This is a genomic window from Streptosporangium sp. NBC_01469 (assembly GCF_036227305.1).
In the GTDB taxonomy this organism is placed as follows: Bacteria; Actinomycetota; Actinomycetes; order Streptosporangiales; family Streptosporangiaceae; genus Streptosporangium.
In genome coordinates, this window is record NZ_CP109465.1 from 8,732,946 (window position 1) to 8,789,983 (window position 57,038).

A 57,038-nucleotide genomic window follows, 5' to 3' on the forward strand; every position below is an offset into this window, starting at 1 on the left:
CCCGTGAGGCACTGCGCCACGCCGTCGGGTACGCCTTCGAGCGCCCGGCGCTGCTCGGCGACACCGTCGGCGACACCGTCGCCCTGGGTCTGGACACTCCCGCCGTCACCGCCGTCACCGGTCGCCACAGCACCTCCGGCCACGGCCGTCGCGACCCCCGTACCGGCACGGAGGCCCGGCCCGAGCCCGGCTCCGGGTCCGCCGAGTCCCGGTCCGAGCCCGGGTCCGGGTCCGGCCCGGAGTTCGGGTCCCGCTCCGGGTCCGGGTCCGAGTCCGGGTCTCGGTCCCGGTCCCGGTCCGGCTCCCGGTCGGAGTTCGGGTCCGGTCACCACGAGGGCGACGGCCGGGAAGGCCCGGCGGACGGGAACCGCGAGGTCGTGAGGGCGGCGGCGCGGGCGGCCCGCGCCGACGCCTTCGTCCGGCGGCTTCCGCTGGGGTACGACACGCCGCTGGAGGAGGCGCCCATGTCCGGCGGTGAGCGGCAGCGGCTCGGACTGGCCCGCGCCTTCGCGCAGGGGTGGCGCCTGCTCATCCTGGACGACGCCACCTCCAGCCTGGACACCGTCACCGAGCGCCAGGTGGCCCGCGCGCTCTCCAGGGAGCTGCACGACCGTACGCGTCTGATCGTGACCCACCGGGTGGCGACCGCGGCGGCGGCCGACCGGGTGATCTGGCTGGACGATGGCCGGGTGCGCGCGTGCGGCGGTCATCGCGCGCTCTGGGTCGACCCGGCCTACCGCGCCGTCTTCCAAGCGGATACGTCGCCCCGGGCCGACGCGCCTTTCCCGACGGACACCTCTTCACGGGCAGGCGCCTCTTCCCCGACGGACGCCCCTTCACGGACGGATGCCCCTTCACGGACGGGCACGTCGTTCCAGGCGGGCGCGTCGTGAACCCTGTCGTGAACCCCCCGGACGGGCACGTCGCCGGCAGGCCCCTCCGGCGAGCGCTCAGGAGGGACCCGTACCAGCTGGTCAGGCTCGCGGGCTGGTCCATCGCGGAGACGGCGCCCTCGCTGGTCATCGGCCTGGCCATCGCGCGGGCGATCGACGACGGCTTCGGCGCGGGGCGCCCCGCGACCGGGTTCGCCTGGCTGGCCCTGCTCGGCGGCGCGTGGCTGCTGGCCGCGGTCGGCGCGCGGCAGGTGGTGATGGCCGTCGCCTCGATCGTGGAGCCGTTCCGCGAGGAGCTGCTCGCGCACGTCGTCGACGACGCGCTGCGCCACTCGGCCGTGGCCGGGCGGGGACCGGGGACGGCGGCGGTGGCCCGCTCCAACCTCCAGGTCGAGCTGGCCCGCGACGCCTTCGCCTCGGTCATCACGGTGGTCAGGTCGTTCGCGTTCACCGTGGTGAGCGTCGTCCTCGGGCTGGCGACCCTCGTGCCCGAGGTGCTCGCGCTGGTGCTGCCCCCCTTCGTCGCGGGCCTTGTCGTCTTCCTGCTGTCGCTGCGCGCCCTGGCCAGGCGGCAGCGGGACTTCATCCTGGCCGACGAGCGCACCGCCGGGTCGCTGGCCACCATGGTGGGCGGGCTGCGCGACATCACCGCCTGCCGGGCCGAGGAGCGGGTGGCGGGCGACGTCGGCCTGCGGGTGACGGAGCAGGCCCGCGCGGCCCGGTCGCTGGCGCGGGTGACCGCGCTGCGCACCCTGTCGCTGGCGGTGGGCGGCTGGCTGCCGGTCCTGCTGGTACTGGCCGGGACCCCCTGGCTGGTGGGTGAGGGCGCGGGCGCCGGGGTGATCCTGGGTGCCCTGGCCTACGTCACGCAGTCGCTGACGCCCGCGCTCGGCAACCTCGTGGAGGGGCTGGGCATCAACGGGGTCCGGCTGCGGGTGGCGCTGGGCCGGCTCCTGCGCGACGGCGACCCGCCCGTGCGGGCGCGCGGGCGTCTCACGGCGCGTGACGGGAGCGAAGGGGCCGAGCTGCGCGGCGTGACGTTCGCGTACGGCCCGCACGCGGAACCGGTGATCGACGACCTGGACCTGGTGGTCCCCGAGGGGGACCACATCGCCGTCGTGGGCCCCAGCGGCATCGGCAAGTCCACGCTCGCCGCGCTCCTGACCGGTCTGCTCCCGCCGGGGGCGGGCCAGGTCCTGGTGCGCGGGGTGCCCGCCGACCGCCTCGACCCCGCCGACCGGGTGCTGATCCCGCAGGAGGCGTACGTCTTCCGCGGCTCCCTGCTGGAGAACCTGACCTATCTGGCCGACGCCCCTCGGGAGGCGGTGGACGACGCCGTGGCCGCGGTCGGCCTGACGAACCTGGTGGCGCGGCTGGGCGGCTACTCCACCGAGATCCACTCGGGACTGCTGTCACCCGCAGAACGGCAGCTGGTCGCCCTGGCCCGCGCCTACCTCGCCCCGGCCCGGCTGGTCATCCTCGACGAGGCGACATGCCACCTGGACCCGGCGGCCGAGGCCCGCGCCGAGGAGGCGTTCGCCCGCCGGGGCGGCACGCTCCTCGTCATCGCCCACCGGCTGACCTCCGCCCTGCGGGCCCGGCGGATCCTCGTCATGGACGGCACCAGCGTCCGGCTGGGCACGCACGAGGAGATGCTCGCCGCCTCCCCGCTGTACGCGGACCTGGCCGGGCAGTGGGACCCGTCGAGCACTCAGGAGCTGGTGCAGTGAATCCCCCGCCCTTCTCGCCGTGTCCCCCGCCCCCCTCGCCGTCTTTCCCGCCCTCCTCGCCGTGCTTCCCGCCCAGGGCCGAGGCCCGAGGTCTCCACACCGGAGGAATCCGATGATCTACCCTTCCGCCGAGCGGCACCCCGTCGTCGACCACCTCCACGGTCACGCGGTGCCCGACCCGTACCGGTGGCTGGAGGATCCGGACAGCCCGGAGACGCGGAGCTGGACGGCCGCTCAGGGGAGGCTCTGGCGCGAACACGCCGGCACGCTGCCGGGCCGTCACCGGTGGCACTCGCGGGTGGCCGCGCTGACCGGGGCCGGAACGGTCGGCACGCCGATGTGGCGCGGCGGGAGCCGGTTCTTCCTGCGCCGTACGGCCCGGCAGGAGCACGCCGTCCTCTACCGCACCGGTCCCGACGGGGTGGAGGAGACGCTGATCGACCCGATGGAACTCGACCCGAGCGGGCTGACCACGCTCGACCACTGGCAGCCCGACCTGGACGGCAGGCTGGTGGCGTACCAGCTGTCCAGGAGCGGGGACGAGCGGTCGGAACTGCGGGTCATGGACGTCGCCACCCGCCGGGTGGTGGACGGCCCGATCGACCGCTGCCGGTACGCGCCCGTGGCGTGGCTGCCCGACGGGAAGGCGTTCTTCTACGTCCGCTCCCGCCAGGTCCGCCTGCACCGGCTCGGCACCCCCGCAGAGGACGACGCCGTGATCATGGGTGAGGAGCGCTCGTACGGTCTGGGGATCAGTTACAACGGGCGCTGGCTGACGGTCTCGGCGATGGCGGGCGACGGCAACGACCTCTGGCTGGCCGACCTGTCGTCCTCCTCCGCCGAGCGTCCCGACCTGCGGGTGGTCCAGCGGGGGGCGGGCGCGATGACGGTGCCCGCCGTCGGCCGCGACGGGCGCCTGTACCTGGTCACCACCCTGGACGCGCCACGGGGACGGCTGTGCGTGGCCGACCCGGCGCGGCCGGGCCCCGAGCACTGGATCGACCTGGTCGGCGAGGACCCCGAGGCGGTGATCGGCGAGTTCGCGATCGCCGGGCAGGCGCTGCTCGTGAGCTGGACCCGGCACGCGGTCAGCGAGATCAGCGTCCACGACCTGGCGACCGGGAGACGGCGCGGCCCGGTGCCGCTGCCCGGCCTCGGCTCGGCGGGAGGGATGACCACCCGCCCCGAGGGCGGCCACGAGGTGTGGTTCACCTACACCGACAGCGTCACGCCCGCGGGGGTGCACCACTACGACACGCGCACCGGGCGGACGTCGCTGTGGAGCGCCGCGCCCGGCGCCGTGAAGGTGCCCGAACTCGAGGCCCGCCAGGTGGTCTGCGCCTCCGCGGACGGCACACCGGTGCGGATGGTCGTGCTGGCCCGCCCCAGTTCGGGCCCCAGGCCGGCGATCCTGTACGGCTACGGCGGGTTCGGGCTCTCGCTCACGCCGTCGTACTCCAGCTACATCCTGCCCTGGGTCGAGGCGGGCGGGGTCTTCGCCCTCGCCCAGCTGCGCGGCGGCGGCGAGGAGGGCGCGGACTGGCACCGCGACGGCATGCTGGACCGCAAGCAGAACGTCTTCGACGACTTCGCGGCGGCGGCCGAGAAGCTCGTCTCGGACGGCTGGACCACCCCCGCACGGCTGGGCGCGTGCGGCGAGTCGAACGGCGGGCTGCTGGTGGGCGCCGCGCTGACGCAGCGCCCCGACCTGTTCGCCGCCGCCGTCTGCTCGGCGCCGCTGCTCGACATGGTCAGGTACGAGCGGTCGGGGCTCGGCCCGGCGTGGCGTTCCGAGTACGGTTCGGCCGACGACCCCGAGCAGCTGGGCTGGCTGCTGGGCTACTCCCCCTACCACCGGGTCACCGACGGCGTCGACTACCCGGCGACGCTGCTGACCACGTTCGGCGGTGACTCCCGCGTCGACCCCATGCACGCGCGCAAGATGTGCGCGGCGCTGCAGGCGGCGACGTCGGGCTCACGGCCGATCCTGCTGCGCCACGAGGGCGACGTCGGCCACGGCTCCCGCTCGGCGGGCCGCGCCGTCGGCCTGGCCGCCGACATGCTCGCCTTCCTCGCCGCCCACACCGGCCTGGACACCGGCACCTGAACGGCCCGGTGACCCGATTCCGGCGGGAATCGGCTACCGTGTCGAGCGGCGAACTGTTGTGAGGTGCTCCGCTCCGGCGGGGAGAATCGGGAAGCCGGTGTGATTCCGGCACGGGCCCGCCGCGGTGACCGGGAAGTCCCCACCCACGCGCGTACGCGCGGCCACTGGTCCGGCAGGACTGGGAAGGCGGGTGGTCAGGCGTCGATCCGGAAGTCCGAAGACCGGCCTCGCGCCCACAGCCCCGGCACGGGGCATGTACACAGCGGGAGCCTGCCCATGGACAACCGGCTTTACGACGTCATCCACCGCCGCCGTGACGTGCGCGCGCAGTTCACCGGCGCGCCCATCCCCGACGAGGTCCTGCACCGCGTCCTGTCGGCGGCCCACGCCGCACCCAGCGTCGGTCTCTCCCAGCCCTGGGACTTCGTCGTGGTACGCGACGCCGCCCTCCGGGCGGCCTTCCACGAACACGTCCATCACGAGCGGGAGGTCTTCGCCGCGACCCTCGACGCCTCCGCCGCGCGGCGATTCGCCCAAATCAAGATCGACGGCGTGCTGGAGTCGACACTCTCGGTCGTGGTCACCTACGACCAGGACCGGGGCGGCCCCGCCGTCCTCGGCCGCCACGCCATCGCCGACGCGGGCCTGTACTCGGTGTGCCTGGCCATCCAGAACCTCTGGCTGGCCGCCACCGCCGAGAACCTCGGCGTCGGCTGGGTGTCGTTCTACCGCGAGCCCTTCCTCGGCGACCTCCTCGCCATCCCGGCCGGAGTTCGCCCTGTCGCCTGGTTGTGCCTCGGGCCGGTGACCCACCTGGAAACCACACCCGACCTCGAACGGCACGGCTGGCGTCACCGGCGCCCCCTGCGCGACGTCGTCCACCACGACCGCTGGTGACCACGCCCCCGGGCGAGGCCGGGCGCACCGCCCGGCCTCGCCCGGGGGAACCCGCTCCCGGTGGGCGACGCGGCCTGGCGCCGCGCCGGCGCACGCCCGGGTCGGTGTGCACCGTGAGGCGGTGCAGACGCGAGACGAATCCCCTCGGCGACCAATCGTCCTGGCCGCTCGTCAGTCGCACGCTGACGACGTACTCACCCGGCTGCCGGGTGGCGGCGACCGCCTGGACCTGTGCCACGCGCCTGCCGAGATAGGGCAGATACTCATGGGCGACCCGTCCGGTCAGCAGATCCACGGTCTCGGGCATGCCGTTGCCGAGCACCGCGTAGCGCGGCGTACCGTCGTCCGCCAGCGGGGGCCCGGCCAGCCACTCCGGCAGGGGCCGCACGGCGGCCCGCCCTTCTTCCGCGATCTTCACAAATGATCACGAACTCTATCCGGCCTGACCGGGACGTCGGGAGCCAGATGGTGCCGAGCCGGTGTCCTCCTCCCGACCGTGTCCCCGGCGGTTGGGGGTGTCCCGAAGTCGGCCGATGTCCCGGCGGTGGTCGCCGAGGCTGCCTGCCCGCGATCCGAAGGTGGCTCAGGTAACGCTGTCCGAGGTCGTTTCGGGTTTCGTGTGGAGGATCTCGCGGGCCTGGTCCGCGGCGCGGGCGATGCTCTCGGAGACGAAGTCGACGAAGCGGGCGATGTTCTCCAGGCGGGCGGCGGCCGGGGTGCCGGGGCCGAGGATGCCGACGCCCTGCCGGGCGACCTCGCCGAGGTGGGCGGTAGATCGGGCGCTGGCCATCGTGGATTGGTACATGACGTCGTCGTCGACGACGTAGCGTTCGCGGCGGCGTTCCTCGCGTTCCCGGCGGATGAGGCCCTGGCTTTCGAGGAACGCGACCGCTTTGGAGACGGACGCCGGGGTGATCTGGAGGCGTACAGCGAGTTCGGAGGCGGTGAGACTGCCGGCGTCGGTGGTGTAGAGGTTGGCCAGCACCCGGGCCGTCATCTTGGGCAGGCCCGACTGCATGAAGACGGTGGTGAACGTCTCCTCGTACTCGCGTACGGCTTCGGCATCGCGTCCGTGGGCCTGCGGGGGTGTGTTGGGGTCCCGGGGCGCGACCTTTCTGCGGCGGTGGGCGCGGTGTTCGGTGGCGCGGTGGGCGAGGTCGGCGCGGTAGGCGGTGGCGCCGCCGTTGCGCATCACCTCACGCGTGATCGTCGAGGTCGGACGGTCGAGGCCTCTGGCGATCTCCGCGTAGGCGAGCCCGTCGGCCAGCCCCAGCGCGATCTGCTGGCGTTCCTGCTGGGTGAGTCTGCCTCCCGGCATCGCGGTCTCCTTCGTGGTCCGTGGTGTCTCCACGATAGCGTTCATCCTCGACTCATTGCAACGAACAAAATCGGATTGTTGCATTAGATTTTAAAACCATTGCAACGAATTACCGGCCTCTACCTGCAATTATGGTGGTTGCATGCAAAAAGTCAGTTGCCGCATACAAAAACGCAACGTAGTGTTTCCGTCATCAGAAACAACGAGCCGAAGGAAGACACGATGCAGAAGTTCGACACCCCCACCCCGGTGACCGCCATCCTCGACATCCCCGCCGGCCGCATCCAGCTCATCGCCGCCGACCGGGCCGACACCGTGGTCGAGGTCCTCCCCGCGAACGCCTCCAAGAGCCGCGATGTGAAGGCGGCGGAGCAGACCGAGGTCGTATACGGCGACGGCGTCCTGCGGATCAAGGCCCCGGAGGCGAAGAGCCAGATCCTCGGCCCTTCCGGATCCATCGAGGTGACCGTCCAGCTGCCCACCGGCTCCCACATCGAAGCGACGACGGCCCTCACCGACCTCCGCAGCGTCGGACGGCTCGGCGACATCGCCTTCGAAGGCGCGCAGGGCTCGATCAAGCTCGACGAGGCCACAGGCGCCCGCCTCACCCTCCAGTCCGGCGACGTCTCGGTCGGCCGCCTGAACGGCCCCGCGGAGATCAGTACCAAAAAGGGCGACCTCCACATCACCGAGGCCGTGCGCGGCACGGTCACGCTGCGCACCGAGTCCGGCGAGATCTCCGTCGGCGCCGCCCGCGGAGTCTCCGCCGCCCTGGACGCCGGCACCACCTACGGCCGGATCCACAACGCGCTCAAGAACACCGACGGCGCCGACGCCGCCCTGACCATCCACGCGACCACCGCCTACGGCGACATCACCGCCCGCAGCCTGTAAGAGAAGCCCCTCTCGGACCCGGCGACCCTGCCCGTTCAGTTGAATCTCGCAACAGTCTCAAAGGAGCACCCCACCATGTCCATCACCCGTACCGACCAGGACCGCCCGGAGCTGCAGAAGACCATCGAGGAGCTCGTCGATTCCGGTTTCACCGGGATGACGATGCGCGTGAACGATGAGCGGGGTGAGTGGGTCGGCAGCGCCGGGGTGCGCAAGCTGGGCGAGAACGCCAAGCCGCCGACCGACGGACACGTCCGGATCGGCAGCAACACCAAGACCTTCGCCGCGACCTTGGTGCTGCAACTGGTGGCCGAGGGCACGATCGAGCTGGACGCCCCGGCGGATGACTACCTGCCCGAGTTCGGGCTGGACCGGCGAATCACGGTGCGGATGCTGCTGCAGCACACCAGCGGGGTGTTCAACTTCACCGGCGAGTACTACGACGACGGGACGTACGCGCCGGGGATCCCCGCCACGACCGCGGGCCAGGAGTGGGTGGACAACCGGTTCAAGACCTATCTGCCGCAGGAGCTGGTACGGCTGGCGTTGTCCAAGCCGTCGCGGTTCGAGCCGGGGACGGACTGGAGCTATTCCAACACCAACTACGTGCTGGCCAGGCTGCTGATCGAGAAGGTCACCGGCCGCACCTACGCCGAGGAGATGCAGCGGCTGATCCTGGGGCCGCTCGGGCTGACGGGCACCGTGGCGCCGACCACCCAGTCGGAGATATCCGAGCCGCACGCCCGCGCCTACTACCGGTACGAGGAGGCCGGCGAGCAGAAGACGGTCGACGTCACCCGTCAGAACCCCTCCTGGATCTCCAGCGGCGGTGACATGATCTCGACCACCCAGGACCTGCACACGTTCATCTCCGCACTGCTGGGCGGCAAGCTCCTACCGGCCCCGTTGCTGGCCGAGATGTGCACGCCGGAGCCCAAGGTCGGCTACGGCCTGGGGGTGTTCGTGCAGGACACGGACGGCGGCGGCACCGTCATCACCCACAACGGCGGCATGGCGGGCCACGGGGCGCTGATGTACAGCACACCCGACGGCAGCAAGACCCTGACCGCCTCGCTGAACTATGTCGACGACGCCGCACTGTCCCTGGGGGAGGCGTTCCAGAAGGCGACGCAAAGGCTCGTCAAGGAGGTGTTCGGCGGCGGGCAGACCGGATCGCCCGACGCGACCGAACCCGCTCAGTAAACAGGGTCACGGTCACCGCGACGATGCCGTTCTCGATCCGCGCCTGGGGCGAGGTATCGCCGGAACACGTACGCGGTCGCGTGTCCGGAGTCACCCGATCGAAACAATGGCGACGCGTCAACGGCACTTGAATGCCCGCTCTTCCCGAGAAATGCTCGCGATGACAGATCTCGTGAGGAGATCAGCAGCGGCCAGCGAGAGCGGTTCTTCGCGGGTGGAAGGCTGAGTCGTTCCCGGATCGAGGACCCGGCCAACCGCACCAACGCGTTCTACAGGTACACCGCCGCGGTCAATCGCGCCCTGGCCGGATTCTGACCCGGTCAGGCCGGGCGATCAGTTGAGCGAGCGGTAGCGGTTCAGGCCCAGGCTGGTCAGGTCGTCGGACCACAGCCAGCCCGCCTCCCTGGCGATCCTGACCGCCTCGACGCGCGTGCGGGCGTCGACCTTGTTGAGGATCCGTGCCAGGTAGTTGCGTACCGTGCCGCCGGACAGGCAGAGACGGTCGGCGATCTCTCCGACCGGCGCCCCCTCGGCCGCGGCCTGCAAGACCTCCAGCTCGCGTGCGGTGAGCGGGTTCCTCTTCGCGTTGAGGGCGGCGACGGCCAGCTCGGGGTCGACGACCCGCTCACCGGCGGCCACCCGGCGTACGCAGCCCGCGAGCTGGCCCGCCGGGGCGTCCTTGACGACGAAGCCGCGCGCCCCGGCGTCCAGCGCCCGGCACAGCGCGGCCGGGGTCGCGAGCCCGGTCAGGATAACCGTCCCGCATTCGGGAAACCGGCGGTGCAACTCCGCCGTCGCGGTGAGGCCGTCGGTGCCGGGCAGGCCGATGTCGATGAGCGCGACATCCGGCCGGTGGAGCAGGCAGGAGCGGACCACCTCGTCGCCGTGACCGACCTCGGCGATGACCTTGATGTCACTCTCCGTGGAGAGCAGGGCGACCATGGCCCCTCGGACGAGATGCATGTCCTCGGCGATCAGGACGCTGATCATGAATCGTCTCCCCCTTGCTGCACCGCGCGCTCTCACCTGGCCCGGGGACACTACCCAAGGAAGTCGGGTGACTACCGCAAGTCCGAGTTAAACACGAAACACGTGGCATCGAACCGCGATTCGCGCAGGCAGGAGACTTCAGCGCGCGGAAAATAAGGGCCGAGGGTCAGCGGACGCGCTCTCAAAAAGTGCGCGCTACCCACACGAAACGGCCAAATCGGCCGCAAGGGTCGGCCGCGGCGGGCGGCGCGGCCCCTCTCCGAAGTGACCGGCTTCGCGTTCACCGGATGCCGGGGGGTGGGCTCCGGGAAGGCGATTCCGGCTGCGGTCCGTCACCGGTGCGCCGCCGCGACGGACATGATCAGACCGGGGCGGCGGCCTCGTGGTGTTCCAGCAGGACGTCGGCCAGCAGGTAGCCGCCGCGTATCAGGTGAACCAGCGGGCGGGCGCGCAGTTCCCGATAGTGAGCGGCGATCCGGATCGCCGCCGCGACCGGGGTGGCCGCGCTCGTCCACAGCGGTCTGTCCCGGTCCTCGGAGACTGGGACGATCCACCAGAAACGGCACGCGTCGTCCAGGCGGGCGACCAGACCGTAGTAGACGGAGATAACGATCTTTCCGGACGGCAGGCGGTGGACGTCCGCCGGGATGTTGTGGAATCGGGCCAGCAGGGCCGCCAGTTCACGGGCCCGGAGTTCGGCTGAGGGTGGCGCGAGGTCTTCGGGGGTTCTGTGATCAACGTTGACGTCCTCCCCGGCCTGAAGGCCAAGGATTCCTCCCGCGCCGCTCACGCGACGCTCCGGTGGGTTCCTGCTTCGCGGGCGTCCGCCACCGCGAGCGGTGGTCTTACGTCGCCTCCACAGGCGTTTAACCTGTCCGCCCGTCCGGCGGCCAGAATGTTGATCGCCGCGTTCACATCCCGGTCATGGACCGCCCCGCACGGGCAGATCCACGACCGGACGTTCAACGGCATCGAGGTGGCGATGCTCCCGCACACCGAGCACAGCTTCGAAGAGGGAAACCAGCGGTCGATCTTGGCGAAGTGGCGGCCATACCGCCTCGCCTTGTACTCCAGCATGCTCACGAACTGCGACCAACCCGCATCGTGCACCGACCTGGCCAGCTTTGTGCGGGCCAGACCCGACACGGCGAGATCCTCCACATAGACCGCTTGGTTGTCGCGGATCAACGTGGTGGAGAGCTTGTGGGCGAAATCGCGGCGCGTGTCGGTCACCCTGGCGTGCGCCTTGGCGACCTTGAGCTTGGCCTTGGCCCGGTTCGCCGACCCCTTCTCTTTTCGGCTCAGCGCCTTCTGTAGCGTGCGGAGTCTCTTGGCCGCGCGGCGCAGGATACGTGGATTGGCGACCTTTCGGCCGTCCGAGGTGATCGCGAAATGCGTCAGACCCAGGTCGATGCCGATCTCGGAGGCCGTCTGCGGCAGCACCTGGTCCGCCGTCTCGATGACGAACGACGCGAAGTAGCGGCCCGCCGAGTCCTTGACCACCGTCACCGACGACGGCTCAGACGGTAGTTCCCGCGACCAGACCACCTCGATCTCGCCGACCTTGGCCACGTACAGGCGCCCGTGCGGGCGGACCAAGAACCCGTTGCGGGTCAGCCGGATCGCCTGCCGCGAATCCTTCCGGGACCGAAACCGCGGCGCGGCGACCTTACGGCCCTTACGTTTTCCGGTGACCGAGGCGAAGAAGGTGCGGAACGCCACGTGCAGGTCGCCGAGCGCCTGCACCAGCACGACCGAGGACACCTCACCCAGCCATGCCCGGTCCGGCCTCTTCTTCGCCGCCGTGATCACGGCCTTCTGCAGGTCGGTGTCCTTGATGTACGGCAAGCCGCCCGCGTGGGCTTCGCGCCTAATGCGCAGTCCGTCGTTGTACACCGTCCGCGCGCACCCGAACGCTCTGGCCAGCGCGTGGCGCTGCCCCGGCGACGGGTAGAGGCGGACGTTGTACCTGAGCTGCATGAGGTCAACGATACCGAAGAATGCGCGTGTCGTATGTACGATGTGCGCATGAGCCCTCTCGAGCGACTGACGATGAACCTGACCCAACGCGGCGCCGAAGCCCTCGCCAAAGGCGCCGAACTGACCGGCGACACCAAGACCGACACCGTCAACCGGGCACTCCAGGTATACGCCTACCTGGAGCAACTCCGCACCGAAGGCGGAACCATACTGATCCGCAGACCAGGACAAGACGAACTCGAAGTGATCAACTTCCTGTGACATGCCGGGCCTACCCCGCCCTGAAGGACGGCGCCTGCACCCCTTAATGAGTCTGGTCACGCTGGTGAGGGTAAAGATCCAGAGGCGCCCGCCTCAACGATGTTGCGCGATGTTGCGCGTTCACTCCTCGCGAAGCGTCACCTCGCGGGACATCACCTCTCGCGGAACGCGTCGGCCGCGGCCCGCAGCATGTCGCGGGCCTCCTTCCCGTACACCGCGGCTCCGCTCAGCGCCTGGAACGCCTTCTCGTACACGACCACGTCACTGGGGGCCTTGTGCTGGATCTGGCCGGGTACGGTGTCGACGCGGACCCTGTTGGCGTCGTATATCCAGAAGTTCTCCGGTGGCATGAGCGGCGGCCTGGTCGTCGCGGAGACGATGCCGAAGGACACGTTCGCGGTACCGGAGGTCAGCTCCGCCAGCCGGTCGAGCTGGGCGACCATCTGCTCGGGGCCGACCAGCGGCATGCGGAGCGCCTGTTCCCCGACGACGAACGCGAACCGCTTGCTCCCGTTGCGCAGGATCTCCTGCTGTTTCAGCCGCGCCGCGACCGCGGCCTCGATGTCGTCGGGGATGCCCCGAAAGTCGATGATGGCGCGCAGGTGGCCGCGGACATAGTCGCCGGTCTGGAGCAGGCCGGGGACGGCCGAGTGCTGCCAGACGCGGAACTGGTGGGTCTTGTCGTACAGCGGCTGGAACGAGCGCTGGACATGGCCGAGCCCGCTCTCCTCCAGGCGGCGCCAGTCGGTGTACATCGCGTCGATGTTCTGGGCGGCCGCGATGAGGTCGACCACCTGCTCGTCCGCGTCGCAGGCCTCGCACCACGTGCGAATGTCCGTCTGGTTGGGCATCTGGACCGCGTTCTCGATCTTGGAGATCTTGGTGTGGTCCAGGCCGGTCTTCGCCGCCAGCGCTCGCCCTGTCAGCCCGGCGTCGGCGCGGAGCGCCCTGAGCCTGGCGGCGAGAATGCCTTTGGCCTCGTCGATGCGTGCTGTGGAGGTCGCCATCTCCATCACCTTGTCACCGCGGGGGGTTGGTGCTCCGACAGTACGTCGGATGTTGCGATCTGTCTTAAATGTTGCGAATAGTTGTGATGAATCGTGGGCGCGTTCCCATCACGCTCCCCGATCTGCCCCGGCCCTGCCCGTTGCCCTCGCCCCCACCCCGTCTCCGGCCAGTTTCCGCTCGGCGATCTCGCCGACAGAGCGAGCCAACCCAGGTCGGCCGGCGAGGCGGTGGGGCTGTGACCGCGTGCCCGCGGCACCCTGTCCAGGTTTCCATGAATTGCGAACTTACGCAATTGAGTACATGATGGTGCCGTCGGATGGGACCGAGATCAGGGGGTACTGTGAGCGGGTCTTTCGCTACCGCGGTCAGGGAGCGGGCACGTCGGGCGGTCGCCGCGTTGGAGGCGGCCCGCCACGGCGACGACGCCGACGAGCTGATACTGGCCGAAGCGGAGTGGGAGCATGTGACGCGACTGGCTCGTATGCACGGTGTGCCGATCGGCCCGGGTGAGGCCGGGCCGGGCGAGAGGACCGCTCCGTGATGTCGGTTCCGCTGTACGAGGCCAAGGCGGAGCTGTTCCGGCTGCTGGGCCACCCGGTCCGGATCCGGGTGCTGGAGCTGCTGCAGGAGGGGCCGATGCCGGTTCGGGACCTGCTGGCCGCCATCGAGGTGGAGCCGACGGGGTTGTCGCAGCATCTGGCCGTGCTGCGCCGTTCGGGGATGGTCACCGCGCACCGCGACGGTTCCACCGTGGTCTACGCCCTGGCCGGCGGTGATGTGGCCGAGTTGCTGCGTGCGGCGCGCAAGTTGCTGACGCAGATGCTCACCGGGCAGCACGAGCTGCTGAGCGAACTGATCAAGACCGAGACCGGCACCTCGTGACCCCCTTGCTCTCCTCGGGCTGGGCCCGCCTGCGCAGCGTGCTGCCCGAGGGCGGGGAACTGGCCGCGATGGGCCGCCGTCCCCGCCGTGACCTGCTGGCCGGGCTCACGGTGGCGATCGTGGCGTTGCCGCTGGCGTTGGGGTTCGGCATCTCCTCGGGCATGGGCGCCGCGGCGGGTCTGGCCACCGCGGTGGTCGCCGGAGTACTGGCGGCGCTGTTCGGCGGTTCGAGCCTGCAGGTGTCCGGCCCGACCGGGGCGATGACGGTGGTACTGGTGCCGATCATGCACGCTCACGGCGCCTCCGGTGTGCTGATGGTCGGCATACTGGCCGGGCTGCTGCTGATCGCGCTGGCGCTGGGTCGCGCGGGCAGGTACATGGCCCTGGTGCCGGCCCCCGTGGTGGAGGGCTTCACCATCGGCATCGCCTGCGTGATCGGCCTGCAGCAGGTCCCGGCCGCCCTGGGGGTGCCGACCCCGGAGGGAGACAAGGTCCTCGGCGTGGCCTGGAACGCCGCGCGGGACTTCCTCGCCCAGCCGCGGTGGTGGGCCCCGGCCATCGCCCTGACGGTGGCCGCGGTGATGCTGCTGGGGGCGCGCCGGCGGCCCAACATGCCCTTCTCCCTGCTCGCCGTGGCCGTCGCCACCCTGCTGACGCAGCTGGCCGACCTGCCGATGGCGCGCATCGGGGACCTGCCCGCAGGGTTGCCCGCTCCCTCGCTGGCCTTCATGGACGTGGGCGCGTTGAGCTCACTGTTCGCCCCCGCGGTCGCGGTCGCGGCCCTGGCCGCGCTGGAGTCCCTACTGTCGGCCGCCGTGGCCGACGGCATGAGCGTCAACCACAGGCACGACCCCGACCGGGAACTGTTCGGCCAGGGCCTGGCCAACCTCATCGTCCCGCTGTTCGGCGGCGTCCCGGCCACCGGTGCCATCGCCCGCACCGCGGTCAACGTCCGCTCCGGCGCCCAGTCGCGGCTGGCCGCGCTGGCCCACGCGGGCATCCTGACCGTGATCGTGCTCATCGCCGCCGACCTGGTCGCCCAGATCCCACTGGCCGCGCTGGCCGGTGTGCTGCTGGCCACCTCGGTACGGATGGTGGAGGTCGGCTCGGTCAAGGCCATGATCCGCTCCACCCGCGGAGACGCCGTCGTCCTGGGACTGACCGCGATCGCCACCTTGGCGCTCGACCTGGTCCAGGCCGTCATCCTCGGCCTGATCGTGGCCGGTGCGCTGGCGTTGCGCTCCATCGCGCGCGACGTTCGCCTGGACGCGATGCCGATTCACCCTGATCTGCCCGGCGACCACAGCGAGCAGGAACACGCCCTGCTCGCCGAGCACATCGTCGCCTACCGCCTGGACGGGCCGCTGTTCTTCGCTGCGGCCCACCGTTTCCTGCTGGAGCTGTCCGAGGTCGCCACCGTCTCCGTGGTGATCCTGCGCATGTCCCGTGTCACCGCCATCGACGCCAGCGGCGCCCTGGTCCTCGGCGACGCCATAGAGCGACTGCAACGCCGCGGCATCACCGTCTACGTCTCCGGTATCCGTCAGGGCCACCACCAGCCCCTGCACGCCCTCGGCGTCATCGCCCACCTCGACCGGGCCGGCCGTGTCTTCGCCACCACTCCCAAGGCCATCGAGGCCGCCCGCGACCGGCTCCGGCAGGCCGGGGTTCTGCCCGCGCCCGCCACTGCTCCCCCGACATCGGACCTGGGCGGGTCACGACCGTAGGAGGCCCGAGCGGGCCGCCGACGCCGGACCAGACGAACCATGCGGCCCGTGTCCGGCCGCGTCTCTCCGCGGGGCACTTCTCGGCGGTCCGGGTCAGGATTGTCGGGCGCAAGCCTTACGGTAGGGCGCGTGCCAGAGACGAACCACGAGATCACGCTCGACTCGGCCCTCACCGAGGAGGCCGTGCTCTCGACCTACCGCCGCATGTTCGCGGCGCTCGCCCGCGACAGCGGCGCGGTGGTGGACGACCCCGCGCTGGTCGACATCGCCGAGACGTTGTTCGCGGCGTTCGCCGAGGCGGGCGAGGAGTGGCTGACCCACGAGCAGATGCGCCACGTCTGCCGGGCCTACCCGCTCGACCGGTTCGAGAACCGGCTCCGGGTCCTGCGCGGTCTCGGCGCGATCCGCGAGGTGTTTCCCAAACCCAACCAGCTCCGCTACCGCGCGTCGTTCACCAGCGTGGTGGGGCTGATGTTCATCCGCCGGATGATGGACGACGGCGGCCAGTCGGAGATGCACCGCCTGCTCGCGCTCGAAGACCTCAACGTGGCCGACCCCCGCACGACGATGGAGGAGGCCCGCGTCAGCGCGCAGAACCTGTCGCGTGCCTTCCGGCTGTGGGCGCTGGAGCTGATCACCCTGACCGGCGGCACCATCGAGGAGTTGCGCGAGCAGGCGCCCAAGCTGTGGGGCACCGAGGAGATCGCCCGGCGGGCGCAGAGCCTGCACGGCACCATCCTCACCCGCTGGCCCGACCTCGACCGCACCTGCACCGAGCTGCGCGCCTCGATTTACTCCTACAGCGACGCCTCGCGCCGCGCCGCCGGGCGCCTGGCCGACTCCGCGGGCACGACGAGAAACCTGACGCTGCTCCCCGCCGAGACCTGGCGTACCTTCGCTCAGACCGCGAGCAAGGAGCGCCTGGCCTCGGTGCTCGACGGCTTCGTCTTCGACGCCCCCGCCCCCTGGCACGACCCGGCGGCGATCGTCAGGGCCGTGGACGAGAGTCCGCGCCCGGCGCCCGCCCAGCCCACTCCCCCGCGTTCGGCCCTGCCCGACCCCGGCCCCGCCGACACCCACGTCCCCGGCACCGACGGGCTCGACCACCTGACCGCCGTGGCCGAGGCCGCGCTCGCCGGGCGCTCCACCGCCCGTCTGGAGGAGCTGCTCACCGCCGACGGCGAGTGGGTCTCCGCCCGCCGCCTGCTGGCCGACCTCGTCTCCGCCGACCTGCGTCCCGACTCCCCATACCGCCTGCGCTGGTCCGACGGCCTCACCGCCGACCCCGGCGGCGAGCCCGCCTGGCTCTCCCACGGCCATCTCGAAAGGACCGGCGGTGCCGGCTGATCCGCGACACACCCCGGCCGAGACGGTCCCGGCGCACGAGCGGGCGGCAGCGGCAGGAGCGACGTACGAGCAGGCGGCGGGAGCGGCCGACGTCGAGGCCGATACGCCGGGACGGACGGTGACGACCGCCGGGGCGGAGACCGATGCGGGTACGCCGGGACGGACGGTGACGGCAGCCCCTGCGGAGACCGATGCCGGGACGTCCGCGCGGGCCTCGGTGACCGGCACCGAGCCGTCCCGGATGGCGCACGTCCGCGCCCGAGCGGGCGGTCCTCTCCCACTCGGGGCCGGAGAGGCGGCCCCCACCGGGATGGCGCGGCTGGGGCGCGGCGACGGGACGGGCCTGGCGCTGCCGGTCTGGCCCGACGGGGCGACCCCATCCCTCCTGGAGGAATACCAGGTCGCGCCGGTGGCGGTGGAACGATCCGGGGAGACCCGGCGGGTGCTGGCCGCGGCGCTGCGGTGCTGCTGGACCGACCTGGCCGCCGACCCCTGGCCGGGCGTCCCGGCCACGGTGGACGACGTGCTGTCGGCATACCGGGCGCTGATCGGGCGCGGCGACGACCTCATGCGCAACTGGGCGGTCGGCGCGCTGCGCCGTCTGCACGACTCGGCCTGGCTGGAGGTCGCCGACGGTTTCGTGCGGCTCGGCCCCCGGTGCGCCTCCTGGCCCACCGCGTCACACGCCCAGTTGCGGGAGCTGATGCGCCGCCTGCCCGCGGGCGAGAAGGTTCCGGGCGGCCTGGAGGTGCTTCCGGTCGCCGAGGGCGCCCTTGACGACGCCCTTGACGATGCGGAGGCGGGGGCCGGTGTCACGGTCCCCGAGGAGGTGGACGAGGACCTGCTCGGCCCGTTCGACGAGCGGCGCAGAGCCGAGGTCGTGGCGGCCTTCATGGCGGTGGAGCACGCGGCCGAGCCGGTGCACGAGGCGCGTTTCTCCGCGCTGCGTGACCCGATGCTGCGCCGTGCGCTCGCCGAGATGCTGGAGCGTCGCGGCCGGGTCCTGATCCACGACCGCGACGCGTGGACCTCGGGCTACGCGCCCGAGACGCTCGCGGGAGCGGGGGTGCCCTCGGAGCCGGGGTCGGGATCGGGATCGGGAGCGCGTTCGGGAGCGGGAACGACTTCGGGAGCGGGGACGGGAGCGCGTTCGGGAGCGGGAACGACTTCGGGAGCGGGGACGGGAGCGCGTTCGGGAGCGGGAACGACTTCGGGAGCGGGGACGGGAGCGCGTTCGGGAGCGGGAACGACTTCGGGAGCGGGGACGGGAGCGCGTTCGGGAGCGGGAACGGGAACGGGGTTGACCTCGGGAGCGGGCTCGGCTCTGGGTGAGTCCGAGCGGGCGGTTCTGGTCCTGGTGCTGATCCACTCGGTCGCGATCCCGCGGGCCGACGGCCTGCTGCCCGCCGACAGCTGGCTCTCGCCGTTCCCCGCCCAGGTCGACGAGCTGCGGCGGCACACCAGGCTGCCGGTCGGCGAGCTGGACGCCGCGCTGCGCGTCCTGCGTCACGCGGGTCTGGTGACCCAGGTGAAGGCGGGCGAGGAGGCCGGGGGTTACGTGCCGGGGCCGCAGTTCCACCGGCTGACCCCGCAGGCCAGGCGCCGCCTGCAGGAGGAGCTGATCCTCGCGGCGGGGCCGCACACCCCGCTGGCGGCGGCCGTACGGGCCAACCGGCGGTGAGCGGACCGCGACGACGGGGTGCCGGAGACCCGGTGGCCCAGGCGTCGAGCGGGCGCGAAAAGGCCGCCCCTCACGATGAGTCGAGTCCGGGGCGAGGTGCCGGGGATCCGGCGCTCCACGCGCCGGAAGCAGGATGGAAGAAAGGAACGACGGGGTTGACCGACCAGCGGAACCAGGCCGCGAAGAGCTCACGCGGGAGCCGAGCCAGGGCCACGGAGAGCCGCACCGGCACGTCCGGGACCAAACGCGTCCAGGCCGAGGTCACCGGAGCCGCCCGGACCAGGAGGGGCCAGGCGGAGAGCGGGGAAACCGGGGCCTCCGAGGGCGTGGGCGGGACGCAGGCGACATTGGTCCCCGTGGAGACGAGCCGCGCCATCGCACCGAGCGAGAACGTGGTGGGTGACCGGGTGCTGATCGCCGTGCAGCCGGTCAACATCTCGCGGCTCTCGACCCACCCGGTGCCGACCGTGCCGGGCACGCTGATCGTGGTCGCGGGCGCGGGGCCGAAGGACTCCAACGGCGCGGGCAAGTCGTCGTTCATCGCGATGATCACCGCGCTGCTCGGAGACGAGCAGTGGCGTTTCGCCTCGGGTGCGAAGTCCGTCTCGGAGCTGCTGTTCAACGCCGAGCTCGCGGCAGGCGGGGGTGGCCGGACGTGGGCCAGCGCCGACCACGGCTACATCATCGGCGTCTTCGCCCCGGCCGACTCCGTACACACCGGCGCCGCGCACACCGACGCCGTCCGCACCGGCTCCGTCCGCGCCGTTCCCGCGAGCGCCAACCCCGCGAACACCGTCTCCGTGAGCGCCGACCCCGTGGACGGCGGTCCCGTGGACGGCGACTCTCCGGGCATCGGCTCCGCGAGCACCGGTTCCCCGGACGGCACCGCCCCGGACGGCGCTGTCCTGGACGATGCGGTGACCGTGTGGCTACGGGTCAACCAGGAGGCTCCGCACCTGGAGATCCGGTGGATCCAGGGGGTGCACCTGGCGTCGGCGGCCTCGGAGGCGGAGCGGGTGGCGCGGGCCGACGAGCTGTGGGCGGCGCTGCCCCGCTCGGCGGGACGCCGCGACGTGGTGGCGCGCGACCTGACCAGGTTCCTGTACGGCGACCGCGTCAGGTGCGTGTCGTTCCTGTCGACCTCGGTGCGGAGCAAGGTCGCCACCAACCTGCTCTCCCAGCCGCTCAACGAGATCTCCCCCGAGCGGGTCTTCGAGGCGATCGCCGCGCTGACCGGCCTGGACTCCGAGCTCGACCAGGAGCGGGAGGCCCGCCGCGACGAGCACGCCAGACGGGTGCGGGCGACGCGGGCCGTGGAGCTGCTCCGGGAGTTCGAGGACGAGTCCCGTACGCTCCTGGAGACCTTCGACAGGCGTGACCGGGCCCGTGTCCGGCTGGCCGACGCGATGCGCTGCTGGCGGGGGCGGCTGGCACGCAGGCTGGCCGACGCCGGGCAGCGGGACGAGGCGCTCGCGATCGAGCTGGAGCGGGTCCACGCGGCGGGCGCACGTGCCACGGAGGCGATCGGCGAGGTCAGGGCCGAGATCACCACGCTCAAGGACGACACGCTGGAGCGAGGGCTGGCCGAGGCCCGCAGGGAGCTGACCGGCCTGCAGGCACGCGCGGCGAAGCTGGACGCCGACCGGGCGGTGGCGGAGAACTCGGTCGACGAGCTGCGCGGCTGGATCCCCGGCCTTGAGGAGCAGCGCCGTTTGGCCGACGGGCGCGACGTGGCGACGGCGGGTGCCGAGCTGGCCGAGGCCAGGACGCGGCTGAACGAGGCGCTGAAGGCGCTGGGCGTGGCCGACCGGGAGGCCGAGGGGGCGAAGGCCGCGCTGGACGACGCCGAGGGTGGCCCGGCGGCGGCCCAGCTCAACGCGCTCGCCGAGGCGGGTGTCGGGGCGACCGGCCTGCTCGACGCGATCGACGTCGCCGAGCAGGCGCGCGACGACGAGGCCGCGCAGCGTCGAGGTGGCCAGGCGGCACCGCTGGGAGCTCGCGGGTGGCCGCACGAGCACGCGGTGATCGTCGACGCGGCCGACCTGGAGGCCGCGGCGCGGGCACTGGGCGCGCTGCCCGGATCGGTGCTGGTCAGCGCGGCGGGCGTCACCGTCGTGGGATCGTTCGAGGTGGCGGTCACCGGCAGAGAGGCCCGCATCAAGGCGGCCGAGCAGCGCCTGCATCGGGCACGTGACACCCAGGAGAGCGCGGCGGCGGTCGTACGGGCCGCCGAGGATGCCGTGGCCGAGGCGGGCCGGAGGCTTGAGGGGGCGAAGGCGTCCGTGCAGCTGGCCGACATCGAGCGGCGGCTGGCCGAGCGGCGGGCCGCGCTCACCGAGCTGTCCGAGGTGCTGGCCGGGATCGCGCCGAAGGTCGACGAGGCCGAGCGCCGAGCGAGCGCCCTGGACTTCCGGGCCCGCACGAGAAGCATGGAGATCGAGCGTCTGGAGGGTCGCAGGGCCCGGCACGAGTTCGACCGCGACCAGGCGGCGGAGCAGGCGGCGAGGATCGCCGCGGACCGTGACGCGCTCAGGCTGGAGGCGCTGGCCGGTGACTGGGGCGGCACCGTCGACGGAGCCCGCGAATGGCTGGGCGCCCTGGACGAGCAGGAGCGCCCGCTGACGTCCGAGGAGTGGTGGCGGGCCGCGGAGCGCCGCCTGGACGAGGCGCTGCGCGACACCTTCCCCGGCGAGGACGAGGAGATGCCCGAGGAGCTGCGCTTCCTGGTCAGGGAACGGACCGCGCCCGGCGCCGGGCGCACCGCCCGCGAGCAGGCGACGTTCCCCGGCGTGTGCTCGGCGCTCGCGTCCTACCTACGCGGCCAGGAGGAGTACGAGCGGCACCGGCGCCGCCAGATCGAGACGCAGATCGTCACCCGGCAGCGCGACCTGACGGCCGCCGCCAGGGGCGCCGAGGAGGCCGCCCAGTCCACCGCCGTGCACCGGGCCGCGCTGACCGCCGCGATCAGGGCGCGGCTGACCCGGGTGGCCGAGGAGTTCGACAAGCTCGACACCTCCTACGGCGGTTACGGCGCGACGCTGGAGTTCCCCGTCCCGCCCGCGCCCGCCGACCCCGAGCAGCGCTGGGCGTGGCGGGTGACGCCCAAGTGGCGCAGGGGCGAGGGGCAGGGCTTCGTGCCGTACAACCGGCGGGCCAACACCGCGCTGATGGACGAGAAGGCGGTGAAGCTGGTCTGCGCGGCGGCGATCGCGTCCTCGGGCGGCGGGCACCTGTGCCTGGTCCTCGACGAGCTGGGCCGCAACCTCGGCAAGGAGCACCGCAGGGAGGCTGTGGCGCTGTTCCGCCGGATCGGCGAGACGTACGGGATCACGGTGATCGGCGCGCTTCAGGACGACATGGAGCCCTACGCCGTCGACGCCTGCGGGCAGTACGTCAAGCTGCGCCGCTCCTCCGACGCCATGCCGTACAACGAGCCGCCGATCGTCATCGGCCACGACCTCCACGCCGGACGGGTGCGCGCCCTGGCCTCCGCGGTGAGCCGGTGAGCGGTGAGCCAGTGAGCCGGTGAGCGCGGCGCCGCCTCGGGGGCGGAGAGGGTCTCCGGGTGACGTGGCCGGCTCCCCCACCGTCACCGGTGTGGACGTACCGGATGACCGACTGTTGTCCGGTACGTCGCCGCACCCCCGCGAGGTCCTTCCGGCGTGCTGCCGCCGCACCTCCTATGCGCGCTCCCGAGCTATGCGCGCTCCCCGAGCGTGCGCCGGTAGTGCTCGGCGATGTCGTCGCTGGTGGTCAGCCATATGCCGGGTTGTGCCGCGAGGTATTCCAGGGCCTGGTCCAGATACTTGGCCCGGAACGGCTGGCCGGTCACGAACGGGTGCAGGGCCAGCGCCATCACCCGGCCGCCGTGCTCGGAGTCGGCGTGCAGTTGCTCGTACTGGTCCTTGATGATCTGCAGGAATTCCGGCCCGGTGAAGCCCTTGCCGAACAGTAGAAGATCGTTGATTTCGACCGAGTAGGGGACGCTGAGCATCTCGGGCACGTTCAACCGGTAGGGCTGGTCGTCGTTGGTCCAGTCCAGCACGTAGCCCAGGCCGAGTTCGGCGAGCAGCGCCGGGGTATTGCTCACCGGCCGTTCGCGGGACGGCGCCGGGGTGGGGAGGGCGTGATCCTCACCGCCGGGTCCCGCCTGGGCGGCGCGATCCCCTGACCGGGAGTTCTCGTCATGCATACCTGCAGTGTCCAGGAGGGTGACGGCCGTCCTGCCCGCACACCCCGCGAAGGGCGCACACCTTCTTCGCCATCTTCCTCACCTGGCCCGCGATCTTCTCCCGCACCGACCGGAACCTTTTACAGCGGCGCTACAGCCGCACCGCCACCTTGTGGTCATGTCGAGGATCAAACGACTATATATCGAAAAGTCCGATAAGAAATGGCTGATCGCGCTTCCGGGGCAGGTCGCCCTCGTGGGCCTGATCGTCTTTCTGGTGGACCGCCTAATGATCGAACTGGTCGCGCAGCGTTTCCGGGATCTCCTGGACGAACTCAGGGCCACGAACAACATGTGGTTGCCCAAGCAGGCGCAGGCCGAGCTGCTGCGGTACGGACAGAGTGCCACCGAGTACACACGTCCCGCCGCCGTCTTCCTCCTGGCCGCCACCGTTCTCTTCGCGTTCGCGACGATCGCGCTGTGGCGGGGTTCGCCCCGTGCGGCGAGCGCCGGGCTGATCCTCGTGGGAGTGCTCACGCCCGCCTACCTGACGGGCCTCGTCATGACGTCCTCCACGAGCCTGAGCCAGGTCGTCCACTCGTCCGGCTACACGGAGGAGGCCGCGAACCTCATCGCGTGGACGATCCCCGAGTGGTACGCCCCGGCCCGCATGGGAGTCCTGGGTGCGGCGGTCGTGACATACCTGATGAGCGTGGTCGTCCTCCTGCGATCGGCGTCGGGGAAGGGCTGGGCCGTACCGGTCCCCAGGATGGTGCCGTACCTTCTGGCCTATCCGCCACTGGCCGGAGTGAGCGTCATGGTGTTCGACCTCGTCGGATTCCGGCAGGTCGGCTCGATCTTCGATGAGGAACAGCTGCGGATCCCCAACGAGTACAACGGCGAGGACCACGGCGATGCCTACGCCAGGGACACCTGCCTGGACGGGGCCCTGTCGGTGATCTGGACGCACGCCGCGCTGTTCGTCGTCGTCACGGTGATCGCCCTGCCCTTGGCCTGGATCGTGCGGCGCGGGAGGACCTCCTCCGGTCCGGTGCTGGCCGGTCTGGGACTGGTGGGCCTCCCCTTCCTGCTCCTGCTGCTGGTCGTGTCGTTCTCCTCCTTCTTCACCTTCCAGATCCCCGACGAGAGCATCCCCCCGGAGGGGTTCGCCTCGGCCATGTCCTGGTATGTCCCCGCCGTCCTGACCCAGACCGCCCTGGCCGCTCTCGCCTACCTCACGAGCATGGCGCTGCTCGTCAAGGGCGCGCGGCGGGCGACCCTGGAGAAGCCGACGAAGGACGGCGTCCGGGCCGCGCTCTGACACGTGTCCCGCTGTTCCTCGACCCCGGTGTCGTCCACATCCACCACGTTCGTGCGCGTCCACACGCTGAGAGCGCGGGCGGTGGCCACCGCCTGGGGGTCACAGGGTGCGCAGGAAGCCTTCGAGGATCCGGTTGAAGACGTCCGGGCGCTCCATGTTGGGGTAGTGGGCTGTCCCGTCGACCGGGATCGCCCGGCCGTCGGCGGCGGTGCGGGCGAGGAGGTGGTGGAGGTCGAGGCCGGCGGCACCCTCGTGGTCCCGCCGCACACCATCCACGCCTTCGCCCTGACCACCGGCTGCGACGCGCTGCTGCTGGACCGCGTCACCTACGAGGGCATGGCTCAGGCCTGGCCGAACATGGGCGGCAACCCCTACTCCGACCACGTCAACGCCATGGCCAAGTACGTGGTGGCCTCCCAGCCGGTCGACACCGCCGCGTGGAACCCCACTGTCGTCGTCCCGGGCGACGACCTCACCGCCGAGATCACCAAACTCAAGGAGCAGGACGGCGGCGACATCCTCATCTGGGGCAACGGCCGCCTCACCGACCACCTGGCCACGGCCGGGCTGCTCGACGAGTACCGGATCTGGATCTACCCCGTCCTCAAGGGCCAGGGCGAGCCGCTGTTCCGCCCCGAAAGCGTCACCGGCATGAAACTCGCCGACACCACCACTTTCACCTCCGGTGTCACGGTCCTCGCCTACCAGCCGACCTCCGACTGAACGCCGCTCAAGCCGGCGGTCATGCGGTGCGCGGGCGGGCGCCGGCGATCGCCACCGGGCTGATCGCGCTGGTGGCGGCGTACTACACCGCACGCAACACTGCCACCGCGCGCCGCACCTTCGCGTTGAGCGAGCAAGGTCAGCAGCGCACCCACGAGCTGACCGAACGTGGCCGGCTCACCGACCGCTTCACCGCCGCAGTCGCCCAACTCGGCGATCCCGCCCCGGCCATCCGGCTCGGCGGAGTCCACGCCCTGGCCGGGCCGGCCGATGACGCCTCCACTCGTCAGCTCCGCCAGACCTGCGTCGACGTGCTGTGCGCCTACCTACGCAGCTCATACCCCCAAGCCCTCCGACGACGCGACAGCGTCACCGTCAGGCCGCCGGCCGCTGTCACACCCCGTCCCTGTCCTCAAGCTTGGTCGTCACCTTGTTCGCGGGCGGCGCCTTGATGGAGACCTTGGCGCCCCAGCCGGTGAAGCGGGTCTCGACGCTGATCGTCTTGCCCTCCCACCCGGTGCTGTCGAAGATGCCGGTGACGGGGAAGGATGTGGTCAGGCGCTGCGGCAGGCGGTTTCTGTCCACGGTGAGCTTGAACGTCACCACGGTCTTGTCGCTCGACCGCAGCGGCAATGTGGCGCGGAACCAGGGCGAGACCTTGGCGAGCCTGCCGAAGGTGGTGGTACCGCTGTAGGTGGTACGGGTCTTCTTGGCCCCCTTGAGCAAACTCGCCAGGGTCGCCGGCTCCGCGACGTTCACCAGCTGGCTGAACCAGCCGTCCACGCCGCCCGTCATGCCGTCCGGGTCCTTGTACCAGCTCTTGCCTCGTGGCATCTGGTCGCGGTAGGTGCCGCCCTGGGAGTAGCTCGTGGTGCCGACCCGGATCGTCCGCCCGGAGACGGACAAGGTGGAGCCCTCGTCGGCCGCGCCGGAGCTCTTCGAGCTGATGTCGGAGGCGACGATCCCGCCCCTGCCGAACTGGAAGGAACCGGTACGCCGCAGGTAAGGCTTGCCCTCGCCATCTTCGATCATGGTGGTCAGGTCGGCGAACTTCACCCCCTTGCCCGGGACGAACTGGCTCTTCAACGCCTTGACCGGGTCGGCGGGGGCGGCCTGGGCCGGTGCCCCGGTCATGAGCGCGACGGCCGTGGCCGCGGAGATGCTCGCGATCATTCGCTTCATAGGGGTTCCTTGATCGTCCGGGACAGAAAGGGGCAATCCTTCCCGATCTTGATCACGGACGTGTCTCGCCCCTCTTCGGACGGCCAAAGCCGAGCACCGGGAAACAGCGCCTGGTGCGTCGGCGACCACCGCGGCGAGTGACGACGTACGCCAGGGCCGGCCGGGATCCGCCGTGCGACGGCCTTCACCTGAGCCCGCTCCGCGAGCCGTCCCGCGCCCGGAGGCGAACATGTGGGTCACCGGCGACGTGCGTCGCCGTCCACCGCTCAAGGGCTCGTCAACGCCATCCCGGTCCAGTCGCTTCTCAAGGACCCGGCCCGGACTGAGCGGCTCACCGACGCCGACCGGCGCGCGCTCAGCCCACTCTTCTGGATCACGCGGTTCGGCGAGTACTCCACCCACGAGTTCGGCCTGGCCCCGGAGGCGTACGAGCCGCATCTCGATGTCGACCTCACGACGCTCGGCCTGGAGGGCGGAGCGGCGTAACCGCACGCTCAACGCACGGCGGGGACCGGGGCGGACGGCGGGGCGGTAGTGGCCTCGCGGGTCTCGCGCAGGGTCAGCAGGCCGGTGACGACCATCAGCACCGCGGTCAGGCCGTGGACGCCGAACGCGGCGGCGGCGGAGCCGTCGTGGGCGAGCACGTTGGTCATGTCGCCGAACGGGATGAGGGCCTCGACCAGCAGGACCCAGCCCAAGGCGCGGCGGTGACCGGTCAGCAGCAGGACGCCCAGGACCAGGCCGCCCGCGATGTCGCGGATGCCCTTCAGGATCAGGAAGCCGTCGCCGTCGCCGGAGGGCCAGCCCGGCAGGCCGAAGCCCGGCGCGACGGTCTCGGGAGTCAGGACGAAGGACGTCCCGAAGTAGAGGATGAAGAGGACGCCGGCGGTGGTCAGGGCGGTGTTGACGGTCTTGAGCGACATGGTTGTCTCCCTTACGAGGTCAGGTCAGGTCAGGTCATGTTCGCGTTCGTGCCGGGAGTGGCAGGGTCAGGCCGCGCGGACGCGGCGGATGTGGCGGGCGTAGCGGGGGCGGCCGATGACGTGCCAGACGCCGCGTACCGGTGCGGGGAGGCCGGACAGGAGCGTGGCGCGCTCGGCCGGGTTCGCGTCCTCCAGGACGAGGCCGAAGAGGGTGAGCAGGGTGAGTTTGGGGGTGTTGGCCACCAAGTGGTCGCCCAAGGAGGCCCATTCCCTTTCGGTGATGTACTCGGCCGCGAGCGGAAGAAGAGCGGACTCCTCGTCGTCGAGGTGTTCGAGCAGGACCGCGCGGTGCTCGGCGAGGGCGGCCACGAGGGTGTCGCGCTCGTCGGCTCCGGCGGTGGCCTCCCAGACGGGGACCGCGGTGTCCAGCCTGGTCAGCGTGGCCGCGATGCGCTCGTGCTGGGCCTCCATGCGCAGGACGATGTCCGCCTCCAGATCGACCCGGGACAGGAGCGGCGGCCACAGCAGCTCGTCCTCGCCCTCGTGGTGGTTCTTCAGCCCCACCTGGTAGACGCGGAAGTGGCCGGCGATCACCTTGGCGCGAGCGGTGTCGCCGGGGGCGACCGCCGCGACGAGCTCCGTCAGCAGCCGCGACTCGCGGCGGAGGGCGCGGTGGACGATCTCCATGTCCTGGGTGTTGACGCTCATCTGTTCCTGCCCTTCATCGGTTCGATGTGCTCAAGCCTGCTCGCGGGGTTTGGAGGGCATTTGGAGTCGACTTGGAAGGCGCGCGTGAGGTGGCCGCGCGTACGATGTGTCACGTCATGGTGTTGATCCGGGTGTTGGGCTCGTTCGCGGCCGAGGCCGGCGGCGAACCCGTTCCCCTCGGCGGACCGCGGCAGCGCGGCGTGCTGGCCCTGCTGGTGGCGGCGCGCGGGCAGGTCGTGTCGGTCGACCGGATGGTCGAGGATCTCTGGCGCGGCGAACCGCCGTCGCGCGCCCTGGCGTCGTTGCAGGCGTACGTGTCGAACCTGCGCCGCCTGCTGGAACCCGGCCGCCCGCCGCGGGCCCCGGCCCGCCTGCTGGTGAGCGCGTCGCCAGGCTACGCACTGCGGTTGCCGCCGGCGGCGGTGGACGCGTGGCGCTTCGAGGAGCTGCTCGACGAGGCCCGTACGCTCGCCGATCCCCGTGCCGCCCGCGCCCGGCTGGACGAGGCGCTGGCGCTGTGGCGCGGGCCCGCGTTCGCCGAGGTCGCCGACGAGCCGTGGGCCGCGGCCGAGACCGCCCGGTTGAACGAGCTGCGCCTGGTCGCCCGCGAACGGCACATCGCGGCGGGACTGCGGCTCGGCGACCCCGCGGCGGTGGTACCCGAGGCGGAGGGCCTCACCCGCGACGATCCCCTGCGCGAGGAGGGCTGGCGCATGCACGCCCTCGCGCTGTGGAGCAGCGGCCGCCAGGCCGACGCGCTGGCCGCGCTCCGCCGCGCCCGCGCCACCTTCGCCGACGAGCTGGGCCTCGACCCCGGCCCGGACCTGGTGGCTCTGGAAGAGGCGATCCTCGCCCAGCGCACGGACGTCCTGCGTGCGGCCGTCCCTCCGCCCCCCGCGGACGCGCCCCGGCCCCGGGCAACCGCGCCGCCCGCGGACAACGGGCCCGGCGCGACGACGTTCGTGGGGCGGGAGGGCGAGCTCGCGGCGCTGATGGCGGCCGCCGGGGAGGCCGCCGCCGACGGGTCGCGTGTCGCACTCGTCACCGGCGAGGCGGGGCTCGGCAAGTCGACGCTGCTGGAGCATCTCGGCGGGCGACTCGGACAGGCCGGGTGGCTCGTGGCCGCCGGGCGCTGTCCCGAGGTGGACGGCGCGCCGCCCGCGTGGGCGTGGGTCGAGGCGCTGCGGAAGGTGGCCGTGAGCGTTCCTCCGGGGGAGTTCGCGGCCGACCTGGCGCCGCTGCTCTCCGACTCCGCGCCGGTGGACGGTGACGCGGCGGCCGGGCGGTTCCGGCTGCGGCAGGCCGTGTGGAACTGGCTCGCGGCGGCCGCCGCCGACCAGCCGGTCGCCGTCGTCCTGGACGACCTCCACTGGGCGGACGCCGCCACGCTGGAGCTGCTCGACGGCGGCGTCGGCGTGCGGGCCCCGATCCTGGTCGTCGCGGCGTATCGCGCGGACGAAAGCGAGCGCCTCACCGCAACGCTCGGCGTCCTCGCCCGCACCGCGCCCCTCCGGCTGGACCTGCCCGGACTGAAGGGCGACGCCGTCGCGGAGCTCGTACGCGCCGAGTGCGAGGCCGACGACGCGACCGTGGCCGGGATCGCCGAGCGGACCGGCGGCAACCCGTTCTATGTGCGGGAGAGCGCGCGGCTGCTGACCGGCGAGGGCGCGCTGGTCGCGCTCTCCGAGGTCCCCGAGGGCGTACGGGACGTGCTGCGGCGCCGGCTGGCAAGGCTCCCCGAGAGCGGCGTGTCCGTCCTGCGGCTGGCGGCGGTGGCCGGCAGGCAAAGCTCGGTGGACGTGCTCGTGCGGGCCGCCGACTCCGACGAGGACGGCGTGCTGGACGCGCTGGACGCGGGCGTCATCGCCGGCTTGCTCGACGAGCCTGGGCCCGGCCTCGTCCGGTTCGTCCACGCGCTGGTCAGGGACACGCTGGTCGCCGACGTCACCCGGTTGCGGGCCGCCAGGATGCACGCCCGGATCGCCGCCGCCCTGGAAGGCGCCGGTGACGTCGCGGCGCTCGCCCATCACTACGCGCGAGCCGGATCACCGAAGGCCGTCGGCTATTGCGTACGGGCCGCAGAGCTGGCCGAGGCGCGCTACGCCCACGACGTGGCGGCTGCCCTCCTCACCGACGCGGTCGCCAACTCCAGCGAACCGGACGAGCGCGTCGGCCTGCTCGGCAGGCTGCTGCGCGCGCAGATCAGGGCCGGGGCCGTCGCCGCGGCCAGGCACACGCGCGAACAGGCCGTGGAGTACGCCGAGTCGATCGGCCGCGACGACCTGATGATCGCCGCGTTCACCGCCTGGACCGAGTCCACCCCCTGGCAGGCCCGTACGTATGGCACGGTCGACCGTCCCCTCGTCGACCGCCTCAGCCGCCTGCTCAAGCGGACCGGTCTCGCCCCCGACGTGCGCTCCCGCCTTCTCACCGCGTACGCCAACGAGCTGGTGGGCGAGGACGATCCGACGGTCATGGCCGTGGCGCGGGAGGCACTCGACCTCGCCACCGATCCCCGCCTCCGGGCCGCGGCGCTCCTGGTCCTCGCCCGCGACCCCGGGCGGGAGGAGTACGCCCGCGAGCTGGTGGAGATCGGCGTCGAGCACGACCTGCCCGTCTACCGCGTGACCGGGCTGCTCAACCAGGCCGCGAACGCCGCCGCGGCCAACGACCCGGCGACCATGCGCCGCGTGACCGGGGAGGCGCTCGACCTCGCCCGCGCCTACCGGATGACGGAGGCGATCAGCGCCGCCGAGATCACGCTGGCGACCCTGGTGCTCATCGAGGGCCGGTTCGCCGACACCGAGCGCCTCTATGTCGAGGCCACCGCACGCATGGAAAGCGCCGGATCGGTGCACACCGGCTTCGTCCGCCTCGCGCTGGCGGCGATCTGGCTGAACGACGGCACGCTCGGCGACCACCTGGACGACGTGCGCGCTCTCCACGAGGCGCTCGGCCCGATGGTCGCCGACCTGCTCGCGCTCGCCCTCCACACCGCCGGCCGCGGCGACGACGCACGCCGGGCCCGCATGTCACCGAGCCCGATCCGGCCCGACTTCTTCTTCACCTTCCTGACGAGCCTGCGCGCGATGGCGATCGTCGCGCTGAACGACCGTGACGCCGCCGAGGAGATCTACGCGGACCTGCTTCCCCACCGTGAAGGCCCCCCGGCCGGCGCGGAGAGCCTGTCGCTGGCGCTGCGTCCGGTCGCCCACACACTCGGCGAACTCGCCCTCCTCCTCGGCCGCGACGACGAGGCCGCAGCCCACTTCGCCCAGGCCGCCGCGATCGCCGACCGGTGGAACGCCCCCCACTGGTCCGCCGACGCCCGAACACACGCCGATCTTGCCCTCGGCGTCCATGTCCCGCCCCCACAGGAACGCTGAAAGCAAGAACGGCGTTGGAGTGCCTCAGCTGCGAAGCCGCTGCCCCGATGATCGTCGATCGCGTCGTGGCGTTGGCCGGGGATTGCCAGGGTGAACCACTGGACACTCTGAGTAATGAATCAATTACAATGCGTGACGAATGGCTGTGGACAACCGACCCAGCCCACACGCACCGGAGACACCCATGCGACGTATCACCCCCAAAGTCGCCAGCCTCGCAGCGGTCGCGATGCTCGCCCTCACCACCCCCGCCGAGGCCCAGCAGGCCGACACGACCCACCACACCACCAACGCCCCGGACGCCTACTTCGAGTTCACCGACGTCACCCAATCCACCGCCGTCCTCAAACTCACCGACCCCGCCAAGATCCAGCACGCCCGAGACCTGCTGAGCGGCGCCACCACCGAAAAGCCCCACGTCGTCGGCAGGATCCTCAAGCGGCCCGCCCCCTACAACCCCCTGTGGAGCTTCCACTACAACCCCGACACGATCGACTTCTTCGACTACGCCATCGAGGTGTGCGACGCCACCCTCCCCTACGTCGAAGACCACCTCGACGAGGCCGGCGGTCCGTTCCTGCCCGGCCTGGTCTGGTGCCCCTGGACCTCGAAGCTGGTCCGCGAGATCCCCGCACCGTAACGCCCCCCCGCGCCCGCGGTCTTCGACACCTCCCCCGGGCAGCCGCAAGACGCCGACACTCCTTCCTTCGCGCCGTCTTCGCTCTGGCGGCCATCGGCCTCAGATGAGCACGATGAAGGTCCGCCGCTCAATGCGATGAGACAAGCCGTGCAGGACGAGGCGGGGCCAATCGCACGACTGGCCCCGCCTCGGTCAAACGGCGACCGGGGCGGTTCCGTGGCCGTCGTCCGAGTGAGGGACAGGGTTCCTTGCCGACCTCGGAAGTCGAAGTAGCGCCCTGTGAGCCGCCCGGTCAGTGCATCGAGGACGACCTCGGCCGTCCCGTCATGATCGTGCATGTCGGCTTCGGCCACGCCGGGCCGTGTTTGATCGCGGTAGGTGTAGGTCAGCCGGGCGTGGTCGTGGCCGTCGGAAAGGACCCCGGATGACGCCGAGGCGGTGCAGCGGTGGCCGGCGCTGGTATCGACCATCCGGTAGATCGGGCCGAACGCGTTCGCGGGCCTGGCCGCGGCTGACCAGCAGCTATCCCCCACATCCCGCTCGGCTCTTCGGCGCCCCCAGCAAGATCGTTATTCTCGATAACGATCTTCTGCCGGTTCCTCAACCCCGAGGAAGTTGAAACAGTGCGTCATTATCCTGGGGGCGTGATCTCAGGTGATGATCTCCACACGGCCGACACCCAAGTCTCCATCTCGGCAGTCGGCGCGCGGGGCTCGACTGCCGTGGCCGACATCCGGCATGCCGACACGCAGATCTCCGGTTTCTCGCCCGTTGGCAGGCAGACCGTTCCGCCGGACACGGGTCGCCAAGCCGTGTGGTTCGGCCAAGGGACCATGATCGCGGGCACCCTCCTCGGCCGTGCTCCACGCACGCTGAGCTCCCACCATGCGAGAGCCTGGGCCACCAGCCTGCTGCGGACGCGGCTGCTGCCCTGGAAGGAAATCGAGGAGGACGGCTGGCACACCACCGGTGACCTGCTCATCCAGCAGTACGCTCTCTTCCCCGACCGCGGCTGGATCCTGCTGGGCGAGGTCGTCCGGGCACCCCGGCCGCGTGCGGCCACGGACGCGTACATGCTGGCGTGGGCTGAGGAGGCGCTCGGCTTGGCCGATCCTCCGGCATGGCTGCCCGGACCGGAACATGACGGCACGTGGTATGCCGCCTTGCCCGACAGGAAGCCCTAGGTGCACTGACAGCGCAGGGTCAGTCCATCACCTCGTGCAGGAACGCGGCGATGACCAGTGCCGTGGGAATCCCCACGGCGAGCGACAGGAACACGCCCACGAGGGAACTGACACCGAGGACGATCACCCAGTGCTGGGACAGGCGGGGCGGCTCAGGGGAGTTCTCCTCACGCCGCATGGTGTTACGTGCCGCCATTTCGAGACCCTTCCGTGGTTGGCGTTTTGGACGGGCACGTAAGCGGTTTCCTGGTGGGAACAGGAGTCCACTTGCACCTGAAGTTGGGCCGGGGCCGGACGTAAATGGTCCCGGCTCGGCATCCTCCGGGCCGTGGACGAGCAGCAGACACGCGCCGGGCCGGCCAGCCCGTGACGGCGCTTGCCCTGCCCGCGTCGCAGCAGGGCCAGGGTGCCCAGGCCGAGCATGTTCGAGGTCGTCTCATGCCCGGCCGGCAGCAGAAGTCCCGCGATGCCGACAGGACTCTCCCGTCGCTTACATCGCGCCGCGAGATCCCGGCTGACCTGCGAGAACGAGCTATCCTGCAAGGGAGCCGGGTGCCTCGTGGTGAGGGGGAAGACACGTGGCGACGCTCCTGTCGATCAACGTCGGCCTGCCCAAGGACGTTCCTTGGCACGGCGCGACGGTGCACACCGGCGTGTGGAAGCGGTCCGTGACCGGGCCGCGCACGGTACGCCGTCTGAACATCGACGGGGACGGCCAGGGAGACCTTCAGGGGCACGGCGGCGAGCATCGCGCGGTGTTGGTCTACCAGATCGACTCCTACCGGTACTGGCAGGAGGAATTGGGCCGCGATGACTTTGTCTACGGGCAGTTCGGGGAGAACTTCACGGTCGACGGGCTGCCCGACGACGAGGTGTGCGTCGGCGACCGCTACCGCGTCGGGGAGGCGGTGTTCGAGGTCACCCAGCCCCGGGTCACCTGCTACCGGGTAGGCCTGCGGATGAACGAGCCGCGGATGGCGGCCCTGCTGGTGTCCCACCGGCGTCCCGGGTTCTACTTCCGGGTGATCACCGAAGGGCGGGTGGAGGCGGGCGACGAGATCGTCAAGGTCGCCTCCGGCCCGGAGGCGATGTCCGTCGCGGAGATCGACGCCCTGCTCTACCTGCCGGGGCACCCCCGCGACCGGCTGGAGCGGGCGCTGCGCATCCCCGCACTGAGCGAAGGCTGGCGGGCGTCCCTGCGTGCCCTGCTCGACCGGCCTGATGACAGGGGCGCGAAGAAGGGATCGGCGGGGAATGCGGGGCTGGCACCCGCCGCGGCCGGGCCGCCGCCCGCCTGGCCGGGGTTCCGGCCGTTGCGGATCACCCGGATCGACGCCGAGAGCCGCAGCGTGTTCTCGCTGACCCTGGAGGCCACCGACCCGGAGCCGCTGCCCGCCGCCCTGCCAGGCCAGTTCCTCACCGTACGGCTGCGCCCCGAGAGCGGCGGCCCACCGGTCATCCGCAGCTACTCGCTGTCCGGCCCTCCTGACGCCGGTCGCTACCGGATCAGTGTCAAGCAGGAGCCCAGGGGCGTCGCCAGCACCTATCTCCGCACTCACCTGCGTGTCGGCGACCTTCTCGAAGTGGCGGCGCCGCGCGGCACGTTCACCCTGGAAGAAGGCGAGGCTCCGGTCCTGCTGCTCTCGGCGGGCATCGGCGCGACCCCCGTCCTCGCCATGTTGCACGCCCTCGCCGCCGCCCGCTCGACCCGCGAGGTGTGGTGGCTGTACGGCACGCGCGACGGCACGGAACACCCGTTCGCCGCGGAGAGCGGCGGCCTTCGCGCTCTGCTTCCCAACGCGCACGAGTACGTCTGCTACAGCCGCCCCGCGCCCGGCGACCGTCAGGGAGTCGACTACGGCACGGCGGGACGGCTGTCGGTCGAACTGCTCGGCCGCCTCGGCGTCCCGCACGCCGCCGATGCCTACCTTTGCGGTCCTCCCGCCTTCATGCGCGATCTGCCGCCCGCTCTCGTCGCCTCCGAACTCGCCCCCGCGAGCGTCCACACGGAAGTCTTCGGCGCGCAGGCGGCGCTGACGCCGGGAGTGACCCCGGTAGCCGCCCGCCCCCCGCACCCGCCCCTCGGCGCGCCGGGAGCCGGGCCCGCCGTCACGTTCGCGCGCAGCGGCCTCACCGTCCCCTGGAACCCCGCCTACGAGAGCCTGCTCGAACTCGCGGAGGCGTGCGATGTGCCGGCCCGCTGGTCGTGCCGTACCGGGGTCTGCCACACCTGCGAGAGCGGTCTGCTGTCCGGCGCGATCGGCTACTCGCCGGAGCCGGTGGACGCTCCCGCCGACGGCAACGCGCTGATCTGCTGCTCGCAACCCCGCGAGGACCTCGTCCTCGACCTCTGACGCCCTGTCCAGCATGTCCCGCCGTTCTCGGCCGCGTGCGTGGACTCCGATGACGACCAAGCGCGCCTCCCGCACACCAGGCCGGTGCCGAGACGCGCGAGGAACCGGCCGCTCGGGCCGAGGCCGTTCGTGCCAGGCTGACGGTCGCCAAGCGGGGTGATCCGAGGGTGATCCGGGCGTCTTTTCGGGCAGGATGCGGCCATGCTCGGACGAACGAATTCACACTACTGGGGTGTGGTGCTCGACGCACCCGACGCGCAGGAGCTCGCGCGGTTCTACGTACGCCTTCTCGACTGGAAGATCACCAAGGATGAGCCCGGCTGGGTCACGATCGCACCGGCCGAGGGGGTCACCTACCTGGGTTTCCAGACGTCACCGGACTACGTACGCCCGGTCTGGCCGCCCGCCGACGGCTCCCAGCAGATGATGATGCACCTCGACCTTGAGGTCGGCGACCTTGACGGCGCGGTCGCCCACGCGGTCGAGACGGGTGCGACGGTCGCCGCCCACCAGCCGCAGAAGGACGTCCGGGTGCTCCTTGATCCCGCCGGGCACCCGTTCTGCCTCTACGTGGACGGGTGACAAAAACGCGTAAGGACTACACGCCATGCTTGTGGAGTGTGGGAGTCAGATTTTCTGCTGATTGGCGGATATCGCGGGACGCCGCGCCCGCTATTCCGGCCGTACGGTGATAATGGCGGCCTCCTCCACGGGGGTCGCGGGTTCGGCCGGAATGGCGCACCACACCGTACGGCCAACCGCCCCGAAGTCGCGGACGCCCCAGTTTCCCGACGAGAGTTCGTCGACGATGAACAATCCTCGCCCGTCCTCCGCGTCCGGGGACGGGCCGTCCCGGAGCTGTGGCTTACTGGACGCGGAACCGGGGTCGGTGACCTCCACGTATATGAAGTCGTTGACCACCTTCAGGGCGACCATGACCAGGTCTCCCACCGGGCCGGGAGTGGAGTGTTCGACGGCGTTCGTGGTGATTTCGGAGACGGCCAGCCGCACCTGCTCGTAGGCGGGGTGCTGGACACCGAGGAGATCCCGCACCATCGCGCGTGCACTCGAAACTGATTCGGGTTCTCTCCGCAGGAAGATCTCCCCCAGCTTTCTGGCCGGTTGCATGGTGAATGCCCTTTCGCCCAACCCGCAGGTGCGCCTTCCGGGCTTCCTCGCCTCATTGACCCGAGTCCAGGCGACCACCCGCTGAGTATTCCAAGAATCCCAAACAACCACTACTGTCGGTAGTGACTCCGAACGCACGGTCACTACACGGATGTGTGGAGCCGGGTGTGTATTCACGAGAGGACAGAAATGACCATCCCCCCGGGCATTAGCTCCACCGTCTCCCCAAAGGAATACTTCGCCGCAGAATTCCGCAGGCGTCGCAAAGAGGCAGGACTCAGTCAAAAGGAACTGGCCGACCGCATCGGGTGGTCGGTCAGCCTGGTGAGCATGGTGGAGCTCACCCATCGGAAGGCTCCCCGGGAGATGACCGAGAAGATCGACAAGGTCCTGAAGCTCGACGGCGCCCTGACGAACCTGTGGGATCTCGTCAGCCACGTGGGCAGCCAGCTGCCCGACTGGTTCAGGCCCTGGATCGAGATCGAGCGGGAGGCCGAGACCCTGCGGGCCTGGCACCCCCTCGTCGTTCCGGGCCTGCTCCAGACCCGCGCCTACGCCGAGGCGATCCTGCGGGGCGAGCCCCGCATCGCCCCCGAGCAGCTGGAGGAGTACGTGACGGCCCGGATGGAACGCCAGGCCATCCTCGACCGGGCGAACCGCCCCATGCTCTGGGCGGTTTTCGACGAGGGCGTCCTGCTCCGTCCCGTCGGCGAGGACGGCGTGATGGCGGCGCAGCTCCGCCACCTCGCCGAGGTCGGCGAGCGCCCCGACGTCGCGATCCAGATCCTCCCCTTCGACGCCCGCGCGACGACCGGCCTCGGCGGAGGCTTCGTCCTCGCGCACGCGCGCAGGGGCGTGGTCAACGCGGCCTACCTCGATTCGGCCGGTGCGGGTCAGGTAACCGATCGCCCCGACGAGGTCGCCGCTCTAGCATTGCGGTACGAGGCGATCCGCGTCGAGGCGCTGTCCCAGCGCGAGTCACTGAAGCTGATCAAGGAGACGACCAAGAAATGGACCTGAACCGGGAACTGGCAGAGGCGACGTGGGTCAAGTCCACCCGCTCGTCAAGCAACGGCGGCGAATGCGTCGAGGTCGCCGGGCTGTCCGGCGGACGCCGGGCCGTCCGCGACAGCAAGGACACCACCGGCCTCGCACTCGTCTTCACCGCCACCGAGTGGACCGCCTTCATCGGCGGCGTCAAGAACGGCGAGTTCGGCTGACCACTCCGAGCCGTCGAGGCCGGGCCCCTCGCGGGCGCGGGGTCCGGCCCCGGTTCCGGTTCGAGAGCGTCTCCCGGGCGCACACCACACACGTCGTCTCTCGGACACACACCACTCACACGACGGCGGTGAACACCGGACACCGGCACCCCGGCCGGGCGCGCGCTTCGACACCCGCCGGTGGCCACCGGCGGAGCCGTCAGCTCGCCTTCTCCTTCTCCTTCAAGTAGATCTCGTCGGCGTGCTTCTGCAGTTCCTCGGCGAACGCGGCGTGCTGTTTCGGGGTGAACGTGTAGTCGTGCCAGGTCGCCAGACTCTCTTCGGCGACTGCCTTCGCCTGCTCGCCGTACCCCTTGTCGTACAGCACGAGGTCGTACTCCTCGGAGGTGTCCATCTCGTAGTCCTTCCGGTAAAGCTTGGTGAGTCTGCTCGCCAGCGCCAGAACGGCGCTTCGCCTGATCGCGGCGAACCGGTGGGCGATCTTGATCTCGGCGGCCGAGGAGAACGAGCTGTAGACGACGATGCCGAGGTCGGTGCGGGACCCGTAGGGCTCGAAACCCTTGGGGCCGACGTCGTGGACCCGCTCCTTCTGAAATCTTTCGAGCTTCTCGATCTCACTCAGGCATCCGTCGTGCACCTTCTTGCCTTTCGCCCACGCGTCCGGGCAGGCGGGGCGTTCGGTGTAGATCCAGTCGATGACGTACTCGCCGGGGTAGACCTTGTCGGCGATGAGCTTCCTGATGCCGTTGTCCGTGTCCTCGATCACCCGGTGTTCCGAGTGGCTGAGGTTGATGCGCACCTCGCTCACCACCTTGGAGCCCACCTCCACGTAGGTGCCGATGCCGGTGCTCACCCCGGTGATGTACATGGCTTTCGCCTTCTTCGCCTGGCCGGACAGGTTGGGCCGCGGGACGAGGTGGAAGGTGGCGATGTTGCGCCGCGCCGTGATCTCACCCCCCTCACGCATCAACCACGCGTCGCGGGACTGGTTCTCACCGTAATCGGTGTCGTCGAGGGTCACCTGAGTCACCATGGAACGTTCCAAACGCCGAAGGGGGGGTGGGCGCCCCTCACGCTAGAACAGTCACCCGATCTCGTCGAGACCCATATTCACGGTGCGCGGAACGCACACGCCCGGGGCTCCGGTGGTCGTCGCTCACCACCGGAGCCCCGCCGTGTGCCCGCGGCGCGCGGGCCGCACGACCGGTGTCCCCCGCGTCCGGACGTCGCGGACGCGGGGGCGGGGCATCGAAAGGGACGCGAGTTCGGCGAGCCTCACCGGTCAGGATGCCGGTGACCAAGGGCCGCCGACGGCTAACAGTACGTCGGCGTCTTGGCGTCCTTGGGAACCTCCGGCATGGAATCGACGACCTTGACCGTCATGATCGCCGTGCCGCCGCGCATGACCTCCCCGGTACCCCCGAGCCCTCCCGTCCTTTTCATCCAGCTCTGCCAGCCGAGGAATTTGTATGTCTCGGGCTCGAAGACGAGTTCCTCTCGTTCCAGGCCGTCAGGGCCCTGATAGCTGATCGAGACCCCCAGGCCGCGGCGGCCCGCCGGATCGGTGAGCTCGGGGACCATGGTCGCGGTGGGCAACCTCGACAGGGCGCCGAAGACCACGGCGCGAGTCTGGGAGGAGGTGAAGGGATTCTCAAGCAGGAGGATGAGCTTCATCACGACGGTCCTCTCGATCCGGCGGTTGATCTGGTCGCCGCTCGCGGGAGCCTCTCCCGGTGCGGGCTTCTCGGCGCGGACCACCGCCTCCGCCTCCTCACGGACGTGCGTGAGAAGCAGGTCGGGGTCGGTGGGAAGGTCTCCGGCACTCTTCGACGGCGCGCGGGTAACGTCCATGTGACACTGACCGGCACGCTGGTACTCCACCGTTCCGGGGACCTCCCCGGGCACCAGGCTCCGGCCCCTGATCGTGTGCTTCTTTCCGAACGTGGAGCGCGCCAGGGCCTTGCCGGGGTCGGCGGCGGGGACCCACACCTCACGGCGAACATCCTGCGCGTACTCGTACCTCCCGTCACCTCGGCCGAAGCCGAAGGTCCACGTGACGTCCTTACGGTCGACATAGAGGAACTGGTCCGGCCGAGGCTTCGGGTCCTCTCCCGCCGCCACCACGGCCGCATACCGAAGGAGCTCCGCGGCGTTCGCCGGTCGGGCCCCGAACGGGGACGAGCCGTCGTCTCCGCCCACCACGATCACGCCCGCGGTCACCGCCGCCGCGAGCCCCGCGACGGCGACGGCCCTGAGCGCGACGCGGCCACGGCCAAGACCGTGTAGGCGGCGAGGACGCGACGGACCCGGCTCGTGAGGAGCGCCACCGGCCCGCTCGGCCTCGGCCTCGGCCGTCAGCCGGTCCCACGCCCGTGCGGCGACCTGGGGAGCGGGCCCCGGCAGGCCGTCGTGGTGAGCCTTGATCGTCTGGAGATCGTTCATCACAGCGCCTCCTCATAGGGACCGATGATCTTGCGGAGCTTCTTGCGGGCGCGGTTGAGACGTGAGCCAACCGTTCCCCGAGGGATGCCGAGGGCGTCGGCCACCTCCTCGTAGCTGAGCTGGGCGCACGCGACCAGCATCAGGACATCCCGGTCTCCGGCCGAGAGCCGGGCCAGGCCTGAGGCCAGTCGCGGCTGCATGATCTCCGCGGACACGCGTTGGGCCACGCGGTCGTCATGACTCGCGACGTCCTGGGGCTCGGCGCTTCTGGCCAGGGCCCGATACCTCCGGGCCTCGCCGCGCCGGTGATCGGCGACCAGGTTGGAGGCGATGCCGTACAGCCAGGCGCGGGCACTGGGGCGGTCGACGTCATAGCTCCGTCGGCCGCGAAAGGCGCGCAGGAAGGTCTCCGCGGCGATGTCGTCCGCGGCCGACTCGCCCAGGCGCATGTGCACGTAGCGGTGGATGATGTCGAAATAGCGATCGAAGAGGGCGCCGAACCGTTCGGGGTGACGCCACGATTGCTCGATCAGGCAGGCGTCGGTGACCTCCATCGGAGGCGCCGAGCCTTGAGGGGGAGCTGACATGCACGCTGTTCCTTCGGAGGGGTACGTCGGACACGAGTAGTTCGGCGCAACCCCGATCCATATTCACGAGGGGCCGCGCCGCGTCGCGGTCCGGCGGGAGCATGACACGTCACGGGCGTGCCCACCAGCAGGTTCCCTGTCGCCCCGGACGGCGAACGGATCGGCCCCTCCCCTGAAAGGCGAACGAGTCGGTGCCGCCCCAGACGGCGAACAGGTCGACCCCTCCCCCGAAAGGCGAACGAGCCCGCGCCGCCCCGGAAGGCGAACAGGTCGATCCCTCCCCCGAAAGGCGAACGAGTCGGCGCCGCCCCGGAAGGCGGACGGGTCGGCCCCTCTCCCGGACGACGGACGCCGTCAGCGCCACGCCGGAAGGCGGGCAGGCCAGTGCCTCGGCCGCGAAACGGCGCCGCTCAGCGGGCGCGGCTAATGGTTCTTACTGTTTCCCCGGCCGTTGCCGCGCTGCGTCGGCTTGTACCCCTTGTTCTTGTCCTTGGTCTTGTACCTGTTGGAGTTGGGGTTGGCCTCCTTCTCACCGGTCCCGGAGGATTCGGCGGCCGTCGGCGCGGGAGCGGCATCGGCCCGCCCACCGCGGCGAGGTGTGGCGTCGAGGTGCCCCTCGTCGAGCACCTGCCGCGTCTCGGGGGTACGGGTGGGCTGTGGCGCCGTGACGGGAACGCCCCCGGAAGGAGCGACCCGCTCCGGTGGGCCCGACCCGCCACCTCGCCGTTCGGCGGTGACGGCGGCGGCGAGAACGGCGACGGTCAGAACCGCGACACCGGCTGACAGGCGCCGACGTTTGGTGACCCGCTGACGTGTCGAGGTGGGCCCGACCTCCTCACGAGGGTGGCGATCCGTGAGACGACGATCGGCGTCCTCACGAGGGAGATGACCCGCGAAACGACGGTTGGCGTCTTCGTGAAAACGCCGACCCGTGGAACGGCCGTCAACCTCGGAGAGACCGGTGGGACCGGTGGGATTCCGGTCGACGGGCGGGGCCGCGACGCGGGTGGCGAGGAAGGGCGCCGCGGTGCTGTCCGCGCCCCGCTCCCACAGCGCGGCCACGTCCCCCAGCTGTCTCCGGGCACGGGCGACGTCGGTGCGCCGGGCGGGATCCTTGTCGAGCAGGCCGGTGATGACGGGTGCCAGTGGCCCGGCGTGCCGGAACGGTTCGGGGTCGGCCGTCAGTACGGCGGCGAGGGTGGCCAGTGCGGTGCTGCGCCCGAACGCGGAGCGGCCCTCCGCGGCGGCGTACAGGGTGGCCCCGAAGGACCACAGGTCGCTTTCCGCACTCGACGCGACACCGCCGGCGCGCTCGGGGGCGATGTAGGCGGGCGTGCCCACCACCATCCCCGTCCTGGTGAGGGACACATCCTCGTCGACGGCGGTGGCCAGCCCGAAGTCGGTCAGGATCGCGTGCCCGTCATCGGTGAGCAGGATGTTGGCGGGTTTGACGTCGCGGTGCATGACTCCGGCCGCGTGGGCGGCCTCCAGCGCCGACAGCACCTCAAGCCCGACGCGCGCGATGGCAGGCGCGGGCAGCGGTCCCTCCTCGGCGATCACCTCGGCGAGGTTTCGTGAGCGTACGAGCTGCATCACGATCCACAGGCGGTCGTCGGCCCGCACCACGTCGTACACCGCGGCGATGTTGGGGTGGCTCAGCCGCGCGGCGAGGCGCGCCTCCCGCATGGTGCGCTCCAGCAGGACCTCGCGTTCCGGCCCGGCGTGATCCGGGAGCACGACCTCCTTGACCGCCACCCCACGGCCGAGGAGCTCGTCACGGGCACGCCACACCGTCGCCATGCCGCCTCTGCCCAGCCCGGCCACGAGACGGTACCGTCCGGCCAGCAACCACCCTTCGTACCGCGAAGAAGACATAGGGCATGCCTACCCGATGATTGATCCGGCATGTCGCCGATATCACCGCATCCGATGCCCACCGGTTACCGGATCGCCCTCCGGGGGCACCTGGTGTCTCCGGCCGTTATCCCGGGTATCCCGGGTTCGTCATGCCGCTCTCCCAGGCCCAGGCCACGATCTCGACCCGGTTGCGCAGGCCGAGCTTGGTCATGATGCCCGACACGTACCCCTTGACCGTGCTCAGCGAGATGAACAGCTGATCGGCGATCTCCTGGTTGGTGCGTCCCCTGCCGATCGCCTGGACGATCTCGGTCTCCCTGGTAGTCAGGGGCTGTGCGGGTACGCGGGCCTTGGTCCGGGTTCCGCGGTCGGCGAGGTGGCGCAGCAGTCGCAGCGTGATGGACGGTGAGATGAGCGCGTCCCCCGTGTACGCGGCCCGTACGGCCTCGACCAGCAGGCTGGGACCCGCGTCCTTCAGCACGAATCCGGCCGCGCCGCAGCGCAGCGCGCCGTAGACGTACTCGTCCAGGTCGAACGTGGTGACCATGACCACCCTGGGCGGGGCCTCGGCCAGCGCGCGGGCGACCTCGATCCCGTCGAGGCGGGGCATCTGGATGTCCACCAGGCACACGTCCGGGCGCGTCCTGCGGGCCTGCTCGATCGCCTCGACACCGTCGCTCGCCTCGGCGACCACGGTGATGTCGGGCTGGTCTTCGAGAATGATCCGCAGGCTGGCCCGGATCATCGCCTGGTCGTCGGCCAGAAGCACCCGGATGGTCATCGTCGCTCCCTGAGGGGCACGGGCGACGTCATCCGGCATCGTCGCTTTCTGACGGGCGCGGGAGAGGCGGCATCGTTCGTCATCGGTGCTGCCTGACGGGCGCGGGCGGCGTCGTTCGTCATCGTCGCTCCCTGACCGGTGCGGGCGGCGTCATCGGTGTTCGCCGGTGGGGATGGTGGCGCGGACGGACCAGCCGGAGCCGGGGCGCGGGCCGGTGGTCAGGGTGCCGCCGAGGGCTTCGAGACGTTCGCGCATTCCGATGAGGCCGTACCCGGCACGGCGGTAGCGGCGGGCGGGTGTCCGCGGGGCGTCGTCCTCGACCTCGACCGTGACGGTCCTCTCGTGCTGGGTGACGCGGACGGTGACCTCGCGGGCGTGCGGGGCGTGCCGGGAGACGTTGGTCAGCGCCTCCCGCACGATCCGGTACACGGTGCTGCTCACCTCAGGCGGCCAGCTGGACGGCTCGGCGTCCAGCCGCAGGTGCGCCCGGCGGCCGTGGCTCTCGAAGCCCTCGATCAGCTCACCGAGCCGTTCGTGGCCCTCGGCGGCGGGAGCGGCGTCGCGCAGGAGGCCGACCGCGCGGCGGGTGGCGGCCAGGGCCTCCGAGCCCGCGGTCTCGATGTCGGCGAGGGATCCGGCCGCCTTCTCCGGATGCCTGGCGGTGACGAGCTGGGCGGCCTGGGCCTGGAGCACGATGCTGGTGACGTGGTGGGCGACGACGTCGTGCAGTTCCCTGGCCAGCTCAAGGCGTTCGGCACGTCGTACCCGCTCGACGACGGCACGGTGGCGGGCGGCGAGCAGCCGGAGGCCGACCCCGAGCATCAGGGCGACGAGCCAGAACAGACCGCTCACCACCGGCACGGCCGAGCCGGGATTGACGAGGAGGCCGCCCGCCACCACGGCCAGTCCCGCGGCGGCCACCGCGCAGGCCGTGCGGACGGGCAGCGTCCTGACCGCGGAGCCGACGAGTACCGCCACCCCCAGGGACGTGGCGGGGCTGGGTTCGGCGGGCAGGTGGACGAGGCGGGTGACGAGGATGGCGAGCGCGGCCACGGTCAGACCGGCGACGGTGGTCCACAGCGGGCTGCGGCGGCGTACCAGGGCGAGCGCGCACACCCAGACGGCGACCGTCGCGCCGAACGGCCAGTACTCGGCGCCCCAGCTGTCGGCGACCTGGTACGCCTGGAAGGCCACGGCCACCGCGAACACGGCGCCGAGCCCGGCGTCAGCCGCCACCTTGAGCCGATCGGGAACAGGCACGACGCCAGGCTATGGGAGGCACCCCACCGGCCTGTACCGGCCGAAAGTACTGTCCCTCCCCTGCTTTCCGCCGATGTGGGAGCGGGCCGGGGTCCGCAGGATGAGGTCCCATGCCACTTGACCTCCCCCCGACGCCGGAGACCACCGGAGCGGGGCAGTCCACGACGACTTTCTCCGGCCGACCACGCGTCGCCGCGCTCGACGTACTACGTGGGTTCGCCCTGTGCGGAATCCTGCTGGCCAACGTCAAACCGATCGCCCACATGCTCCACACCGCGCAGGTCAACCAGGCCGTGGTGGGGGTGGGCCCGGAGAACGACGGGCTGGCCTGGCTGGGGCTCTTCGTCGACCAGCGCTTCTTCCCGATCTTCTCCCTGCTGTTCGGCGTCGGTTTCTCGCTGCTGCTGAACTCCGCCACGGAGCGCGCGCCCCGTCCGCGGGTGCTCCTGCTGCGGCGGCTCCTGGTCCTGCTCGCCGTGGGCCTGGCGCACATGTTCCTGCTGTGGCGGGGCGACATCCTCACCATCTACGCCGTCGTCGGCCTGGTGGTGCTGCTGCCCTCGACCTGGCTGCCGCGCCGGGCCGTCGCGGGGCTCGCCGCCGTCCTCATCGTGACGCCGCTGGTCCTCGGCAGCAACGGTATTCCCCTGGTGCCCGGACTGTTCCTGCTGGGCTCGGCGCTGACCCGGTACGGGGTGATCGACCGGATCGAGCGATCCACCCGGGTGCCGGCCACGCTGGGCCTGCTCTTCGCGGCGGGGGCGGTGCCCGCTGTATGGCTGCAGATCGAAACGCGGATGGACGCCCCCCACTTCAACACCTGGTTCGGCCTCGCCGGGTTGCTGATCGCGGGCGCGTACGTGTGCGCCCTGCTGCTCCTGCTCAGAACGCCGCTCCGGCCGGTGCTGCAGAAGGTCTTCGCGCCGCTGGGCCGGATGGCGCTGACCAACTACCTGTCCGCCACGCTCCTCGTCCTGGTGACCGCCCGCCTCATCGGCAGCGCGCCGGACGGCTGGTCGTCGGCGACGGTGCTCCTGATCGCGGGAGCCGTTCTCGTCCCCCAGTTGCTGGTCTCCACGCTCTGGCTGCGCCGCTACCGCCAGGGCCCGCTGGAATGGCTCTGGCGCTGGGCCACCTGGGCCCACCGCCCGCCCCTGCGCCGCACCCCCTGACCGCCCGGTTCATACCGGAGTCCTCCAACTGTCGCGAGGGGCGGTAAAGACCGGCGGGCGGGGGCCGGAACGCTCGTTTTTACCGGACCCCGCTGGTGCGCATCTCGGGTGGCTCCGCGTACCGCTCCGCTCTCTCAAGCGGCGGCTTCGCCGGGCTGCGTAAGCATCTACGGCCACACCGACTCGGAGCCGGTTCTTGTCGTGAACAATTGCCGTCACTGCGGCGGTCAGCATGAGTGCACCCCATGGTCACGCCTACGGATCCTTTTCATGGTATTTATGGCGCTTTTCTGGCACTGGAAGCCGCCGCTGGATGATTCAGGTGAAGCCTGGTGGCCTGTCCAGGCCCTGCGCATCAGTCGTACGGACTCTCCTCACCGGTGATCAGCAGTAGTCGAAGTAGCCCTGCCTGACGATGCTCTCGCGGACACGGTTGCGGGCGATCTCGGCCAGACTTGAAGTGTTGGAGACGGCGGTCACGGTGAAGTGGACCTTGGCGATCGTGCCCGGCCTGTAACTGGTCTGCGCCGGGGCGTAGGAAACCTCGACGATGGTGGTGCCGTTGCTACCCAGAACGGCGTTGGGCGGGTTGTAGACGGTGCGGTACCCGTGGCGCTTCAGTGCGCCCTGGGAGAACGAGCGGGCGTCCTCGTAGCAGATGTTCTTGACGAAGAAGCCCGAGTGCCAGCTCAGCGGAGCATTGATCGTGGTGGCGGTGGCGGTGGCGGTGGCGGTGGCCGGGATGGTCACTGAGAAGACCACGACGATCGCTGCGAGCATCAGTCCCAGGCGAGACTTCCGCAGGATGTCCATCATTCGTTTCGTCCTTTCGGCGAGTATGATCTACCACTGTCGGTGGCGGGCGATTTCCCATGCGGGATGAGCGGCGGTGCTTTGGGAGATGGGCCTAGGTCACGTTCCAGGATCGAGTTTCGGATCTCCATTTCGGGCATTTTCGGCGAAGACGCCACGTTCCTTATGCGTTCGAGGATCACCTCCCGTGAGAGCCTGCACAACAAAGTCGATCACGGCCTTGTCCTTTGACCGGTGACTTTGTTCTACGCGCATCGGCGGGGCGTGACCTCCTCCTCCTTCCAATGAGGAACCGGGTCTTGACAGCCGCCGGAGAATCAAAGTAGCGACCGCTGAGCCGATATCCCTGACTCGGAATCTTGAGTCGGTCGCCCGGCTCATCCACACCGCAGAGGTACGCATGGATCTGGATCTCGGTCTGGTCGCCAACTTCCTGGTGCTGGTGCAGGAGAGGCACTACGGGCGGGCGGCCGTGCGGCTGCACCTGACCTCGTCGGCGTTGACCAAGCGCATCCAGCGTCTGGAAGGACAGGTCGGGGTCACCCTCGTCGAGAGGGGTCCCGCGGGTGTGTTCGCCGTGACCTCCGCGGGCCGGCGGTTCGCGACCGCCGCCGAACCCCTGATCGCTCAGGCCAACGCCGCCCGCGAGAGGGCTCGGGCCGCACCCGCCCGGTACACACTGCGGGTCGGTGTCCCCGCCGGCATCGGCGCGCTCCTTAGACGAACCGACATGACCGGTCTCGCCCGAGAGGTCCGCCGCAACTTCCCCGAGGCCCGGCTGGTGAGCCGGGACGTTCCCTTTCCGGCGCTCACCCGCTGCCTGCCCGAGCATCGGGTGGACGTCCTGTGGACCACCGCGCCCGTGCGACATCCCGACGTGGACTCATACCCCCTGACGATGACCACCGAGCGCATCGGCGTGGTCGGCGCCCGGCACCCCCTCGCCGGCGCCGAGGCGATGAACGTGGAGGACTTCAGCGAGCAACCGATCCTGTACAACCCGGCCGGCGCCGACGAGTGGATGAGCCAGTTCTGGCTCGGGGACGTGCGGCCACGCCGCGAGGCACGCCTGGTCGAGATCGACGCCGGGGACCTCACCCACGTCCTGCGCCAGACCGCCGATGAGACAGCCGTGATGACCACCGTTGCGGAAATGGCTCCGCTCCTGGGCTCTGACCTGCGTGCGGTGACGCTGACCGGCGCCGCTCCCGTGGTCTTTCACGCCGCACGCCGGCGCGCCGACCGGCGCGGCGCCGTTCACGCCCTCGTGGAAGCCTTCCAGGCTCTCGGCCCCCGCCTGCCGTAGGCATGATGCGATGCCCGCGCTCGATCGCCGGGGCGGCGCCGGCGGGCTTGCGGACCAGGGCGCGGAACTCCTCCCGGCGCGGCTCCCCCCTCCGGGGGGCGGCAGGTAGGTGCCCGGGTCGACGTACCGGCGCGAGCCCGGCACGAACACGTCCCCGAAGTTTGTTGTTCCCGCCGCGCCACGGTGACCGCTCCCCCTGCTCACTGGCGGACGGTCGAACCCCGGCGCTCCTTGCGGATGTGCAGCTGCGCGGGCACCCGGGTGCGCAGCTCGGCGACGTGGCTGACGATGCCGACCGCCCGGCCGCCGTCGCGCAGGCCGTCGAGGATGTCGAGCACCCCGTCGAGGGTGTCCTCGTCCAGGGTGCCGAAGCCCTCGTCGACGAAGAGCGTGCCGAGGTCCACTCCCCCGGCCTCGGCGCTGACCACGTCGGCCAGGCCGAGGGCGAGGGCGAGCGAGGTGATGAAGCTCTCGCCGCCGGAGAGGGTCGCCGGGTCGCGGCCCACGCCGGTCCAGCTGTCCAGGATGTGCAGGCCGAGCCCGCCGCCGGACCTGCTCCGGTCTCCGGCCGAGCGGTCGCGGTTGTGTTCCAGGAGATAGCGCCCGCCCGACATGTGGTCGAGCCGCTCGTTGGCCGACTCGACCACCTGGCTGAGGCGCTCGCCGAGCACATAGGACGACAGCCGCATCTTCCACCGGTTGTCGGTGGAGTTTCCGCCGGTCAGGGTGGCGAGCCGTTCGGTCAGGCGGTGCCGCTCGTCGGCGGGCTCCCAGCGTCGTCGGCAGGCGGCCAGCTCGACGCGGAGCGCGGCCAGCCGGGCCAGCCGGGCCTCGCCCCGGTCCCGCTCGGACAGCAGGCGGGCGTGGGCGGCGTCGGCCGCGTCCCGCGCGTCGCGCAGCCCGGCGAGGTCGGGTTCGGGCTCGGCCGCGGCGGCGACCAGCTCGGGGTCGGCGAGCATCGCGGCGACCGCGGCGCCCTCCTGGGCGAGCTCGCGGAGCCGGGCGGCCTTCTCCTCCCGTTCCGTAGGAGAGCGAAGGGCCGCGCGGGCGTCGTCGAGCCCGAAAAAGCCCGCCTCGACGACCGCGCCCAGCGCCCGGTCTCTGGCCGTCACGAGCTCGGCGGCGGTGACCCGCTCGTCCCTGACCGCCTCGACGGCCTCCCGCAGCAGCGCGGCCTCGTCGGCCAGCCGGTCCAGTCTGGCGGCCAGCGTCGGGTCCTGGCCTCGCGCCTCGTCGATGCGCCCGGCCAGCCGCTCGGCGTCGGCGCCGAGCCTTTCGACGTTCGTGCGGCGGGAGGCGAGCCCGACGGCGAGCTCTCGCGAGCGCTCCCCGAGCCGCTCGAACTCGGCGGCGATCCGCCCGGCCTCGGCCGCCAGCACCGTCTCGGCCCCCGCCGACTCGCGGAGCGCGGCCAGTGCCCGCTCCGCCTCGGTGAGCTCGCCCTCGGCGTCCCGTACGGCCAGGCCCGTCCTGTCGCTCGCCTCGCGGTGGGCCGCGGCGACCTCGAGGGCGCGGGTCGCGGCGGTGAGCGCGGAGGACAGGTGCGCGGCCTCCCGTGCCAGGCGGTCGCGGCGGGCCCGCACCGTGGGATCGGTACCCCGGGCGACGTCCAGGCGGGCGGTGAGGCGCTCGCGCTCGGCCTGCCAGCCCGTACGGCGGGCGTGACCCTCGGCGAGCCGCCGGTCGATCTCCGCGGCCCGGGTCCGCGCGCCGTCCAGCTCGGCGGCGATCCGCTCCACCTCGGCGGCGAGGGTCTCCTCGGCGCTCGCGGCGGAGGTCAGCGACTCCAGCTTCCGGCCCGCCTCGGCGAGGATCTCCCCCGCCTCCTCCCCGGTCACGTCCCCGGCGACGGCGAGTGCCTCGTCGAGGCTGGAGACCCGCGTCGTGACGGTGGTTCCCGCGGCCTGGCGCCGTTCCATGGCCGCCTCGTAGGCGCCCTGGGCGGCGCGCTCGTCGTCGGCGGTGGGCGCCCGGTCGGCCGGGGCTGCGGGGGCGGGGTGGTCGGGTGAGCCGCAGACCGCGCAGGGGTGGCCGGGGGCGAGCTTGGCGGCGAGCTCCGCGGCCATGCCGTCGATCCTGGACCGCCGGATGTCCAGGTGCCGGTCGCGGAGCGCCTGGGCGAGGTCGACGGCCTCGGTCTGCGCGGCGCGCGCGGACTCCAGCTCGACGCGGAGTATCTCGCGGCGCCGTGCCGCGGCGAGCACCGCGGCGGCGGTCTCGGTGCTCGCCCGTGCCGCCGGGATCCCCGCCGCGGCGGCCCTGGCCTCGCCCAGCCGGGCGGACGCCTCCGCCGACGCGGCGGGCAGCCGCTCCAGGATCTCGCGGACCTCGGCCTCCTGCCGGGCCACCTCCGGGAGCTCGGTGTCGAGCGCGGCGATCAGCCCGTCGAGCTCGGCCAGCCGGGTCTCCTCGACCCGCAGCCCCTCCAGCCCGGCCAGCTCCCGCCCGCACTCCCGCTCCCTGGCGGTGAGGACCTCGCGAATCTCACCGGGGTCGAGGGCCGCACCGATCTCATCGGGGCCGACGAGCGGATCGGCCTCGGCACCGTCGCGGCGGAAACCGGTCCCGAGCGTGCTGTGGTCTCGGCCGGGAGGCCCGTGGCGGGTCCCGGCGCCGAGAGCGCCGAGCGCGTCGTGAGCTTCGGCCGGGGCGTCGTCGCGAATCCCCCCGGGGAGGGCCTCACGAACCTCCGGGGGGAAGGCTGCCAGTCTGGCGGCGAGGTCGGCGCGGGCGGCGGACAGGTCGGCGGCGAGACGGTCGCGGTGCTCGGCCGCCCGGAGGCGGGTGGTGGCGCCCTCCAGCGCCGACTCGGCGGCGGGGACGCGGGCCGCGTCCAGGCGCGCGGCGGTGAGACGTTCGTCCAGCTCCCGGCGGAGACCGGGGAGGACCTCCAGGCGGGTGTCGGCCTCGGTCTGCTCGGCGGTCAGCTCGGCGATCTCGCGAGCGGTTCTCTCCCGCTCCCGAACGATTCCCGCCAGGCGTGACTCCTCCGTACGCAGCTCATCCAGGCGGGTGATCTCGCTCTGGCGGTCGCGCTCCAGTGCGACCAGGTGGCCGAGCACGGCGTGACGGCGGTCCGCGCCGACGTCCGTGTGGTCACGGACATCGTCGTGGACACCGTCGGCCACATGGTCACGGGCCTCGTCGTAAACGCCGCCGGCCGCGTGGTCACGAACATCAGCACGGACATCGCCGTGGACGCCGCCATGGACGCCGTCACCCGCGTGACCACGAACGTCGCCGCCGTGGGCCGCGCCTGCCGTACCGTCGCCGCCGCCGTCGCCGCGAGCGGTGCCGGTGCGGTCGCGGACGGCGCCCCACCGGTCGAGGGGCGCGCCGAGGAGGGGAAGGGCGCGGGCGACGGCGTCGGCGGCCAGGTGGTGGGCCTTGGACGCGGCCTCGGCGCGCTGCTCGGCGCCCTGGATCAGCGGCAGCACCCGGTCGGCGGCCGCGGCCTCCTCCAGGATGGTCTCCAGGTCCGCGCGCTCCTCGGCCGTCTCCTCCAGCGCCCGGCTCCTGGTCAGCGCCTCGGCGTGGCGCCGCCGCCGGTCGGCCAGCGCGGCCCCGCGTTCCAGGCTCTCGCGCGCCCGCCGTACGGCGGCCTCGCCCTCGGCTCCCTCCCCGCCCAGCCGCGCGGCCTCCAGGCGCGCGAGGTCCTCAAGCGCGTGGGCCCACCCCAGCGGGTCGTCCTCCACGGAGACCCCGGGTTCGGGGAGATCGGCCAGCGCGGTCAAGAAGACGGGGCCAGCGGCCTCCTCCAGGCGCTTGACGGCGAAGTCGACCTCCTGGCGGAGGGTCTGCTGCTCGCGGTACGCCTCGGTGCGCTGCTCGGCGAGCCAGGACTCGGCGGTGGCGTAGATCTTCACCGAGAACAGGCGCTCCAGGACCTTGCGGCGCTCCTCACCGTCGGCGCGCAGGAACTTGGCGAAGTCTCCCTGGGGCAGCATCGCGACCTGGAGGAACTGCTCGGCGTTCATACCGAGCAGGGTGCCGATGAACTCCCCGGCCTCGTCGACCCTGGTCGTCAGCCCCACCCACTCCCCGGAGGGCGCGAGCTCCTGGAGCAGGGCCTTCTCGTTCTCCCTGGTCGTGCCGGTGCCCCTGAGCTTGGGACGCTGCCAGGCCGGTGACCGGGTAATCTTCAACCTGCGGCCCCTGACCGTGACCTCCAGTGCCACGCTGGGCCCCCGGCCCGGGGGCGCGTGGTCGCAGCGCAGGCTCTTGGCGCTGTCGCGCCTGCCGGGCACCCTGCCGTACAGGGCGTAGCAGAGCGCGTCGAGCACGGTGGTCTTGCCCGCGCCGGTGGGGCCGTGGATCAGGAACAGCCCCGCCTCGGTGAGGGCGTCGAAGTCGACCTGCTCCTCACCGGGGAAGGAGCCGAACGCGGTGATCCACAGACGGTGCGGGCGCATCTACGCCTTCGCCTCCTTCATGCGGGAGAACTCCACGGCCTCCCGCAGCAGCCGGGTCTCGTCGGGGTCGGCGGCCTCGCCGCGCACCTCGCGGACGAAGTCGAGGGCGACGTCGATCTCGGGGCGCCCGGCCGCCCTGGCGCGGGTCACGGTCTCGTGGACGCCGCCCTCGGGTTCGAAGGACAGGGCGAGCGTGTGCGGGAAGCGGGACCGAAGGCGCTCCATCGCGCCCTTGGGCCGGATCCGGTCGACGAGCGTCACCTGGAGCCAGTGGTCCTCGTAGCGGGCGTGCTCGGGCGCGGCGAGCAGGTCGTCGATGCGGCCGGTGAGACGGCTGACCGGCCGGGGCACCGGGGCCTCGACGAACTCGGCGCCCTCGTATCCGCCGGGGCCGATGTCGACCACCCAGGAGCCCTTCGTCTGGCCGGTCTCGGAGAAGGAGTAGGCGATCGGGGAACCGGAGTAGCGGACGGTCTCGCTCATCCGCTGGCGGCCGTGCAGGTGGCCGAGCGCCACGTAGTCGACGCCGTCGAAGGCGCGCACCGGGACGTGCGCGACGCCTCCCACGCTGATGTCGCGCTCGCTGTCGCTGCCCCGCCCCCCGGTCACGAACGCGTGGGCGAGGACCACCGACCGGGAGCCGCGCCGCCCGAGGTCGGCGCGGACCAGGGACATGGCGTGCTCGATCGCGGCGGTGTGGGTGCGCTCGGACAGCTCCCAGGGGACGCGTACCAGCTCAGGCTCCAGGTAGGGGATGCCGTAGAAGGCGACGTCGCCGACGACGACCGGCTCGCCGACCCGTCCCGGGTCGGTGCGCAGGTGGACGCCCGCCGCGTCGATGAGGTCGGCGCCGAAGCCGAGGCGGCGGGCCGAGTCGTGGTTGCCGCTGATCAGCACGGTGCGCACGCGGGTGTCGACCAGCCGTCGCAGCGCCTGGTTGCACAGGTCGACCGCGTCGACCGAGGGCAGCGCCCGGTCGTAGACGTCACCGGAGACCGCGACCACGTCGATCCGCTCCGACCTGACCGTCTCGATCAGGTGGTCGACGAAGACGCCCTGGGCGGCCAGGAGACTCTCCCGGTGGAACGAGCGGCCCAGGTGCCAGTCCGATGTGTGCAACACCCGCATGTCGCATGAAGCTAACAGGACTCAGCGATAAATGTGGCCACTCACGTCACGCGGATCCCCGCTCTGTTCGGGGCTTCCGGTGGTGAGTACGCTTGAAGATCGGGGGGAACGATACCGGAACAACGACGACCACGGAGGCGAGTCACCATCGGGGATCGCGTCGATGTCCAGATGGGCCGCGGTGTCCTGAGCGTCGCCTCCGGCCTGATCCTGGTGGTCCTCGCGACGGTGGGGTACACCCTGCCGCCGCCGTTCGACCCGACCCCTCTGCGCGTCGATCCGGTCTTCCAGACCCTTCCCCCCCAGCCGCCGTCCGAGGTCCGGCCGGTCGCCGCGAACAGGCAGATCACCACGCGGGACATCACCGTCACTGCCGAGGACGGCACGGCGCTGGGGGCGACGATCCGCGCGCCGGTGGCTCCGGGGCGGCACCCGGCGCTGGTCTTCGTGCAGGGGGCGGGCCCCGGGGTGAGGGGCGAGTTCACGACCCAGGCCGAGTGGCTGGCCAGGGCCGGGATCGTCACCCTCGTCTACGACAAGCGGACCGTGGGCTACGACTTCCTCAAGCGCGACTTCGGCCTCCTCGCCCGCGACGCCCTGCGCGTCGTGAAGGAGCTGCGCTCGCGCGAGGACGTCGACCCGGCCAGGGTGGGGCTCTGGGGGGTGAGCGAGGGCAGCTGGGTGGTGCCCCTCGCCGCCAACGAGGACGGTGCCGTCGGGTTCACCGTGTTGGTGTCGGCCCCCAACGTCTCCCCCATGCGGCAGGTGACGTGGGCGCTGGGCGAGCAGCTCCAGCGGCTGTACGCGCCCAGCGGGGTGCGCGAGCTGCTCATCCGCGCGATCGGCGCCTTCGACGCGGACTTCCTGCGCTACGACGGCCTGCCCGCGCTGCGCGAGATGCGACAGCCGGTCCTGGCCCTGTACGGCACGCGCGATCCCTCGATCCCGTTCGTGGAGAGCAGCAAGGCGCTGACCGGCGCGCTCGCCGAGGGCGGCAACGGCGACTACACGATCCGCTACCTCGACCGCGCCGACCACGGCATGCGCTTCCACGGCGGTCCCCTCGTCCCCGACTACCTGCGGACGCTGGCCAACTGGGTCACGGGCCTGCCGGGCACGGCCCGGCCCCCGGTGCACATCGCCGGTGCCACGCCGGTCCAGCGGCTGGAGGCGAGCGACGTCCCCGCCGCCCCCTGGTACGCCGGGGGTACGGTGATCGGCCTGACGCTCTGCCTGGCCGTGGTCGGTTACGTGGTCGGGCCGGTGGCCGAGATGGCCGCGCGGCTGCGGGGCCGGGCGGCGGCCGCGGAGACCAACACCCTGGTCTGGCCGCCGATCCGGCGGCGGTTCCGCCGGATGGCGTGGACCGGGGTCGGGCTGCTCGTCTCGGTGGTGGCGTTCATCACGCTGCTCGTGCTGTTCTCGGTCAACCAGGCCGGGGCGTGGCCCGCGGTGCTCGCCGGGTGGCTGGTCATCAGGATCCTGGCGCTGCTGATGCTGCTGCAGGAGGTCACGGGCGTGGCGGCCGTCGTGGCGGGGCTGCGCGAGGGCTGGCAGCCCTCGCGCCCGCAGAGCTTCGCGATCGCCGGGGTGCTGGGCAGCACCGGCCTGCTGCTGGTGGCCGCGGCCTACTACGGCCTGTTCTCGTTCCCCTGGTAGGGCCGCGAGGCCGACCTCACCGCCGGGGCCCGGAGATTCCGGTCGGAGGACACAGCGTGACGGGGAACGGCCCTGCTGGAAAGCCCTGCCGCGCGGCCCGGCCGGAAGTCTTCCGGCCGGGCCGCGCGGGGTGTGCCTCCGGTCAGTTCGCCGGGGCGATCCGGTAGGCGCGGATCACGGTCTGTTCGACGGTGTTGCCCGCGGTGTCGGTGGACGTGGCCCGCAGGGACGCGAAGCCCCCGGCGGCGGGGTGCCGCAGGCTCACCTCGCCCTTGTGGACCTTCGCCCTGCTCCAGGTGGCGCCGTCGTCGTAGGAGACCTCGACGACGAGGTCACGGGACTTCCCGGCGCCGGAGCCCGCCTGCTGCCGCACGCTGACCGGCACGCCGTACGGCCCGCCACCCGGTGCGGTGTTGTGCGCGTCCAGCGTGGGAGAGAACCGGACGACGGAGATCGGCAGGGGCAGCGGGGCCTCGCCCCCGGCGTGCTCGGAGCGGAAGGTCCAGGCGGTGGAGGTGCGGGTGGACAGGACGGCCGGGGCGCCCCGCTCTGACTCCATGACCAGCCGGTAGCCCGCCGCGCCGGCCGGGACGGTGAACTCTCCCCGCGTCGAGGGCAGCTCGGCGACCAGGTCGCCGTCGCGGTAGAGGGCGGTGCGCGCCTTGGTGGTCGCCGCCCAGCCGACCCGTCCGGCCCCGTCGCCGTACGGCGGCACGTGCGCCTGGATCGTGTCGCCGGTGCGGGTCAGGACCCCGGAGTCCTCGCCCGCCGGAGGCAGGGCGGGGCCGAAGACACCCCGGTTCCAGGACTCCCGGTAGGCGCGGCCGGGGGTGTAGCTCACGGGGGACGACTCGACCCAGCTCTTCTCCCCATCGGGGCCGTACTCACGCAAGAAGTGCATCCAGCGCGCCCCGCCGTCGGTGTTGACGTAGTGCGTGGGAGCCGACGGCGTGCTGAACCCGGTCTCCGTCAGATACAGACGGAGCCGCCCTTCTGCGGGCTGGGCGCCCCTGGAGGCCCTGCCCTGGACACCGCCCAGGTGGGCGGCGTAGTCGGCGTGGATGGCCGCGAGGTCGCGCTGGGCGACGGCGCGGCGGAACCCGGTGACCATCCCCCCCTCGTGGAACCACGCGAGATCGTAGGTGCGGGGGCTGTCTTCGGTGCCGCCACCCGCGTCGGCCTGTGCCCACAACCCGCCGACCTTGGTGGTCACCCCGTCGTAGGTCCGGTCGGGCCCGAGCTGCGCGGCCGACATGTTCTCGAACCGGTCGGTTATGAAGCCCCTGGTCAGCGTTCCCCGGGGACTGGAGGTCGTGTAGGTCATCTGTGCCCCGAGCTGTACGGCGGCGGCGTTCGGCACGGTGACCGAGAGCGGCCGGCCCAGCCGGGCGTCCAGCTCCAGGGTCTGGTCCCCGGTCAGGTCCAGGCCCGGGTGGATCAGATGGGTGACGTGTTTGTTCCCCTGGTCTCTGTCGAGGAGGCTGCTCGACACCTCCCACCTGCCCCTGGGCAGTCGCAGGGTGACGGTGTCGTCGCCTTCCTGAAGGAAGATGGTCTCCCCGGCCCCCGCTGAGACGTCGATCCTGTCGAGGACGGTGAAGTAGGTGGTGGACGGTTCTCCGTCGCGGCCGGTGTGCTTGAGGGTGAGTGTGTAGCTTTCGATCTCGTTCTCCACCGCCAGCGGCGTGCTCACCCGGACGCCACCGTCACCGGCCGCGACGAGGTGGCCGCCGACGCCGCCTTCCGGGGTCCGGGTGCCGGTG

Annotated in this window: 47 protein-coding genes and 1 riboswitch (2 of these 48 cut by a window edge); of the genes, 26 read left to right on the forward strand and 21 right to left on the reverse strand. The window is 71.6% G+C overall.

The window, feature by feature from the left end; genetic code table 11:
- From OG587_RS37985 to bluB, 4 genes are all read left to right on the forward strand, one after another.
- Positions 1–893, forward strand: partial view of an ABC transporter ATP-binding protein gene (locus OG587_RS37985; RefSeq protein WP_329083642.1) — the 3' portion only. Its footprint begins 1,180 nt before the window's first position; 893 of the gene's 2,073 nt are visible here — the last part of the coding sequence; its start codon lies beyond the left edge, outside the window; it ends in the stop codon at positions 891–893.
- Positions 890–2,623 carry an ABC transporter ATP-binding protein gene (locus tag OG587_RS37990; RefSeq protein ID WP_329083643.1) on the forward strand — a complete coding sequence of 578 codons (1,734 nt, stop codon included), beginning with the start codon at positions 890–892 and terminating at the stop codon, positions 2,621–2,623. The genes OG587_RS37985 and OG587_RS37990 overlap by 4 nt, the downstream gene beginning before the upstream one ends.
- 112 nt (positions 2,624–2,735) lie before the next feature.
- Positions 2,736–4,730 carry a prolyl oligopeptidase family serine peptidase gene (locus tag OG587_RS37995; RefSeq protein ID WP_329083644.1) on the forward strand — a complete coding sequence of 665 codons (1,995 nt, stop codon included), beginning with the start codon at positions 2,736–2,738 and terminating at the stop codon, positions 4,728–4,730.
- Between the two features lie 44 nt (positions 4,731–4,774).
- A riboswitch (cobalamin riboswitch) is annotated at positions 4,775–4,974 on the forward strand.
- Between the two features lie 32 nt (positions 4,975–5,006).
- On the forward strand, positions 5,007–5,627 hold the full coding sequence (gene bluB / locus OG587_RS38000; RefSeq protein ID WP_329083645.1) for a 5,6-dimethylbenzimidazole synthase: 621 nt from the start codon (positions 5,007–5,009) through the stop codon (positions 5,625–5,627).
- Positions 5,628–6,210: 583 nt separating this feature from the next.
- Here the strand turns inward: bluB and OG587_RS38005 are convergent.
- Entirely contained in the window at positions 6,211–6,945 is a 735-nt protein-coding gene (locus tag OG587_RS38005; protein WP_329094124.1) for a helix-turn-helix domain-containing protein, read from the reverse strand.
- 222 nt (positions 6,946–7,167) lie between these two features.
- Here OG587_RS38005 and OG587_RS38010 point away from each other — a divergent pair, with 222 nt between their 5' ends.
- Positions 7,168–7,839: a DUF4097 family beta strand repeat-containing protein gene (locus tag OG587_RS38010; RefSeq protein WP_329083646.1), complete on the forward strand. Its 672-nt coding sequence runs from the start codon at positions 7,168–7,170 to the stop codon at positions 7,837–7,839.
- Between the two features lie 75 nt (positions 7,840–7,914).
- Entirely contained in the window at positions 7,915–9,042 is a 1,128-nt protein-coding gene (locus tag OG587_RS38015; RefSeq protein WP_329083647.1) for a serine hydrolase domain-containing protein, read from the forward strand.
- 333 nt (positions 9,043–9,375) lie between these two features.
- On the opposite strand, the gene OG587_RS38020 is transcribed toward OG587_RS38015, so the two are convergent.
- From OG587_RS38020 to OG587_RS38030, 3 genes are all read right to left on the reverse strand, one after another.
- Positions 9,376–10,032, reverse strand: coding sequence for a response regulator transcription factor (locus OG587_RS38020; RefSeq protein ID WP_329083648.1), 657 nt, complete (start codon positions 10,030–10,032; stop codon positions 9,376–9,378).
- 361 nt (positions 10,033–10,393) lie between these two features.
- Positions 10,394–10,822, reverse strand: coding sequence for a hypothetical protein (locus OG587_RS38025; protein ID WP_329083649.1), 429 nt, complete (start codon positions 10,820–10,822; stop codon positions 10,394–10,396).
- The gene (locus OG587_RS38030; protein ID WP_329083650.1) at positions 10,819–12,012 is read right to left on the reverse strand and encodes an RNA-guided endonuclease InsQ/TnpB family protein; all 1,194 of its coding nucleotides are present in this window, start codon (positions 12,010–12,012) and stop codon (positions 10,819–10,821) included. The genes OG587_RS38025 and OG587_RS38030 overlap by 4 nt, the downstream gene beginning before the upstream one ends.
- 48 nt (positions 12,013–12,060) lie before the next feature.
- Between OG587_RS38030 and OG587_RS38035 the strand changes: the two genes are divergently transcribed.
- Complete coding sequence (locus OG587_RS38035) at positions 12,061–12,273, forward strand: hypothetical protein (protein ID WP_329083651.1); 213 nt, start codon at positions 12,061–12,063, stop codon at positions 12,271–12,273.
- Positions 12,274–12,425: 152 nt separating this feature from the next.
- On the opposite strand, the gene OG587_RS38040 is transcribed toward OG587_RS38035, so the two are convergent.
- Positions 12,426–13,280, reverse strand: coding sequence for a helix-turn-helix domain-containing protein (locus tag OG587_RS38040; RefSeq protein WP_329083652.1), 855 nt, complete (start codon positions 13,278–13,280; stop codon positions 12,426–12,428).
- 341 nt (positions 13,281–13,621) lie between these two features.
- Here OG587_RS38040 and OG587_RS38045 point away from each other — a divergent pair, with 341 nt between their 5' ends.
- The 6 genes from OG587_RS38045 (at position 13,622) to OG587_RS38070 (ending at position 22,424) form a co-directional block, all read left to right on the forward strand.
- Positions 13,622–13,822 (forward strand): hypothetical protein, encoded by a 201-nt coding sequence (locus OG587_RS38045; protein ID WP_329083653.1) that lies wholly within the window; start codon positions 13,622–13,624, stop codon positions 13,820–13,822.
- Positions 13,822–14,163: an ArsR/SmtB family transcription factor gene (locus tag OG587_RS38050; protein ID WP_329083654.1), complete on the forward strand. Its 342-nt coding sequence runs from the start codon at positions 13,822–13,824 to the stop codon at positions 14,161–14,163. Before OG587_RS38045 ends, OG587_RS38050 begins: the two co-directional genes overlap by 1 nt.
- Before the next feature lie 68 nt (positions 14,164–14,231).
- Positions 14,232–15,890 carry a SulP family inorganic anion transporter gene (locus tag OG587_RS38055; RefSeq protein WP_329094126.1) on the forward strand — a complete coding sequence of 553 codons (1,659 nt, stop codon included), beginning with the start codon at positions 14,232–14,234 and terminating at the stop codon, positions 15,888–15,890.
- A gap of 129 nt (positions 15,891–16,019) precedes the next feature.
- Positions 16,020–17,237 carry a hypothetical protein gene (locus tag OG587_RS38060; RefSeq protein ID WP_329083655.1) on the forward strand — a complete coding sequence of 406 codons (1,218 nt, stop codon included), beginning with the start codon at positions 16,020–16,022 and terminating at the stop codon, positions 17,235–17,237.
- On the forward strand, positions 17,227–18,918 hold the full coding sequence (locus OG587_RS38065; protein WP_329083656.1) for a helix-turn-helix domain-containing protein: 1,692 nt from the start codon (positions 17,227–17,229) through the stop codon (positions 18,916–18,918). The genes OG587_RS38060 and OG587_RS38065 overlap by 11 nt, the downstream gene beginning before the upstream one ends.
- 374 nt (positions 18,919–19,292) lie before the next feature.
- On the forward strand, positions 19,293–22,424 hold the full coding sequence (locus tag OG587_RS38070) for a chromosome partitioning protein ParA (protein ID WP_443075646.1): 3,132 nt from the start codon (positions 19,293–19,295) through the stop codon (positions 22,422–22,424).
- Between the two features lie 191 nt (positions 22,425–22,615).
- Here OG587_RS38070 and OG587_RS38075 read toward each other — a convergent pair whose 3' ends face one another.
- Positions 22,616–23,110 (reverse strand): hypothetical protein, encoded by a 495-nt coding sequence (locus OG587_RS38075; RefSeq protein ID WP_329083658.1) that lies wholly within the window; start codon positions 23,108–23,110, stop codon positions 22,616–22,618.
- A gap of 157 nt (positions 23,111–23,267) precedes the next feature.
- Here OG587_RS38075 and OG587_RS38080 point away from each other — a divergent pair, with 157 nt between their 5' ends.
- Together OG587_RS38080 and OG587_RS38085 are read left to right on the forward strand one after the other, a co-directional pair.
- Complete coding sequence (locus OG587_RS38080; RefSeq protein ID WP_329083659.1) at positions 23,268–24,410, forward strand: hypothetical protein; 1,143 nt, start codon at positions 23,268–23,270, stop codon at positions 24,408–24,410.
- A gap of 27 nt (positions 24,411–24,437) precedes the next feature.
- Positions 24,438–25,133 carry a dihydrofolate reductase family protein gene (locus OG587_RS38085; RefSeq protein WP_329083660.1) on the forward strand — a complete coding sequence of 232 codons (696 nt, stop codon included), beginning with the start codon at positions 24,438–24,440 and terminating at the stop codon, positions 25,131–25,133.
- A gap of 393 nt (positions 25,134–25,526) precedes the next feature.
- Here OG587_RS38085 and OG587_RS38090 read toward each other — a convergent pair whose 3' ends face one another.
- Positions 25,527–26,315: a hypothetical protein gene (locus OG587_RS38090; RefSeq protein WP_329083662.1), complete on the reverse strand. Its 789-nt coding sequence runs from the start codon at positions 26,313–26,315 to the stop codon at positions 25,527–25,529.
- Between the two features lie 231 nt (positions 26,316–26,546).
- On the opposite strand from OG587_RS38090, the gene OG587_RS38095 reads away from it, so the two are divergent.
- On the forward strand, positions 26,547–26,801 hold the full coding sequence (locus tag OG587_RS38095) for a hypothetical protein (protein WP_329083663.1): 255 nt from the start codon (positions 26,547–26,549) through the stop codon (positions 26,799–26,801).
- 8 nt (positions 26,802–26,809) lie between these two features.
- On the opposite strand, the gene OG587_RS38100 is transcribed toward OG587_RS38095, so the two are convergent.
- Together OG587_RS38100 and OG587_RS38105 are read right to left on the reverse strand one after the other, a co-directional pair.
- The gene (locus OG587_RS38100) at positions 26,810–27,238 is read right to left on the reverse strand and encodes a DUF4267 domain-containing protein (protein ID WP_329083664.1); all 429 of its coding nucleotides are present in this window, start codon (positions 27,236–27,238) and stop codon (positions 26,810–26,812) included.
- Positions 27,239–27,304: 66 nt separating this feature from the next.
- Positions 27,305–27,946 (reverse strand): hemerythrin domain-containing protein, encoded by a 642-nt coding sequence (locus tag OG587_RS38105; protein WP_329083665.1) that lies wholly within the window; start codon positions 27,944–27,946, stop codon positions 27,305–27,307.
- 116 nt (positions 27,947–28,062) lie between these two features.
- Between OG587_RS38105 and OG587_RS38110 the strand changes: the two genes are divergently transcribed.
- From OG587_RS38110 to OG587_RS38120, 3 genes are all read left to right on the forward strand, one after another.
- Complete coding sequence (locus tag OG587_RS38110) at positions 28,063–31,332, forward strand: BTAD domain-containing putative transcriptional regulator (protein ID WP_329083666.1); 3,270 nt, start codon at positions 28,063–28,065, stop codon at positions 31,330–31,332.
- Positions 31,333–31,516: 184 nt separating this feature from the next.
- Positions 31,517–31,972, forward strand: coding sequence for a BP74-related protein (locus OG587_RS38115; protein ID WP_329083667.1), 456 nt, complete (start codon positions 31,517–31,519; stop codon positions 31,970–31,972).
- Between the two features lie 644 nt (positions 31,973–32,616).
- Positions 32,617–33,156 carry a hypothetical protein gene (locus OG587_RS38120; RefSeq protein ID WP_329083668.1) on the forward strand — a complete coding sequence of 180 codons (540 nt, stop codon included), beginning with the start codon at positions 32,617–32,619 and terminating at the stop codon, positions 33,154–33,156.
- A gap of 19 nt (positions 33,157–33,175) precedes the next feature.
- Here the strand turns inward: OG587_RS38120 and OG587_RS38125 are convergent, their stop codons facing one another.
- Positions 33,176–33,352, reverse strand: coding sequence for a hypothetical protein (locus OG587_RS38125; RefSeq protein WP_329083669.1), 177 nt, complete (start codon positions 33,350–33,352; stop codon positions 33,176–33,178).
- Between the two features lie 382 nt (positions 33,353–33,734).
- Here OG587_RS38125 and OG587_RS38130 point away from each other — a divergent pair, with 382 nt between their 5' ends.
- Both OG587_RS38130 and OG587_RS38135 read left to right on the forward strand, forming a co-directional pair.
- Positions 33,735–35,510: an MOSC and FAD-binding oxidoreductase domain-containing protein gene (locus tag OG587_RS38130; protein ID WP_329083670.1), complete on the forward strand. Its 1,776-nt coding sequence runs from the start codon at positions 33,735–33,737 to the stop codon at positions 35,508–35,510.
- Positions 35,511–35,711: 201 nt separating this feature from the next.
- Positions 35,712–36,092 (forward strand): VOC family protein, encoded by a 381-nt coding sequence (locus OG587_RS38135; RefSeq protein ID WP_329083671.1) that lies wholly within the window; start codon positions 35,712–35,714, stop codon positions 36,090–36,092.
- A gap of 90 nt (positions 36,093–36,182) precedes the next feature.
- Here OG587_RS38135 and OG587_RS38140 read toward each other — a convergent pair whose 3' ends face one another.
- Positions 36,183–36,638, reverse strand: coding sequence for an ATP-binding protein (locus OG587_RS38140; RefSeq protein ID WP_329083672.1), 456 nt, complete (start codon positions 36,636–36,638; stop codon positions 36,183–36,185).
- Positions 36,639–36,827: 189 nt separating this feature from the next.
- Here OG587_RS38140 and OG587_RS38145 point away from each other — a divergent pair, with 189 nt between their 5' ends.
- Together OG587_RS38145 and OG587_RS38150 are read left to right on the forward strand one after the other, a co-directional pair.
- Positions 36,828–37,658, forward strand: coding sequence for a helix-turn-helix domain-containing protein (locus OG587_RS38145; protein ID WP_329083673.1), 831 nt, complete (start codon positions 36,828–36,830; stop codon positions 37,656–37,658).
- On the forward strand, positions 37,649–37,858 hold the full coding sequence (locus OG587_RS38150) for a DUF397 domain-containing protein (RefSeq protein ID WP_329083674.1): 210 nt from the start codon (positions 37,649–37,651) through the stop codon (positions 37,856–37,858). The genes OG587_RS38145 and OG587_RS38150 overlap by 10 nt, the downstream gene beginning before the upstream one ends.
- Before the next feature lie 199 nt (positions 37,859–38,057).
- Here the strand turns inward: OG587_RS38150 and OG587_RS38155 are convergent, their stop codons facing one another.
- The 6 genes from OG587_RS38155 to OG587_RS38180 all read right to left on the reverse strand — a co-directional run bounded on the left by OG587_RS38155 (position 38,058) and on the right by OG587_RS38180 (position 44,785).
- A complete protein-coding gene (locus OG587_RS38155) occupies positions 38,058–38,891 on the reverse strand; it encodes a hypothetical protein (protein ID WP_329083675.1) in 834 nt (277 codons plus the stop codon).
- A gap of 281 nt (positions 38,892–39,172) precedes the next feature.
- Positions 39,173–40,300 (reverse strand): CU044_5270 family protein, encoded by a 1,128-nt coding sequence (locus OG587_RS38160; protein WP_329083676.1) that lies wholly within the window; start codon positions 40,298–40,300, stop codon positions 39,173–39,175.
- Positions 40,300–40,887, reverse strand: coding sequence for an RNA polymerase sigma factor (locus tag OG587_RS38165; protein ID WP_329083678.1), 588 nt, complete (start codon positions 40,885–40,887; stop codon positions 40,300–40,302). Before OG587_RS38165 ends, OG587_RS38160 begins: the two co-directional genes overlap by 1 nt.
- A gap of 423 nt (positions 40,888–41,310) precedes the next feature.
- Positions 41,311–42,762 (reverse strand): serine/threonine-protein kinase, encoded by a 1,452-nt coding sequence (locus tag OG587_RS38170; protein WP_329083679.1) that lies wholly within the window; start codon positions 42,760–42,762, stop codon positions 41,311–41,313.
- Positions 42,763–42,868: 106 nt separating this feature from the next.
- Positions 42,869–43,525, reverse strand: coding sequence for a response regulator transcription factor (locus OG587_RS38175; protein WP_329083680.1), 657 nt, complete (start codon positions 43,523–43,525; stop codon positions 42,869–42,871).
- Between the two features lie 150 nt (positions 43,526–43,675).
- Entirely contained in the window at positions 43,676–44,785 is a 1,110-nt protein-coding gene (locus tag OG587_RS38180) for a sensor histidine kinase (RefSeq protein WP_329083681.1), read from the reverse strand.
- A gap of 110 nt (positions 44,786–44,895) precedes the next feature.
- On the opposite strand from OG587_RS38180, the gene OG587_RS38185 reads away from it, so the two are divergent.
- The gene (locus tag OG587_RS38185; protein ID WP_329083682.1) at positions 44,896–45,957 is read left to right on the forward strand and encodes a DUF418 domain-containing protein; all 1,062 of its coding nucleotides are present in this window, start codon (positions 44,896–44,898) and stop codon (positions 45,955–45,957) included.
- A 384-nt stretch (positions 45,958–46,341) separates the two neighbouring features.
- Here OG587_RS38185 and OG587_RS38190 read toward each other — a convergent pair whose 3' ends face one another.
- The gene (locus OG587_RS38190) at positions 46,342–46,773 is read right to left on the reverse strand and encodes a hypothetical protein (RefSeq protein ID WP_329083683.1); all 432 of its coding nucleotides are present in this window, start codon (positions 46,771–46,773) and stop codon (positions 46,342–46,344) included.
- 397 nt (positions 46,774–47,170) lie between these two features.
- Between OG587_RS38190 and OG587_RS38195 the strand changes: the two genes are divergently transcribed.
- Positions 47,171–48,076, forward strand: coding sequence for a LysR family transcriptional regulator (locus OG587_RS38195; RefSeq protein ID WP_329083684.1), 906 nt, complete (start codon positions 47,171–47,173; stop codon positions 48,074–48,076).
- A 200-nt stretch (positions 48,077–48,276) separates the two neighbouring features.
- Here OG587_RS38195 and OG587_RS38200 read toward each other — a convergent pair whose 3' ends face one another.
- Both OG587_RS38200 and OG587_RS38205 read right to left on the reverse strand, forming a co-directional pair.
- Positions 48,277–52,488, reverse strand: coding sequence for an AAA family ATPase (locus OG587_RS38200; protein ID WP_329083685.1), 4,212 nt, complete (start codon positions 52,486–52,488; stop codon positions 48,277–48,279).
- A complete protein-coding gene (locus OG587_RS38205) occupies positions 52,489–53,616 on the reverse strand; it encodes an exonuclease SbcCD subunit D (RefSeq protein ID WP_329083686.1) in 1,128 nt (375 codons plus the stop codon).
- Positions 53,617–53,787: 171 nt separating this feature from the next.
- Between OG587_RS38205 and OG587_RS38210 the strand changes: the two genes are divergently transcribed.
- Positions 53,788–55,275, forward strand: a complete 1,488-nt coding sequence (locus OG587_RS38210) for an alpha/beta hydrolase family protein (RefSeq protein WP_329083687.1) — start codon at positions 53,788–53,790, stop codon at positions 55,273–55,275.
- A gap of 142 nt (positions 55,276–55,417) precedes the next feature.
- Here OG587_RS38210 and OG587_RS38215 read toward each other — a convergent pair whose 3' ends face one another.
- Positions 55,418–57,038, reverse strand: the 3' end of a protein-coding gene (locus OG587_RS38215) for a S8 family serine peptidase (protein ID WP_329083688.1). The gene runs 1,685 nt beyond the window's last position; only the last 1,621 of its 3,306 coding nucleotides appear in the window; the start codon falls outside the window, past its right edge; its stop codon occupies positions 55,418–55,420.

Excerpts from the sequence above, each read along its gene's own strand:
- OG587_RS38105 (WP_329083665.1), bottom strand. The coding sequence starts at position 27,946 with ATGAGCGTCAACACCCAGGACATGGAGATCGTCCACCGCGCCCTCCGC.
- OG587_RS38195 (WP_329083684.1), top strand. The coding sequence starts at position 47,171 with ATGGATCTGGATCTCGGTCTGGTCGCCAACTTCCTGGTGCTGGTGCAG.
- OG587_RS38145 (WP_329083673.1), top strand. The coding sequence starts at position 36,828 with ATGACCATCCCCCCGGGCATTAGCTCCACCGTCTCCCCAAAGGAATAC.
- OG587_RS38205 (WP_329083686.1), bottom strand. The coding sequence starts at position 53,616 with ATGCGGGTGTTGCACACATCGGACTGGCACCTGGGCCGCTCGTTCCAC.
- OG587_RS38185 (WP_329083682.1), top strand. The coding sequence starts at position 44,896 with ATGCCACTTGACCTCCCCCCGACGCCGGAGACCACCGGAGCGGGGCAG.
- OG587_RS38160 (WP_329083676.1), bottom strand. The coding sequence starts at position 40,300 with ATGAACGATCTCCAGACGATCAAGGCTCACCACGACGGCCTGCCGGGG.
- OG587_RS38150 (WP_329083674.1), top strand. The coding sequence starts at position 37,649 with ATGGACCTGAACCGGGAACTGGCAGAGGCGACGTGGGTCAAGTCCACC.
- OG587_RS38080 (WP_329083659.1), top strand. The coding sequence starts at position 23,268 with ATGTCGAGGATCAAACGACTATATATCGAAAAGTCCGATAAGAAATGG.
- OG587_RS38030 (WP_329083650.1), bottom strand. The coding sequence starts at position 12,012 with ATGCAGCTCAGGTACAACGTCCGCCTCTACCCGTCGCCGGGGCAGCGC.
- OG587_RS38170 (WP_329083679.1), bottom strand. The coding sequence starts at position 42,762 with ATGTCTTCTTCGCGGTACGAAGGGTGGTTGCTGGCCGGACGGTACCGT.
- OG587_RS38035 (WP_329083651.1), top strand. The coding sequence starts at position 12,061 with ATGAGCCCTCTCGAGCGACTGACGATGAACCTGACCCAACGCGGCGCC.
- OG587_RS38015 (WP_329083647.1), top strand. The coding sequence starts at position 7,915 with ATGTCCATCACCCGTACCGACCAGGACCGCCCGGAGCTGCAGAAGACC.
- OG587_RS38075 (WP_329083658.1), bottom strand. The coding sequence starts at position 23,110 with ATGCATGACGAGAACTCCCGGTCAGGGGATCGCGCCGCCCAGGCGGGA.
- OG587_RS38210 (WP_329083687.1), top strand. The coding sequence starts at position 53,788 with ATGGGCCGCGGTGTCCTGAGCGTCGCCTCCGGCCTGATCCTGGTGGTC.
- OG587_RS37995 (WP_329083644.1), top strand. The coding sequence starts at position 2,736 with ATGATCTACCCTTCCGCCGAGCGGCACCCCGTCGTCGACCACCTCCAC.
- OG587_RS38140 (WP_329083672.1), bottom strand. The coding sequence starts at position 36,638 with ATGCAACCGGCCAGAAAGCTGGGGGAGATCTTCCTGCGGAGAGAACCC.
- OG587_RS38090 (WP_329083662.1), bottom strand. The coding sequence starts at position 26,315 with ATGAAGCGAATGATCGCGAGCATCTCCGCGGCCACGGCCGTCGCGCTC.
- OG587_RS38050 (WP_329083654.1), top strand. The coding sequence starts at position 13,822 with ATGTCGGTTCCGCTGTACGAGGCCAAGGCGGAGCTGTTCCGGCTGCTG.
- OG587_RS38055 (WP_329094126.1), top strand. The coding sequence starts at position 14,232 with ATGGGCCGCCGTCCCCGCCGTGACCTGCTGGCCGGGCTCACGGTGGCG.
- OG587_RS38200 (WP_329083685.1), bottom strand. The coding sequence starts at position 52,488 with ATGCGCCCGCACCGTCTGTGGATCACCGCGTTCGGCTCCTTCCCCGGT.
- OG587_RS38100 (WP_329083664.1), bottom strand. The coding sequence starts at position 27,238 with ATGTCGCTCAAGACCGTCAACACCGCCCTGACCACCGCCGGCGTCCTC.
- bluB (WP_329083645.1), top strand. The coding sequence starts at position 5,007 with ATGGACAACCGGCTTTACGACGTCATCCACCGCCGCCGTGACGTGCGC.
- OG587_RS38155 (WP_329083675.1), bottom strand. The coding sequence starts at position 38,891 with ATGGTGACTCAGGTGACCCTCGACGACACCGATTACGGTGAGAACCAG.
- OG587_RS38115 (WP_329083667.1), top strand. The coding sequence starts at position 31,517 with ATGCGACGTATCACCCCCAAAGTCGCCAGCCTCGCAGCGGTCGCGATG.
- OG587_RS38125 (WP_329083669.1), bottom strand. The coding sequence starts at position 33,352 with ATGGCGGCACGTAACACCATGCGGCGTGAGGAGAACTCCCCTGAGCCG.
- OG587_RS38005 (WP_329094124.1), bottom strand. The coding sequence starts at position 6,945 with ATGCCGGGAGGCAGACTCACCCAGCAGGAACGCCAGCAGATCGCGCTG.
- OG587_RS38040 (WP_329083652.1), bottom strand. The coding sequence starts at position 13,280 with ATGGCGACCTCCACAGCACGCATCGACGAGGCCAAAGGCATTCTCGCC.
- OG587_RS38175 (WP_329083680.1), bottom strand. The coding sequence starts at position 43,525 with ATGACCATCCGGGTGCTTCTGGCCGACGACCAGGCGATGATCCGGGCC.
- OG587_RS38110 (WP_329083666.1), top strand. The coding sequence starts at position 28,063 with ATGGTGTTGATCCGGGTGTTGGGCTCGTTCGCGGCCGAGGCCGGCGGC.
- OG587_RS38135 (WP_329083671.1), top strand. The coding sequence starts at position 35,712 with ATGCTCGGACGAACGAATTCACACTACTGGGGTGTGGTGCTCGACGCA.
- OG587_RS38010 (WP_329083646.1), top strand. The coding sequence starts at position 7,168 with ATGCAGAAGTTCGACACCCCCACCCCGGTGACCGCCATCCTCGACATC.
- OG587_RS38165 (WP_329083678.1), bottom strand. The coding sequence starts at position 40,887 with ATGTCAGCTCCCCCTCAAGGCTCGGCGCCTCCGATGGAGGTCACCGAC.
- OG587_RS38190 (WP_329083683.1), bottom strand. The coding sequence starts at position 46,773 with ATGATGGACATCCTGCGGAAGTCTCGCCTGGGACTGATGCTCGCAGCG.
- OG587_RS38020 (WP_329083648.1), bottom strand. The coding sequence starts at position 10,032 with ATGATCAGCGTCCTGATCGCCGAGGACATGCATCTCGTCCGAGGGGCC.